44 protein-coding genes (2 of these 44 running past the window's edge) are annotated in these 57,671 nt (G+C 36.2%); 38 read left to right on the forward strand and 6 right to left on the reverse strand.

Annotated elements, in window-relative coordinates; genetic code table 11:
* The 22 genes from P0092_RS10860 to P0092_RS10960 form a co-directional block, all read left to right on the forward strand.
* Nucleotides 1-148 carry the 3' end of a cysteine peptidase family C39 domain-containing protein gene (locus P0092_RS10860; RefSeq protein WP_004619573.1) on the forward strand. It extends 914 nt beyond the left edge of the window, so 148 of the gene's 1,062 nt are visible here — the last part of the coding sequence; its start codon lies beyond the left edge, outside the window; the stop codon is at nucleotides 146-148.
* A 394-nt stretch (nucleotides 149-542) separates the two neighbouring features.
* Complete coding sequence (locus P0092_RS10865) at nucleotides 543-1,844, forward strand: U32 family peptidase (protein WP_004619570.1); 1,302 nt, start codon at nucleotides 543-545, stop codon at nucleotides 1,842-1,844.
* 32 nt (nucleotides 1,845-1,876) lie between these two features.
* Nucleotides 1,877-2,878: an alpha/beta hydrolase gene (locus P0092_RS10870; RefSeq protein WP_004619569.1), complete on the forward strand. Its 1,002-nt coding sequence runs from the start codon at nucleotides 1,877-1,879 to the stop codon at nucleotides 2,876-2,878.
* A gap of 8 nt (nucleotides 2,879-2,886) precedes the next feature.
* Entirely contained in the window at nucleotides 2,887-18,087 is a 15,201-nt protein-coding gene (locus tag P0092_RS10875; RefSeq protein ID WP_004619566.1) for a non-ribosomal peptide synthetase, read from the forward strand.
* Nucleotides 18,088-18,142: 55 nt separating this feature from the next.
* Nucleotides 18,143-19,522, forward strand: a complete 1,380-nt coding sequence (locus P0092_RS10880) for a B12-binding domain-containing radical SAM protein (protein WP_004619565.1) — start codon at nucleotides 18,143-18,145, stop codon at nucleotides 19,520-19,522.
* 46 nt (nucleotides 19,523-19,568) lie between these two features.
* Entirely contained in the window at nucleotides 19,569-20,423 is an 855-nt protein-coding gene (locus P0092_RS10885) for a 3-hydroxyacyl-CoA dehydrogenase family protein (protein WP_004619563.1), read from the forward strand.
* A 29-nt stretch (nucleotides 20,424-20,452) separates the two neighbouring features.
* Nucleotides 20,453-21,487 carry an HAD-IIIC family phosphatase gene (locus P0092_RS10890; protein ID WP_004619560.1) on the forward strand — a complete coding sequence of 345 codons (1,035 nt, stop codon included), beginning with the start codon at nucleotides 20,453-20,455 and terminating at the stop codon, nucleotides 21,485-21,487.
* A gap of 18 nt (nucleotides 21,488-21,505) precedes the next feature.
* Nucleotides 21,506-21,751, forward strand: a complete 246-nt coding sequence (locus P0092_RS10895; RefSeq protein ID WP_004619559.1) for an acyl carrier protein — start codon at nucleotides 21,506-21,508, stop codon at nucleotides 21,749-21,751.
* A gap of 16 nt (nucleotides 21,752-21,767) precedes the next feature.
* Nucleotides 21,768-22,919, forward strand: coding sequence for an acyl-CoA dehydrogenase family protein (locus P0092_RS10900; protein ID WP_004619556.1), 1,152 nt, complete (start codon nucleotides 21,768-21,770; stop codon nucleotides 22,917-22,919).
* Nucleotides 22,916-23,866, forward strand: a complete 951-nt coding sequence (locus tag P0092_RS10905; protein WP_004619555.1) for an ACP S-malonyltransferase — start codon at nucleotides 22,916-22,918, stop codon at nucleotides 23,864-23,866. The genes P0092_RS10900 and P0092_RS10905 overlap by 4 nt, the downstream gene beginning before the upstream one ends.
* Before the next feature lie 23 nt (nucleotides 23,867-23,889).
* A complete protein-coding gene (locus P0092_RS10910) occupies nucleotides 23,890-24,909 on the forward strand; it encodes an NAD-dependent epimerase/dehydratase family protein (protein ID WP_004619552.1) in 1,020 nt (339 codons plus the stop codon).
* 28 nt (nucleotides 24,910-24,937) lie between these two features.
* On the forward strand, nucleotides 24,938-26,176 hold the full coding sequence (locus P0092_RS10915; RefSeq protein WP_004619549.1) for an adenine nucleotide alpha hydrolase family protein: 1,239 nt from the start codon (nucleotides 24,938-24,940) through the stop codon (nucleotides 26,174-26,176).
* A gap of 132 nt (nucleotides 26,177-26,308) precedes the next feature.
* Nucleotides 26,309-28,042 (forward strand): biosynthetic-type acetolactate synthase large subunit, encoded by a 1,734-nt coding sequence (gene ilvB, locus P0092_RS10920; RefSeq protein WP_004619548.1) that lies wholly within the window; start codon nucleotides 26,309-26,311, stop codon nucleotides 28,040-28,042.
* Nucleotides 28,042-28,515 carry an acetolactate synthase small subunit gene (gene ilvN, locus P0092_RS10925; RefSeq protein WP_004619546.1) on the forward strand — a complete coding sequence of 158 codons (474 nt, stop codon included), beginning with the start codon at nucleotides 28,042-28,044 and terminating at the stop codon, nucleotides 28,513-28,515. The genes ilvB and ilvN overlap by 1 nt, the downstream gene beginning before the upstream one ends.
* 179 nt (nucleotides 28,516-28,694) lie before the next feature.
* Complete coding sequence (locus P0092_RS10930; protein ID WP_004619543.1) at nucleotides 28,695-30,011, forward strand: hypothetical protein; 1,317 nt, start codon at nucleotides 28,695-28,697, stop codon at nucleotides 30,009-30,011.
* 215 nt (nucleotides 30,012-30,226) lie between these two features.
* Nucleotides 30,227-30,745: a nitroreductase family protein gene (locus P0092_RS10935; protein WP_004619542.1), complete on the forward strand. Its 519-nt coding sequence runs from the start codon at nucleotides 30,227-30,229 to the stop codon at nucleotides 30,743-30,745.
* A gap of 116 nt (nucleotides 30,746-30,861) precedes the next feature.
* Nucleotides 30,862-30,918 (forward strand): hypothetical protein, encoded by a 57-nt coding sequence (locus tag P0092_RS22125; protein WP_422784825.1) that lies wholly within the window; start codon nucleotides 30,862-30,864, stop codon nucleotides 30,916-30,918.
* Nucleotides 30,896-31,294: a DUF4367 domain-containing protein gene (locus P0092_RS10940; protein ID WP_004619540.1), complete on the forward strand. Its 399-nt coding sequence runs from the start codon at nucleotides 30,896-30,898 to the stop codon at nucleotides 31,292-31,294. The genes P0092_RS22125 and P0092_RS10940 overlap by 23 nt, the downstream gene beginning before the upstream one ends.
* Before the next feature lie 280 nt (nucleotides 31,295-31,574).
* Nucleotides 31,575-32,594 (forward strand): hypothetical protein, encoded by a 1,020-nt coding sequence (locus P0092_RS10945; RefSeq protein WP_004619537.1) that lies wholly within the window; start codon nucleotides 31,575-31,577, stop codon nucleotides 32,592-32,594.
* Nucleotides 32,595-32,782: 188 nt separating this feature from the next.
* Nucleotides 32,783-34,234, forward strand: coding sequence for a discoidin domain-containing protein (locus P0092_RS10950; protein ID WP_004619535.1), 1,452 nt, complete (start codon nucleotides 32,783-32,785; stop codon nucleotides 34,232-34,234).
* A 286-nt stretch (nucleotides 34,235-34,520) separates the two neighbouring features.
* Nucleotides 34,521-34,763: an AbrB/MazE/SpoVT family DNA-binding domain-containing protein gene (locus tag P0092_RS10955; RefSeq protein ID WP_004619532.1), complete on the forward strand. Its 243-nt coding sequence runs from the start codon at nucleotides 34,521-34,523 to the stop codon at nucleotides 34,761-34,763.
* A gap of 297 nt (nucleotides 34,764-35,060) precedes the next feature.
* Nucleotides 35,061-35,477 (forward strand): YjdF family protein, encoded by a 417-nt coding sequence (locus P0092_RS10960; RefSeq protein ID WP_004619531.1) that lies wholly within the window; start codon nucleotides 35,061-35,063, stop codon nucleotides 35,475-35,477.
* A gap of 82 nt (nucleotides 35,478-35,559) precedes the next feature.
* On the opposite strand, the gene P0092_RS10965 is transcribed toward P0092_RS10960, so the two are convergent.
* Complete coding sequence (locus P0092_RS10965) at nucleotides 35,560-36,387, reverse strand: AraC family transcriptional regulator (RefSeq protein ID WP_004619529.1); 828 nt, start codon at nucleotides 36,385-36,387, stop codon at nucleotides 35,560-35,562.
* A gap of 151 nt (nucleotides 36,388-36,538) precedes the next feature.
* Here P0092_RS10965 and P0092_RS10970 point away from each other — a divergent pair, with 151 nt between their 5' ends.
* Together P0092_RS10970 and P0092_RS10975 are read left to right on the forward strand one after the other, a co-directional pair.
* Nucleotides 36,539-38,473, forward strand: coding sequence for a right-handed parallel beta-helix repeat-containing protein (locus P0092_RS10970; RefSeq protein WP_004619528.1), 1,935 nt, complete (start codon nucleotides 36,539-36,541; stop codon nucleotides 38,471-38,473).
* 149 nt (nucleotides 38,474-38,622) lie between these two features.
* Nucleotides 38,623-40,047: a glycosyl hydrolase family 18 protein gene (locus P0092_RS10975; RefSeq protein ID WP_004619525.1), complete on the forward strand. Its 1,425-nt coding sequence runs from the start codon at nucleotides 38,623-38,625 to the stop codon at nucleotides 40,045-40,047.
* 87 nt (nucleotides 40,048-40,134) lie between these two features.
* On the opposite strand, the gene P0092_RS10980 is transcribed toward P0092_RS10975, so the two are convergent.
* A complete protein-coding gene (locus P0092_RS10980) occupies nucleotides 40,135-41,889 on the reverse strand; it encodes a glycosyl hydrolase (protein WP_004619524.1) in 1,755 nt (584 codons plus the stop codon).
* 293 nt (nucleotides 41,890-42,182) lie between these two features.
* Here P0092_RS10980 and P0092_RS10985 point away from each other — a divergent pair, with 293 nt between their 5' ends.
* The 10 genes from P0092_RS10985 (at nucleotide 42,183) to P0092_RS11030 (ending at nucleotide 49,273) form a co-directional block, all read left to right on the forward strand.
* Nucleotides 42,183-42,773 (forward strand): HAD family hydrolase, encoded by a 591-nt coding sequence (locus P0092_RS10985; protein ID WP_004619522.1) that lies wholly within the window; start codon nucleotides 42,183-42,185, stop codon nucleotides 42,771-42,773.
* 156 nt (nucleotides 42,774-42,929) lie between these two features.
* Nucleotides 42,930-43,406, forward strand: a complete 477-nt coding sequence (locus P0092_RS10990) for a DUF134 domain-containing protein (RefSeq protein WP_004619520.1) — start codon at nucleotides 42,930-42,932, stop codon at nucleotides 43,404-43,406.
* Between the two features lie 158 nt (nucleotides 43,407-43,564).
* Nucleotides 43,565-44,392: an MBL fold metallo-hydrolase gene (locus P0092_RS10995; RefSeq protein WP_004619518.1), complete on the forward strand. Its 828-nt coding sequence runs from the start codon at nucleotides 43,565-43,567 to the stop codon at nucleotides 44,390-44,392.
* A gap of 54 nt (nucleotides 44,393-44,446) precedes the next feature.
* Complete coding sequence (locus P0092_RS11000) at nucleotides 44,447-44,938, forward strand: flavin reductase family protein (protein WP_004619516.1); 492 nt, start codon at nucleotides 44,447-44,449, stop codon at nucleotides 44,936-44,938.
* Between the two features lie 188 nt (nucleotides 44,939-45,126).
* Nucleotides 45,127-45,501, forward strand: coding sequence for a NifB/NifX family molybdenum-iron cluster-binding protein (locus P0092_RS11005; protein ID WP_004619513.1), 375 nt, complete (start codon nucleotides 45,127-45,129; stop codon nucleotides 45,499-45,501).
* Complete coding sequence (locus tag P0092_RS11010; RefSeq protein ID WP_004619512.1) at nucleotides 45,498-46,358, forward strand: nucleotide-binding protein; 861 nt, start codon at nucleotides 45,498-45,500, stop codon at nucleotides 46,356-46,358. The genes P0092_RS11005 and P0092_RS11010 overlap by 4 nt, the downstream gene beginning before the upstream one ends.
* Complete coding sequence (locus P0092_RS11015) at nucleotides 46,355-47,218, forward strand: ATP-binding protein (RefSeq protein WP_004619509.1); 864 nt, start codon at nucleotides 46,355-46,357, stop codon at nucleotides 47,216-47,218. The genes P0092_RS11010 and P0092_RS11015 overlap by 4 nt, the downstream gene beginning before the upstream one ends.
* A 42-nt stretch (nucleotides 47,219-47,260) precedes the next feature.
* On the forward strand, nucleotides 47,261-47,617 hold the full coding sequence (locus P0092_RS11020; protein ID WP_004619507.1) for a NifB/NifX family molybdenum-iron cluster-binding protein: 357 nt from the start codon (nucleotides 47,261-47,263) through the stop codon (nucleotides 47,615-47,617).
* Between the two features lie 134 nt (nucleotides 47,618-47,751).
* Nucleotides 47,752-48,276, forward strand: a complete 525-nt coding sequence (locus P0092_RS11025) for a DUF6125 family protein (RefSeq protein ID WP_004619505.1) — start codon at nucleotides 47,752-47,754, stop codon at nucleotides 48,274-48,276.
* Between the two features lie 31 nt (nucleotides 48,277-48,307).
* Nucleotides 48,308-49,273, forward strand: a complete 966-nt coding sequence (locus tag P0092_RS11030) for an acyltransferase domain-containing protein (RefSeq protein WP_004619503.1) — start codon at nucleotides 48,308-48,310, stop codon at nucleotides 49,271-49,273.
* Between the two features lie 5 nt (nucleotides 49,274-49,278).
* Here the strand turns inward: P0092_RS11030 and P0092_RS11035 are convergent, their stop codons facing one another.
* The 4 genes from P0092_RS11035 to P0092_RS11050 form a co-directional block, all read right to left on the reverse strand.
* Nucleotides 49,279-49,854, reverse strand: coding sequence for a peroxiredoxin family protein (locus P0092_RS11035; protein ID WP_004619501.1), 576 nt, complete (start codon nucleotides 49,852-49,854; stop codon nucleotides 49,279-49,281).
* A 25-nt stretch (nucleotides 49,855-49,879) separates the two neighbouring features.
* Nucleotides 49,880-50,563 (reverse strand): cytochrome c biogenesis CcdA family protein, encoded by a 684-nt coding sequence (locus tag P0092_RS11040; RefSeq protein ID WP_276187229.1) that lies wholly within the window; start codon nucleotides 50,561-50,563, stop codon nucleotides 49,880-49,882.
* A gap of 99 nt (nucleotides 50,564-50,662) precedes the next feature.
* Nucleotides 50,663-52,447, reverse strand: a complete 1,785-nt coding sequence (locus P0092_RS11045; protein ID WP_004619498.1) for a sensor histidine kinase — start codon at nucleotides 52,445-52,447, stop codon at nucleotides 50,663-50,665.
* On the reverse strand, nucleotides 52,440-53,132 hold the full coding sequence (locus tag P0092_RS11050) for a response regulator transcription factor (protein WP_004619497.1): 693 nt from the start codon (nucleotides 53,130-53,132) through the stop codon (nucleotides 52,440-52,442). The genes P0092_RS11045 and P0092_RS11050 overlap by 8 nt, the downstream gene beginning before the upstream one ends.
* Nucleotides 53,133-53,305: 173 nt before the next feature.
* On the opposite strand from P0092_RS11050, the gene P0092_RS11055 reads away from it, so the two are divergent.
* The 4 genes from P0092_RS11055 to P0092_RS11070 form a co-directional block, all read left to right on the forward strand.
* Nucleotides 53,306-53,731: a hypothetical protein gene (locus P0092_RS11055; RefSeq protein ID WP_004619494.1), complete on the forward strand. Its 426-nt coding sequence runs from the start codon at nucleotides 53,306-53,308 to the stop codon at nucleotides 53,729-53,731.
* A gap of 203 nt (nucleotides 53,732-53,934) precedes the next feature.
* Complete coding sequence (locus P0092_RS11060; RefSeq protein WP_004619493.1) at nucleotides 53,935-54,465, forward strand: phosphatase PAP2 family protein; 531 nt, start codon at nucleotides 53,935-53,937, stop codon at nucleotides 54,463-54,465.
* A 187-nt stretch (nucleotides 54,466-54,652) separates the two neighbouring features.
* A complete protein-coding gene (locus P0092_RS11065) occupies nucleotides 54,653-56,257 on the forward strand; it encodes a (2,3-dihydroxybenzoyl)adenylate synthase (RefSeq protein WP_004619490.1) in 1,605 nt (534 codons plus the stop codon).
* A 35-nt stretch (nucleotides 56,258-56,292) separates the two neighbouring features.
* Nucleotides 56,293-57,671, forward strand: the 5' end (the start) of a protein-coding gene (locus P0092_RS11070) for a non-ribosomal peptide synthetase (RefSeq protein ID WP_004619488.1). It continues 6,391 nt past the right edge of the window; only the first 1,379 of its 7,770 coding nucleotides appear in the window; its start codon is at nucleotides 56,293-56,295; the stop codon falls past the right edge of the window.

Here is a 57,671-nt window from a genome sequence, read left to right on the forward strand (position 1 = left end):
TACCGGAGGCTGGGAACGTGGCGAGAGTCAGATGCGGCAATTTGCTAAAACGGATGTGAGAAAAAAGACGGTACAGCTCATTCGCATAGCAGAAGAAAATGACAAAAAAGCATTTGACATCTTAAAGCAGTTAGCAGCAGTATTATAGCCTGAATTGCTGCATTTGTTAAAAATCAAAAAGACATTACAGTAGTAGATAGAACAGAGTATGTTTAAAAAATACATACCCTGTTCTTTTTTTTGTACAAATTATCAAGCATGTTCAAGCTAGACTTAGTGCCAAGAAAACAGTGATGAAATTTGCTGCAATAATATAACATATTATCAATAATAATACTATATATTGTAAAATAATAAGAAAACAAGTTAGTTTACTACTAATAACAAATATGGTAAAATTATACAAAGTAGTCTCAAAAATACAAAATACCAAGTAATTCACTTAGACATAGCATATTGTGAGTGTAACTATATAAAATTTGTACAAGCTAAAAATACTGTATTCAAATAAAAAAATTAACTGCATAAGGGGGGCTAATTTCGTGGATGAAAATCAAAAAACAAAATCTATAAAATTTGATATGGCTTATAATTTTGATAAAAAATTAATTGAGGACATATCCAAGTTTGGTATTGTATCAGGAGTCTATGCAAAGATGAAGCACGACGATGTAGGCGGCGGAAGAGCTTCATTGATTTTACCTGAAGTGTCATGGCAGAAGATTGAAGAACATGTACAGTTATGTCACAAGAATAACATTAAATTTAATTATTTACTCAATGCTCTATGCCTTGGAAACAAAGAGTTTGTTAAGGAACACCATAAAAAAATCCTTGAATTGCTGGATAGAGTGGTTAATGCCAAGGTGGATTCTGTAACCGTTGCAAACCCATACATATGCCAAATGATAAAAAAGCAATATCCACATTTAGAAGTTTCCATTAGCGTTAATTTAAGAATAAGAAGTTTGCAGCAAATAAGATACTGGGAAGGCTTTGGTGCAGATGAAATAACTTTAGATCAGCTTGTTAACAGAGATTTCAATTTATTAAGAGAAATCCTGAAATATACGAAACAAACCGGAACCAGAATACGGCTTTTTGCAAACAACCTCTGTCTTCATGATTGCCCTTTAAGAACACATCATGGGCTTTCAAATTCACATGCTTCGCAGACCGGAGAATATACAACGGAATCGCATATATTATATGAATATTACTTGTGTACTCTTCTCAAAATGACAAGTCCTGCAAAGCTTATATCGGCAACATGGATTAGGCCGGATGATGTCCATTACTATGAAGAGCTGATGAATGAGGTGGGTAATCCAAACTTGTCTTTAAAGCTTGTGGAGCGTGGTTCCACTTCCGAGTATTTGCTTAAAACAGTAAAAGCTTATAGTGAACGACGTTTTGACGGTAATTTAATGGATATTATATATGCAATTCAGAAAAGGTTTTTATTGGATAATAAAAAGGAAGCGGCAGACGATAGTAATGTATTTGCTGAGAGAATTTCCAAAGGTGAATACAATCCTGAAAGTTTAAGGAAGTTAGATAATTTATTTAATCTTGACTGGTTTCACATTGACAACAGAAAATTGGATGGATTCTTAGACAAATTCAAATCAAAATCATGTGGTAATAAGATATGCGATGATGAGGGCTGGAGACAAAGCAGCAGCTTAGACATAAACTCAGAACAAACATGCTCCTATTGTAGGGCTTGGGCTGAAAAAGCAATAACTGTTGATGAAGACAAAAGGCGCCAGTACATTGAAGGTATTCGTGAATTTCTTGATGATTTAAATTCAAGCAAAGTATTTAATCTAAACAAGGCTTAAATATAAAATATACTCTATAAATGGAGGACATTATGGCTTCTAAAGAATTATCTATGATTTTAGACAGGTTGAAACGTGAAAGAGATATATTAGCTGACAGACTTAAATCACAAGAAGAAACAAAAGGCTCGGATTCTGCTTTTAAGTTTCAGAAAACGTGGGGAAAGCTTCAATTGAATATTGAATTCCCGAAAATTCTTTTTAATGAATTACAGGATACAGATGTATTTAAAGATATAGAAGTAAGAAAAATTGATGTTGAAGGACTTGACTGTGAGTGGATAACCGCTTCTGACAGTGATCCTGACATTCGTCTTCTTTATCTCCATGGAGGAGCATTTATGTTTGGAGATTTGGACACACACAGACATTTGTGTGCCCAACTTGCCAAGGTTTCCGGCTGCTCTATTTTATCTGTTGACTATAGACTTGCACCTGAAAATCCATTTCCTGCCGCATTGGAGGATTGTATAAAAGCGTATATGTGGATGCAGAAAAACAGCTATTTAGGAGTTAGTGATGCAAGGAGAGTATTTATTGCCGGAGATTCAGCAGGTGGTACCTTGACATTAACAATGTTATTAAAGCTGAAACAGCTTAACATAACACTTCCTAATGCTGCAATGACTTTGTCTGCCAGTGCGGACGAAACACGTTCTAATAATTCGTGGGTCAGTCGTGAAAATACCGATTTTATGCTAGGTAGTTTTGCTCCTGCACTTAGGAAGGGAGCAGGAAAGGAATCAGCGTATCTTCATGGGCACGACCCCAAGGACCCGCTTGTTTCTCCTTTGTTTGGAAAGCTGGAGGGTTTGCCTCCTTTACTTATGCAAGTAAGCGATGCCGAATGCTTGAGAGACGATTCTGAAGAATTTGCAAAAAAGGCAACAAAAGCAGGAGTAGATGTTACATTGGAAATATGGCCTGAAATGGTTCATGTATGGCAAGCATTTGCACCTATATTACCTGAAGCAGTCGAAGCAATTAATAACTTGGGAGCATTTATTAGGAAACATAGTGTTGTAGATATATAGGGGGTAGCATGGGAGTAAAAAAAATACTGTCTGCACTAAAGCAGATGAAAGTTATATTGTGGGTAGAAAACAACAAGGTAAATTATCTGTGTAAGGATACTTTATATACAGATGACCTGAAAAAACTTCTATCAGAAAACGAAAAGGAAATTATCGATTTTTATTATAAGCATCGTGTAAAAAGGAAAAACAACGAAGATTTCAAAGGCGAAATCATTGGGAATGCTAAGCTAATTCAGCTTCCATTTGATTATTATCGGCCGCCTAAGCAAAAAAGCGAGTACGCTTTAAAAACATTCAAATTTTTTGACAGAAAAAGCTTATCTCAAAATTTCAATGGTCAAGAGTTCAATGATGAACTTATTCTTATTGCAGTTACTCAAATTCTTTTATATAGGTATACCGGTGATAGCGAAATATCAACTGGTTGCTTATTCTCAGATACCGATGAAGAAAAGATTTTTTCAAACATATCTTTTTTGCATTGCAAAATGTCTTATGAGCTCAGTTTTAAACAATTACTAAATATTCTTTCAGAGGAAATTGCGTCTTTAAAAAGCGAGGGCAATAACTCTATTAATTATAATCCTTTATATCAGGTTGCCTTTAGCTTTAATGACTTTAAAGATGAACCATTTAATAGGCTTGAAACAAATTATTTTAATTCTGATTCTGAGTTACCCCTTGCGGATTTACATATATCTTTTTCAAAGACAAGTGAAGGAATAAAGGGTTATATCTGGTACAACTCTTCTTTGTTTAAGCCGGATACTATAGACAGGATGTGTTGTCACTTTAGTGAACTGTTACAGGGCGCTTTGAAATCACCGGATAGTAAAATATCTGTACTCCCGATACTCTCTGAGGCAGAAAAGCAGGTTATTAATACAGTCTGGGAGGATAGTAATGTTGTATATGAAAAATTGTTGCCTCAGATATTTGAGGAACAAGTAGAAAAAACACCGGATAATATAGCAGTCATATATAAAAAGGAAAAACTTACATATAAGGATTTAAATGCAAAAATTAATATGCTTGCAAACAAATTGATTGAACTTGGGGTTGGACCTGAGGTTCCGGTAGCTGTATTAATTGAGCGTTCGTCCTTTGCGGTTATATGTTTGATGGCAATATTGAAAGCAGGTGGAGTATATGTACCTATTGACCAGTCGTATCCTGTGGGCCATCAGAAGTATATACTGGAACAGGCAGAAATAGACGTTATTATAAGTCAGAAGGACTTAATAAGCAAACTGCCTGTTGAAAATCGCAAGGTTATTTGTATTGATGACCGTTGGGATGAAATTGAGAAGATGAGCAGTTTAAATCCAGAAAAAAGGGCAAATACAGATAATTCAGCAGTTATATTATACACCTCGGGGTCAACGGGTAAACCAAAGGGAGTAGTGCATGGTCAGGGAATGTTAATATACTATTTGTCCTGGTGGTGGGATAATTTTCCTTTTGATAAGGAAGAGATTCTTTGTCAAAGAACAAATATTAATCACATACCGTCACTTCAAGAGCTTTTGGTGGGACTGTTAAAGGGTATACCTACGGTTATATTACCCGACGAAATTGTAAGAGATCCCTTTAAGCTAATGGATGAACTGGCAAAAAGTAATGTTACTCGTATAAGGATAGTTCCTTCGCTTCTTAAAATGATACTTGACTCCGGAATTAATATAGGAGCAAGTGTGCCAAAGCTTAAACTTTGGTATAGTCTGGGAGAGCCTTTGAGCTTTGATTTATATACAAGATTTCGTAATTCTGCTCCAAATGCTATTATTTTAAACGAGTTTGCAACTACTGAAACCAATGGAGTACTGTATTTTGATTCAAGGGATCATAGTGATGAAATGAAAAGTGTACCTATTGGTAAAATCTTTGCCGATTCTGGAGTATTTATTCTGGATAAAAATAAAGAAATCGTTCCAATTGGTGTTGCCGGAGAAATCCATGTGTGCGGTATTTGCGTTGCAAAGGGTTATCTAAACCTTCCTGAAATAACGGCAGAGAGATTTATACAGAACCCGTTTTGCTCTAATACTGCTTCAAAACTGTATAATACCGGCGATTATGCCAAGTACCTTGCAAATGGCTCCATAGAATATATTGGTCGAAGAGATAATCAGGTCAAAATAAGAGGGGTCAGAATAGAATTAACTCAAATAGAAGTTGAGTTATCAAAGCACCCCGGAATAAAAGAAAATGCAGTTTGTATTATTGACAATAAATCAGGCGGTAAAAAGCTTGCTTCCTTTATTGTGCTTGAAGACGGCGTTGAGTTATCGGAAGCTGAATTGAAGGAGTATTGTGAAAGAGAATTGCCGGAATACATGGTACCTTCATATATAGTAAAAATAAGCAAATTACCTCAGACACCGAATGCAAAGCTTGACCGTACTGCACTGCCGGCATTGCTGAAAGAGGTACAAAAGTACTCCGCTGGCAAAAATAGCAGTAAAGAAAATAATCAGAAGAAAATTGAGAATTCAATATCAGTTATAAAAAATAAAACAGCAGAAATATTAGAAATAAATGCTGATTTAATAGATATAAATAAGAGCTTTAAGGATTTGGGAGTTGACTCTGTTTCGGCGGTAAATCTGGTAAGACTCATAAACAAAGAGTTTAACTGTAAAATGGCAGTAACTTCCTTGTACAATTATCCAAGTATTGCTGAATTTGCAGAGAGTGCTATCCAATTTATTAGCAGGGATGCTTATGAGGAAAAAAATAAAAATAAGAACAAACAAAATTGCAGTAACGAATTGGATAATGGCAGCATTGCAGTTATAGGAATGTCGGGGTGCTTTCCGAAAGCTGATAATGTCATGCAGTTTTGGGAAAATCTTATTGCAAACAGAGTATCAATAAGTGAAATACCAAGTGACAGATGGGAAATTGATAAATATTATGACAAGGACCCAAGGAAAGAGAACAAAACCATTAGCAAAGTGGCCGGTTTTATAAACAACATAGACCAATTTGACAATACCTTTTTTAATATTTCCAGAAGAGAAGCGGAACTTATGGACCCACAGCAAAGGTTATCGCTTATGGAGTGCTGGAAAGCCTTTGAGGATGCAGGATATTCTGCACAAGCTATTTCGGGGTCAAAAACGGGGGTCTTTATAGGTGTATGGAACAGTGACTATTCTCAAAGGCTGGATAGAGCCGGTATAAATCCTGATGCATATACTATGATGGGAAATGATTCATCGATTCTTGCAGCCCGTATTTCATACTTTTTAAACTTAAAGGGACCCAATATTCCAATAAATACTGCATGTTCATCTTCTTTGGTTGCAGTACATGAAGCTTGTCAGAGCATATTGGCAGGTGAATGCAGTATGGCTGTAGCCGGTGGCGCTACGGTTATTACTACGCAAAATTGTTTTATTACAACCTCCAAATCAGGTATGCTAACTCCCGAAGGAGGATGTAAGACCTTTGACAATAAAGCTGATGGTATTGCTCTTGGAGAAACTGTAGCCTTTGTGGTACTAAAATCACTTAAAGAAGCAGTTAAAGACGGTGACAATATCTATGGAATAGTAAGGGCGTCAGGAATAAATCAGGATGGAAAAACAAATGGGATTACTGCACCCAGTGCTATTTCACAGTCTGAATTAGAGCTTGAGGTATACAAAAAAGCTGATATAAATCCTGAAACCATAACCTGTGTGGAGGCTCACGGAACAGGAACCAAATTAGGTGATCCTATCGAGGTTGAAGCACTTACAAATGCCTTCAGAAAATATACCAATGCGTCACAATTCTGTGCAATCGGTTCTGTTAAACCTAATATCGGGCATACAACTGCGTCTGCCGGAATTGCAAGTATGATAAAGATGCTGTTGGCACTTAAACACCGTAAAATACCGGCAACTCTAAACTTTGATACACATAATAACTATATTGACTTTATTAATAGTCCTTTTTATGTAAATAATACTTTGCAGGATTGGGAGACATCAAATGCTTTACCAAGAAGAGCAGCGGTAAGTTCCTTTGGCTATAGCGGAACAAATGCACATCTGGTATTGGAGGAATATATAGCAGAAAATGAGATTGAGACGGAAGGCAAGGTCTTGCCGTATTATCTTATACCAATTTCTGCCAAAACAAAGAATTCTCTAAAGGGCATGATTTCTGCTTTGTCAGAATATCTGAGGACTAATGAACTTGAAGGCTTCTTGCAGGAATTGGCATATACTCTGCAGGTTGGAAGGACACATTTTAATACAAGATGTTGCTTTGTAGTAAAAAACATTGAGGACTTAAAAAACAAACTAACGTCAGCTTTGGAGGGTAACTTAGCAGAAGGCCATGTAGCTATTGAGTTATCAGAGAATATAAGTAATGTAGAGTCTTACAATGAATTATTGGAATTGGCTCAAGCATATGTCAATGGAAGTGATATTACATGGGAAAATTTATATGATACTAAAAAGGCTGTGAGGAAGCTTTCCTTACCCACTTACTGCTTTGATAAGGAAAGCTTCTGGGTGGATGAAGTAAAAATATCAGAGAATAAGGAAGCAAGATTACATCCCTTGATACAATGCAATACCTCCACAATATATGAACAGAAATTCAGTACATATTTAACAATGACTGACCGCTATGTTTCAGGACATATTGTAAATGACGAAAACATTCTCCCGGGAGCAGCAATAATTGAAATGATAAGAGCCGCCGGAGAATTGGCTGGACAGAGAACTGTTGAATACATTAGCAATATTTCATTTATGGCTCCGGTAGTTATTAATGAAAAAGGTAAAAATCTGGATGTGGGGTTGTTACTAGAAAATGATAAATGGACGGTGAAATTGACAGCAGCTAATGAATACAATATTAATAACAGGATTTTATATTCAAAAGCTGAAGTTAATTTTAAGTCTGAAAACTATGTCAAAAACCTTGCCAAGCTGGATATTGGGACAATTATTGACAGATGCGGAGAAGTTATTGAAAAAGATGAAGTATATGCCATATATACGAATTGTGGTTTAAATTATGGCGAGGATTTCCGCTTAGTTGAAAAGATATATATGAATAGTCATGAGTGTATTTCAAAGATTTACATGCAAGATTTTGCCGAGGAGGATAATTCAAAGGTTGCTTTAAATCCTTTATTAATTGATAGCGTGATACACAGTGCCGTGGCTATGCTTTTGCCCAAGGACGGTACAAAATCACCTCCATTTATTCCATATTTACTCAACGAAATAAAGATATTTGGTAAATTGGAAAAGGAGATTTTTGCATATTGCAAATTAATTAATAATGACAGCTCTCTTCAAAAAACATTGGATATTCTCATTGCAGACAATGCAGGAAATGTCTTGGTTGAAATGAGCGGATTAGTTTTGCATAAATTAAATGCGATTAAGCATGAAGAACCACCGGTACGCAGCTTGTGTATTGACAAAAAAATCTGGTGTAAGGCTGAATTGAATATATCCGGTAAAACACAGGAAGTTGAAAATGTATTAGTATTTGATACAGATAATGAACTGGCTTTAATGCTGGGACAACAGTATAAAACTATATTGGTTATGCCGGGGGAAAATTTTCTTCAGCTTGATGAGAGGACTTTCAAAATATGTGCAGGCAAAAAAGATGATTTTGACAGACTCATTGATATTTTGGCTAATCAGAGTAATTTACCTCACCAAATCATATATACATGGTCAAAAGCAGAAGAAAATGACATTTATGATGATTCAAATATATCAAAGGTATTAAGCCTTGGAATATATTCATTGACCTTCCTTACACAGGCTCTTCTGTCTCAAAAGATAGAAGGAATTGTGAAACTTTTATATATCTATCAAGAAGGTACAAGCTTCACTGCTCCATTTGATTCGGCAATAAGCGGCTTTGTTAAAACCTTATATAAGGAAAATCCAAACTATATTTTTAAATGTATAGGTTTAGATGAAATTAAGGCTTCTCAAAACCTTGTCAGATTAGCAATAAATGAATTTAATAATGAGAGCATAGATGATTTTGAAATAAGGTATAAAATTTCAGAAAATGAGAGAAAAGTTAAAGCACTCCAAACCGTCGAAGTGACTAAAAACGGTATACTTCCAATAAAAAAAGAAGGTATATATTTAATTACAGGAGGTCTTGGGGGAGTTGGCATGATATTTGCAGAGTATTTTGCAAAAGAATATAATGCAACTCTTATACTGACAGGAAGGTCTCCACTAGATGAAAAAACAAGCTTAAAACTGGAAAAGCTAAAATTAAGCTCAAATAAAATAATATATATACAAAGCGATATTTCTGATAAGGCTCAGGTGGTGGAGCTTAATGAAAGCATAATGGGAAAATATGGTAGTGTTAATGGCGTTATCCATGCAGCAGGCCAGCTAAAGGATTCATTTATTATAAAAAAGAATAGTAAAGAAATTGCTGAGGTGCTGTCCTCTAAAATCTTCGGAACACTTAATCTGCATAAAACCTTTAACAGCAGTAATATGGATTTCTTTGTTTTATTTTCATCTGTTTCTGCCGAAGAGGGCTTGATTGGACAGGCGGATTACGCTTATGCTAACAGTTTTATGGACAATTTTGCTCAAAGCTGTAGTAATGTCATATCAATAAATTGGGGCCTTTGGAACAATGGCGGTATGAAAATGGGAGGCCATAATGCTTCTCAAATGAGCAGTAAAAATGGTATGTTGGAGATTTCTGCAGATGAAGGTATTACTATGTTCAGCAGTGCTTTAACGATGAAGGAAGCATCTATTGTGGCAACTGTAAAGGATTTAAACTACACTAAAAAATACGGTAACACAACTCAAGACTTGATTAAAAAGACCAAATCCGACAGTAGTGATAACCAATTGAGTACCGGCAGCGATAAAGTTCAGGAGTTGGCTTGGAATTATTTTGCAAATCTAATATCAGAAGAAACAAAAATGCCTTTAAAGGAAATCAGTCTGAAGGAACCCTTCAGAACATTTGGAATAGACTCTATAATGTCTCTAAATATGGTAGAAAAGCTGGAAAAAAGCTTTGGCCTGCTTTCAAAGACATTATTCTATGAGAATCAAACAATTGAAGAATTAATCGCTTACTTTATAAAGAATTATAGTGACAAGCTTACAGAGCTGCTCATGAAAAACAATAATGTGACGGACACGAAAATAGAAGACTTTAATTCTGTATCACAAATTACAGGGCGCTTTGAAACAAAGGAAGTAAAGGAAGTGCAAAAAGTACAGGAAGTACAGGATATTGCAATAATTGGAGTAAGTGGCCGTTATCCAATGGCAGAAAGTCTTGAGGAGTTATGGGAAAACCTGAAGGCAGGCAAGGATTGTATTATTGAAATTCCATCGAACAGATGGGATGGTGAAAAAAATTATGACCCTGATAAAAATAAAAGGGGTACAGTTTACTCAAAATGGGGGGGCTTTGTAAAGGATGTAGATAAGTTTGATCCTCTGTTTTTCAAAATCTCGCCCAGAGATGCTGAAAAGATGGACCCTCAGCAAAGACTTTTTTTGCAAACAGCATGGCATACCGTGGAGGATGCAGGATATACAAAAGGTGAATTGGAAAAGAACAAGGTAGGAGTATTTGCAGGTGTTATGTGGGGGCAGTACCATTTCTTTGGTGTTGAGGAGTCATTAAAAGGGAATAATGTATCATTAAATACTCTTTTTGCGGCTATTGCAAATCGTGTTTCATATGCGCTGAATTTGAATGGCCCCAGTATTTCACTTGACACAATGTGTTCATCATCATCAACTGCAATACATCTGGCATGTGAAAGTCTGAAAAGAAATGAATGTGATTTAGCTATCGCCGGAGGTGTCAACTTATCTTTGCATCCCGATAAGTACCAGTTCCTAAGTCAGGAGAAGTTTTCATCAAGCGATGGTAAATGTCGTAGCTTCGGTGAGGGCGGAGATGGTTATGTACCGGGAGAGGGTGTTGGCTGTGTATTGCTAAAGCCTCTGGACAAGGCCATTGCAGATAGGGATAACATCTATGCTGTAATCAAGGGAACAGCTATAAATCATGGAGGTATGACCAGTGGCTTTACTGTACCGAACCCAAAGGCACAGGAAAAGGTAATTCTGGATGCTTATGAAAAAGCCGGAGTTAATCCTGAAACCATAAGTTATATTGAGGCTCATGGAACCGGTACACAATTAGGTGATCCTATAGAAATTACCGGCTTATCAAATGCCTTCAACTATAGAACACAATTAAAACAATTCTGTCCTATTGGTTCAATTAAATCAAATATTGGACATTTAGAGTCAGCAGCCGGAGTTGCCGGAATTACAAAAATTCTTTTGCAGATGAAATATAAGGAGCTTGTTCCATCGCTTCATTCAGAGCTTGTTAACCCCTATATTAATTTTGAAAACTCACCATTTTACATCCAAAGGGGCTTAACTCCTTGGAAAAAGCCTGAGGGTGACTATCCTCGCAGAGCAGGTATAAGTTCATTTGGAGCAGGTGGAGCAAATGCTCATATAATACTTGAGGAATATGAAAAACCAGTTGAGGCTTATGATGTACCAAAAGGTCAAATGCTATTTACTTTATCAGCTATTAATAAAGAAAGACTTAAAACTTATGGGTTGACAATTTTGAATTTCATCTGGAGAAAATCCGAGGGAAATACCGATAAGATATATTTGCAGGATTTGGAATACACACTGCATATCGGGCGGGAGCAAATGGAGGAAAGGCTGGCATTTGTTTTCTCAAATGAAGAAGAATTATTAAGAAAGCTTGCTAATTATTGCTCTGATGATTTGCAGGCAGAAAAGCTGTTTTTAGGAAATAAAAATTCCAACCAGCTATTATTTGAGGGCGCATTAGGACATGAGCTGGCAAGTAATATTGTCAAAAGCAGAGAATTAGATAAGATTGCAGCATTATGGGTGTCGGGTATAGATATAGACTGGGTTGAATTTCATAAAGATGACAAATGCAATCGAATTTCTATTCCGGGGTATCCTTTTTTGAAAGAAAGCTACTGGGTGCCTGCTGCAAGTGATAATGATGCAAATTCTGATAAACTGCAAGAGGCAGTAAAACTGCATCCCTTGTTGGATGCCAATATTTCAGATTTTTACGAGCAAAAATTCAGTACTAAATTTACAGGGAAAGAGTATATATTTGAGCAGCATATTATTAATGGAAACAAATATTTGCCTGGTGCAGCTTTTATTGAGATAGCTTGTATAGCTATGAAGCTGGCAGGAGGTAAGCCAATAAAGCAATTAAAGGATATTACTTGGATAAAGCCAATCATAGCAGGTACAGAGCCTGTAGAAGTATTTACGGCTCTATATCCTGAAAGTCAGCCTGAGTTTGAATTTTATACACAACAGGAAAAAGGCAGAGTTACCCATGCAAAAGGGAAAGCGGTTTATGCTGATACAGATTCTGAACGGGTTTCAGAGAAAATTGATATGGGAGCTTTAAAAAGCCGATTTAAGACTGCAATATCAGGGGATGATTACTATTCAGTTTTAAACAAGCATAGTATGAACTATGGTGCAGAGTTTAAAAGCATAAAAGAACTTTGGTACTCAGAGGGAGAAGCTTTAGCATATATTGAGCTTCCGCAAATCCATGATATGACATTCAAAGACTATATATTGCATCCTGTGCTTATTGATGGAGTGCTTCAGGCGGCAGCGGCAGGAATTGTCAAAAAAGCTGATGATGTATTACTTATTCCCTATGCTGTTGAGCAGATAGACATATGTAATCCTTTAAAGGAGTCATGCTATGCCTTTGTAGAAGCTTGTGACAATTCTTTATTGGATGATTCGGAGAAGTTTGACATAAAGGTTTTAGATGAATCAGGAGAATTATTAATCAATATAAAAGGCCTATCTTTGAAAAAAGTTGAAAGCAGCTTAAATAGGGATTTAGAAAAAACTTTGTACTTTACATCAAGATGGGAGCAGACGGATTTACCTGAATCTGTTTCAGCAGATAAGGTGGAAGATAATATTCTTATTGTTGATACTGACGACAGCTTATACAATTCCTTCAAAAACAGCAAAGAGGGACAAAAGAGCAGAGTATTTTTTATGCAGCTTGGCACAGCTCTTAAAACTGAACAAGGGGATTTGTATGAAGTTGATGCCTTAAATAAGGAAAGCTTTAGAGAAGCTATTGGCATAATAAAAAAGAAGGGAATCACACTTCAAAAGGTTATATACAACAGATTAAGCCAAAAGAGAATTGGGTTGTCCGTTTCAGATAACCAACCACTTGAAAAAATAACGCCGACTTTACTAAAAAACAGGATAAACCCGGTATTTTATTTAACCTATGGATTAATAAAAAATGAGATAAGTAGTATTAGAGTGCTATTCTTATCCAATCAAGAAGACCCTTTGAGCTCAGCTATTGATGGTTTTTCTAAGTCAATGCGGCTGGAGCAGCCGGGCTATAGCTTTAAAAGTTTAAGGATATCCGGAGCAGCTAATACATCTGAATTAATAGACAAGGAAATGAATTGCTCTGATTTTACAGAAATAATGTATTTTAAGGGTAGTCGATTTGCCAGACAGGTACGTTTAAGCAACTTAAGTGACGCAGGTTTTAATTTACAAAACAAAGGAGTTTATCTGATTACCGGAGGAGCAGGTGGATTGGGTCTTGTTTTTGCAGAATATCTTGTAAATAAGGCTGAGGTAAAAGTTATTTTAACTGGAAGATCTGAGCTGGATGAAACAAAAAGGTCAAAGATAAATGATTTGAAAAATAAATATAAATCTGAAATCCACTATATACCAACGGATATATCAAATAAAGAAGAAGTAAAGCTTCTTATTTCCAAGATAAGGACGGAATATGGAGAAATAAATGGTTTACTTCATAGTGCGGGTGCTATAAGGGATTCTTTTGTAATCAATAAAAGAGAAAGTGATATAGAGCAGGTTATCAATCCCAAAATACTGGGGACAGTCTATCTTGATGAGGAGTTAAAAAATGTAAAGCTTGACTTTTTTATATTATTTTCATCAATTACTTCTGTTATGGGTAATATGGGACAAACTGATTATGCATTTGCTAACAGATTTATGGATTACTATGCCCAACACAGGGAGGATTTAAGGCAAAAATCTGAGAGATACGGTAAGACTATTTCAATTAACTGGCCACTTTGGGATGGCGTTGGAATGGATGTGAATGATAAAGCACGGGAAAATTTAAAGCAAAATCTGGGCTTGATGCCAATATCTGTGGAAGATGCCCTTAGAGCTTTTGAAGCATGTTTTTCAGCGGGAGAAAGTCAGGTGATTGTGGCTAATGGTGTAGAGGAAAGAATGAAATCTGCCCTAAGGGCTTCAGAATCAGATGATTATATCCCATATATAGAAAATAATTACAATGAGAGTTCTGAAGTCTCTACTGAAAATAAAGAGGCTGTAAAGAAGAAGCTTGTAATGTTTTTAAGAGATATGCTTGCGGATGAACTTAAAATACCTTCCGGCAGAATTAATTCTAACGATACCTTTGATAAGTATGGTATGGACTCAATAGCTGTAATGAATATGAATGAAATTCTGGAAAAGCATATAAAGAACCTTCCAAAGTCATTATATTATGAATACGTTTCAATAGATGAACTTTCAAAATATTTTATGACAGAACATTTTGAGTGGGCAAATAATCAGTTCGGCTCAAAAGAAAAGCCTGTAAAAATAATAAATGAAACTGCAATAAACAATAATACCATTACAGTTAAAGCAGACAAACCACGTTTCATAAAAGAACAGACGAACATGACAGAGGATATAGCAATAATAGGTTTAAGCGGTAAGTACCCTTATGCTGAGGATATGGAGGATTTCTGGAAGGTTATAAAAGAAGGAAGGGATTGTATTAGTGAAATTCCCAAAGAAAGATGGAGCATCCATGAGTATTACTCAGATAATAAAGGAGCTGAAGGTAAGAGCTACAGCAAATGGGGAGGCTTTCTGCGTGATGTAGATAAATTTGATTCTCTGTTCTTTAATATTTCTCCTCATGAGGCACAATTAATGGACCCTCAGGAAAGAATTTTCCTTGAAACTGCATGGCACACTTTTGAAGACGCAAATTATCGGATTAGTGATTTATCTGATAAAAAGGTTGGAGTTTTTGTTGGAGCAATGTGGGGACTTTATCAGTTATATGGTGCTCAGGAGCTTTTGAAGGGAAACCATGTGTATCCTAATTCTACTTTTGCTTCAATTGCAAACCGTGTATCATACTGCTTCAATCTGAACGGGCCAAGTCTTGCACTTGATACAATGTGTTCCTCCTCCATTACAGCCATTCATCTGGCGTGTGAAAGTATACGCAGAGGGGAATGTGAGTTTGCATTGGCAGGTGGTGTTAATGTATCTATCCATCCATATAAATATTTACTGTTAAGTGATAGCTCATTTATTTCTACAGACGGGAAATGCAGAGCCTTTGGTAAAGGCGGAGATGGCTATGTACCCGGAGAAGGAGTTGGAGCAGTACTACTTAAACCATTTACGAAAGCTGTAGAGGACGGGGATAATATTTATGGAGTGATTAAAGCCACATCTATAAATCACAACGGTAAAACAGCCGGGTACACAGTTCCTAACCCAAATGCACAGTCAAAATTAATAACAGAATCCATAAAAAAAGCCGGAATAGAGCCTGAAACCATAAGCTATATAGAAGCTCACGGGCCGGGAACCTCTCTGGGAGACCCTATTGAAATAGCAGGCTTGCTTAGTTCAGTTGCTAAAGACATAAAAACTGACTGGACATGTCCTGTTGGTTCAGTGAAATCGAATATTGGGCATTTGGAGGCTGCGGCAGGTATTGCAGGTGTGACAAAGGTATTGATGCAAATGAAAAATAAGCATCTGGTTCCGTCCCTTCATTCTCAAGAGTTGAATCCGAATATTAATTTTGAAGGAATACCGTTTTATATTCAACAAAAGTATGAGTATTGGAAGAAACCGGTTTTAGCTATTAACGGAGAAAAAAAGGAGTATCCCAGAAGAGCATTTGTAAGCTCCTTTGGAGCAGGCGGCTCTAATGCACATATTATTATTGAGGAATATGAAAATCATATGAAAAATGAAAAAACAGTAAGTGCGGATTCGCCCCATATTATTAAACTTTCTGCAAGAAATTCAGAACGACTAATGATTTACGCAAATAATCTTAAAAATCACATTATGAGGCAATATGCTGATGACACTGATAACATGCGCAATGAACCACAGGAGCTTAAAGACATTGCGTACTCCCTGAATGTGGGGCGGGATGAAATGGAAGAAAGGCTGGCTCTGGTTGTTTCAAGTAAGAAAGAGCTTATTGAAAAGCTTGAACAGTACTGTACAGGGATAGCAAATATAACAGATTTTTATAGTGGCAATACAAAATCAGATGCTAATAAATATGGATTCCTTTTAGAAATGGATGAAGGAACTGAATTGATTAGAAAACTCATGGAAAACAGAAATCTGAGTATGCTTGGACAACTTTGGGTCACAGGGGTGCAGGTCAAATGGGATATGTTATACTCCGCCAAAAGCCACAAACGCATAGCTTTGCCCGGATATCCATTTGAGAGAGAAAGGCATTGGATAGAAATTGCCCCTTCTATAAAAAGTAGCTCCATCAATTTAGTTGAAATGGAGCAAAATGAACAAAATGAAAGCAAAGAGGATTTAAAGAAAACGGTTTTGAAAAAAATCGCTTCTCTGCTAAAGCTTGAGGAGAAGGATATATCTAATGACACTGAAATAAGTACCATAGGATTTAGCTCAATAATTATACTGAGAATGCTCAATCAGATTAACGAACAATATGGAGTCAAAATAACTCCTGTTGACTTAAAGCTATCTCCTTTTACTACTATCGGTGAAATAATAGGCATAATTTCCGCTAGTATTAATCAAAAGGTTTCTCTACCCATAAACCACGGCAAGGATGAATTAAAGGAAGACTATGATTTAAGCTTCAATGAGGAGGATATGTTTCCTGAAATTATTGATATGTCTTCATCACTAAAGACTGAAAATATATTTTTGACAGGTGCTACCGGCGTTCTTGGCGGAAGACTTATGAAGGATATATTAGAAGCAACTCAAAGCAATGTATACTGCCTTGTCAGGGCAAAGGATATAAATCAGGCAACGAAACGATTAAAAGAATTACTCAAGGCATATGATCCTCTGCTAAAGCTTGAGGATGCTTTTGAAAAGCGTGTTATACCCGTACTTGGAGATATTGTATCAGACAAGCTGGGGATGACGGATGAGGATTATATTGAACTGGCAGAAAAGACAGATATGGTAATTCACTGTGCAGCAAAGCTTAGTTTGATTGGTCTGTATGAAGAGGTTAAGGATGTAAATGTTAAGGGTACTCAGAATTGCATAGAATTTGCACTTAAAACAGAGCAGAAATATTTTACATTTATATCAACACATGGAATTATGGGAGACAGATGGCTTGAGCCCTGTGAGCCTCTTACAGAAAAAGCTTTGGTTTTGGGACAGGGTTTTGAAAATATGGGTTACCAGAAATCTAAATTTGACGCAGAGATTAAGGTGCGTCTGGCAGGCAAGAAGGGACTGAAATGGAATATAATACGTGCCGGAAACATTATGGGTGACAGTGTGACCGGAACATATCCCTTCGATGTTACTAATGTTGTGGGCGTCTATTATGACCTGTTTAGGACAGCTATTGAGTTAAAGTATGCACCTAATTCCAGGCTGTACCTTGATGTTACTCCCGTTGACTATTTGAGTGGTGGGATTATATACCTATGTACGTCAAGAAAAACTGTATTTGAGACTTACCATGTGACAAATCCCCACTATACATTATGGCCTGAAGTCTATGGGCTAGTCAGGGATTATGGTTATGATATTTCCATAATTGACAATGATGAATACTTGGAAATTATAAAAAATCAAAGTGAGACATCTGAAGGAAACACTTCGGTTATTGTTGAGCTTACAAGGTTTAATCCCATGTTCAGAAAATCTATTATTGGAAGCTCATATGCAGATAACTCGTATACCACGGATATTCTGAAAAGTGCAGGTATTGTTTGCTGCAAGACAGATAGTGATTTGATTAAGACCTACATAGACTACTGCATAAAAATCGGTTACTTTAAAGCACCCATGGAGAAAAAAATAGAAATTTTATAACTATGCTATGGCTAATATTTTTACAAACTAAAATAACTGTAAAGGAGAAATGATTATGAAATACAAAATTAAGTTAATCGCACCAAGTGCAAACAGATTTTTTGAAAGAGGGAGCAGTAAATTCCATATTTCACCATTAGCATTGGCGGTATTGGCTTCCAGAATTCCTGAGGATTTTGAGATTACGATTATTGATGAAGCATCTGAGGAATTTACCCTGAGTGACAATGATGATGCAGATATTGTTGGGATATCCGCATTTACCGCTAATGTAAAAAGAGGATATGAAATTGCTGAGTTTTATCGTAACCGCAATGTTGCTGTATTCATGGGAGGACACCATGTTTCGGCATTGCCTGAGGAGGCACTGAAATATTGTGATGCTGTTATCATAGGTGAGGGTGATATTATCCTGCAGAAAGTACTGGATGATTTCAAGGAAGGAAAAATGAAAGGCATATATAAAGCCGAAGAGCGTTATGATTTAACAGAGATGCCTTTTTCACGACTTGATCTTCTTCCAGAAAAAGTTAATTACCTTTTTAAGCCTACCATTCATCTTACAAGGGGATGTCCTCACTCATGTGATTTTTGCTGTGTACCACCGTTTTACGGAAGGAAACTGCGTAAGCGTCCTGCAGATGAGATTATTGCCGAACTCAAGCATATAAAAGAAAACTATACACAGGAATCTAATTGGGTGCATTTCAACGATGACAACTTTTTTGTTGATAAAGAATATGCAAAAGACGTTTTAAGAAAAATGATTCCTTTAGACTTAAAATTTCAGGCTTTTGCCGGGCTGGATATTGCAGAGGATGATGAGCTTCTTGATTTGGCAAAACAGGCAGGCGCACTGGGCTTTTATGTTGGCTTTGATGCTCTTCATTCAGAGGATCTTGAAGGAGCTACTAAAAGTGTAAACACAAAATACAATTATATTAAATGGGTAAAGAAGATACAGGAAGATCATGGTATACCTGTCATAGCAGGGGTAGTAGTAGGTTTTGATCATGAGACAAAAGACTCTTTTGAAAAGCTCTATGAATTTCTGGTGGAATCACATGTTGCATCCATGTCAATGAACATTTTATATCCTTATCCGGGTACTAAACTTTTTGACCGAATGAAAGAACAAAATAGAATTACCTCGTATGATTGGGATAACTATGTTATGGATGGAGTCAATTACATACCTGCCAGAATGACACAAGACGAACTACACGACGGATACGTGGAAATAGCAAGAAGATTTTCAGCAGACGAGGCAATAGAAGAAAGAGCCAGATATGCTGCCACCACCAAGATGGGTGAGTTAGGTGCAGAAACAATACGTCAGTGGGGTAAGGGTATAAAAAGACATTATCAAGAACTATTAATGGGTGATAGAGAACAGAAAATAAAGAGACCGAAAGTGTCTGTGGATGCTATTTAGTAGAGGCATGACTCTTTTTTATAAAACTTCAAGAAGGTGAGTAAATATGAATATTAGAACAGTTGCAATTATTGGTGCAGGTGTTATGGGCAGTGATACTGCCCTTGACATAGCCTGTTATGGTTATAATGTCATCTTGAAAGACTTGAACACAGAAATCCTTAAGGAAGCAGAAGAGCGAATAAAGCAGAGCTTTAGAATGATTAAGATGATGAAAAAGGAGCTTTGTGAACTCAAACAAGAAGATGTACTGCCTCATATAGTCTTTCAGACGGATTATAAAGGCTTTGAAAATGTTGATATTGTTATAGAAAACATAGTTGAGGTATGGGAAAGTAAAAAAGCAGAATACAAAAGATTGAAAGAAGTATGCAAGCCTGAAACCTTATTTGCAGTAAATACAAGCTGTATATCCATTACAAAAATCGGTTCGCTGTTACCTGACACAAGCAAGGTAATAGGTACACATTTTATGAATCCTGTTCCCATGAAAAAAATGGTTGAAGTTATTCGGGGATTCCATACTTCACAGGATACTGAGGATAGAATTACAGACTTTTTAAAGTCACTTGGCAAAAATCCTGTTGTGGTAAACGATTGTCCGGGCTTTGTATCAAACAGGCTTTCTCATCTTTTTATGAATGAGGCTGCATTTCTGGTACAGGATCAAGTTGCCTCGCCGTCCCAGATTGATATGATTTTTAAACAAGGTTTCGGCCATAAGATGGGGCCCCTTGAAACAGCGGATTTAATCGGCTTGGATACTGTAGTAAATTCTTTGAATATTTTGTATGAAAGCTTTCAAGATAACAAGTTTCGTTGCTGTCCATTGCTGAAAAAAATGGTCGATGCAGGGCTGTTGGGCAAAAAATCCGGTAAAGGCTTTTATGATTACAAATAAGTGGTTTATAGCTTATAAAGGGAGGAGCTATGCATAAAATTAAAGAAATAAAATGTGTAATATGGGATTTGGACAACACTATATGGGACGGAGTGCTTATTGAATCTGATGATATTAAGATTAAGCCTAATATTGAAGACATAATAAAAACTCTTGATTCAAGAGGAATCCTAAATTCTATAGCAAGCAGAAATAATTTTGATGATGCCATGGAAAAGCTCAAATTCTATGGATTAGACGAGTATTTTATATATCCTGAAATTAATTGGAATGCTAAGTCAAATTCCATATCAAATATACAGAAAAACTTAAATATAAGCATGGACTCAATGTTGTTTATTGATGATCAGCCCTTTGAACGGGAAGAAGTAAAAAGCATATATCCCGATATTAATTGCATGGACGCTTCCGAATATTCCGGTCTGCTTGAGCAAGGAAGTATGAATCCAAAGTTTATAACTGAGGATTCAAAAAGACGCAGGAAAATGTACATGGAGGATATTGTAAGAAAAGGCGATGAAGAGAACTATAAAGGGCCTAAGGAATCCTTCCTTGCTTCTCTTGAAATGGAGTTTATTATAAGTGAGGCAAAGGAAGAAGATTTAAAACGTGCAGAAGAACTTACTGTAAGAACAAACCAATTAAATGCTACGGGCAAGACTTATTCCTATGACGAGTTAAATGCATTCAGAGAATCCGATACTCATAAGCTGTTGGTGTGCGAGCTTACTGATAAATACGGCTCATACGGTAAAATAGGCCTTGCTTTGATAGAGATAAATGAAGACAACTGGCATTTAAGGCTATTGCTTATGTCCTGCAGAGTCATGTCAAGAGGTGTAGGAACCGTTTTGCTCTATTACATTATGCAGATGGCAAAAGCTGAGGGCAAAAGGCTTTTGGCAGATTTCAGACAAACAGACCGTAACAGGATGATGTATGTCAGCTACAGATTCGTTAATTTTAAAGAAATTTATAATGATAACCAAGGAAATATTATTTTTGAAAATGATCTTTCCAATATACCAAAGCAACCCAGATATCTGAAAGTGAAAATTATGTAAGGAGGATAACATACGAATATGGAATACAGAGAAAAGATAAGAAGTTTTATTGAAGGTAATCTTATAATTGATGACGAGCAGGCACAATTCTCAGATAACGATAACTTTTTTGCATTAGGTTTTGTTAATTCACTTTTTGCTATGAAGCTTGTTAATTTAATTGAGAATGAATTCAGCATACAAGTGGATAATGAAGATCTTGATATTTCAAACTTTAATTCGGTGGACAATATAGTAAGCTTTATTGCAAATAAAAAAGGATGATAGCGAGTGATATTAAATGGAAGAAAATATTAAGCAAAATAATATTATTTTAGAAGCAAGAGAATTTGCTTCTAATGAGATTCGTCCATTTGCGGGCGAGTTTGAAGAAAACGGCGGGATTCCCCGAGAACTTATTAATAAAATGGCCCAAAAAGGTTACCTTGCCGCAAGTCTTCCTGAAAAATACGGAGGTCTTGCACTAAACCCTGTTGATTATGGATTTTTTACAGAAGAAATAGGAAAGGCTTGTGCATCTACCCGAAGCATATTAACCGTACATACTTCCTTGGTAGGAGAAACAATACTTAGATGGGGCAATGAGCAGCAAAAGGATTACTGGCTCCCACTTATGGCAAAAGGAGAAAAACTTGCTGCATTTGCTTTATCAGAACCCGATGTAGGCTCAAATGCGAAGGGAGTACAAACTTCGTATGTCAAACAGGGTGATAAGTATATTTTAAATGGAAGAAAGAAATGGATCACATTGGGCGGTATTGCTGATGTATTTATTGTGATTGCTTCTGAACAGGGTAAAATTACAGCATTTTTAGTTGAAAGAAGTTTTCCGGGTGTAAGTACTTCTCTTATTAAAGGAATGTTATCGGGAAAAGCATCATATATATCTGAAATCCAACTGGATAATGTTGAAGTACCTGAAGAAAATGTGTTGGGAAAGGTTGGAAACGCATTTGAGTATGTTGTTGCTACTGCTCTTGATCACGGGAGGTACAGCATTGCGTGGGCAGGTGTTGGAATAGCGCAGGAAGCTCTTGATGCCATGGTTACATATTCAAGAAATAGAACTCAATTTGGTGAAAAGTTAAGAAGCTTTCAGCTTGTAAGGGGTATGATTGGTGATGCAGTAACTAAAATACATGCTGCTCGTGCTCTTTGCATAAGAGCGGGTGAAATGCGGCAACAAAGGGATTCGGACGCAATTGTTGAAACAACAATTGCAAAATATTTCACCTCCAAGGTGGCAATGGAGGTTGCTAACGATGCTGTACAGATTCATGGAGGAAACGGTTGCTGCAGCGGTTATCCTGTAGAAAGGTTGTTCAGGGAGGCCAGGGTACTTGAAATTATCGAAGGAACTTCCCAGCTGCAGCAAGAGATAATCGCTAATTTTGGCTTAACAAAATATTACAAAAGGAAAAAATTGAAATGAGTAAACTTGCAATTGTATTTCCGGGGCAAGGCTCTCAGTACATAGGAATGGGAAAGGCCTTAATTGATAATTTCAAAGTTGCAGCTGAGGTTTATGAAGAAGCAAACGATTCCCTTGGATTTGATTTAAAAAAAATAATTTTTGATGGAAGTATGGCAGAACTAACCCGTTCTGAGAATGCACAGCCGGCAGTAGTTACTGCAAGCAATGCACTTTTTAGAGTTTATATGCAGGAATTCGGTGTACTGCCGGATTATACGGCAGGACACAGTTTGGGAGAGCTTTCGGCTCTTATAGCTGCCGGAGGTATAAAATTTAACGAGGGTGTCTATTTTGCCAGAAAACGAGGGATTCTTATGCAGCAGGCATACTCTGAAAAGCGTGGCAGAGTTGCATTGATTGTGGGAGTAAATGAAGCACAGGTAAAGGAAGAGCTTGAAAGGATAAATAAGAATTATGGCTTTGTAGCAATTACGGGATATAACTCCCCTTCGCAAATTCTTGTGGCAGGGAAAGAAATTCCTTTAAAGGAGCTGGGTAGAAGTATTGAAAGTATAAACGGTGAATTTATACCCTTCAGCATGTTACCGATGAAGGTTGATGCTCCTTATCACAGCTCGCTTATGAGTTTTTTGGCAGAGGATTTAAGTCTTGAGCTTAAAAAAATCAGCTATAGTCCATTGAAATTTCCTGTTTTATCTAATGTTTCAGCACTGCCTTATGAAAGCCATGAAGATATTGAAAGAGACCTTTCACTTCAATTGGTTAATCCTGTAAAGTGGAGACAAATTATATCATATATTGAGGAACAGGGAACTCAAATAGTTATAGACATTGGGCCTCATTATGCATTAAAGACTATAGTTACTGAGTGCAGCGAGGTACTGAAAACATATGCCTTTGAAATAAAAACAGATTTTGCCGAAATTAAGAAGTACTTTATGTAAGTAGTTGAGATGGGGGTTGACATATGGAAATACTCGTTATCGGAGGTTCTAAATTTATAGGGTTGAGCATTATAAATAAGCTGCTTGAGATGGAGAGCAGCATTACGGTTTTTAATCTTGAGGATTCAAATAGTATGAGTGTATCGGGGGTAAGGCACATCAGGGGGAACAGAAAAGATCATGCCCTTGTCAGGAAGTTGTTTGAGAAGGAACAATTTGACGTCATTATTGATACATGTGGATTTGAACCGGAGGATGTAAATATTTTTATTGAGCTTTTTGGAAATAAAATTAAGCAATATATTTTTTGCAGTACAGTATCAGTTTATGACTTTGATAAAATAAAAAGCTTTCCTATAAAGGAGGACTTCCCTTTAAAAACAGACCCTGAAAGCTGGAATAATGAAATCAGGTACGGAAGCAAAAAAGCACTTTGCGAAAAGGTGCTTATGTCAAATGGTAAATTTCCAGTTACCATAATACGACCTTGCTATGTTTATGGACCCAACGCCTATGGGGACAGAGTAGAGTTTTTCTTTAATAGGATTGGCGATGAAAGGATAGTCCCCATACTTCCAATAGGAAATAATGTAATGCAGTTCATTTATATTTCCGACTTAGCAGATTTATTTGTGTCTGCAGTAAATAATCAAAAGGCTTACAACCGGATTTATAATGCTGCGGGAGAAGAATCCACCACTATTTTCAATTTTATTAATTTATGTGAAGAAATAATAGGGAAGAAAGCAAATATCAGAGTATTTGATGCGGAAAAGCTAACAGGTATTTTAGATGAAGAAGAGCTTGCCGGTATAATACCTACTAAACTTTATCATATCAGCTTTTATTTCGATAACTTAAAAGCAATAAGAGATTTGGACTGGAAGCCAAAAACAACTTTATATGAAGGCTTAAAAGAAACATATGACTGGCATAGACAGAACCGGAGAGAAGTAGATTATTGCATAGATGAAAAATTACTGAAACTGTTAAATGGCTCTATACCTAACTCTGAAAGAGATTATATATATGGTTTGGTTTAAAAAAATAAAACGAAACGGAGACATAAACATGAATGAAGCAAAAACTTGTAAAACCTGTCAATTGCCCGAATGGTATGTAACCTACTATGGTGATGTAAAGCTTGACAAGGAGGACGATTGTTTTTTCTGTAAGCATTATGAACATACAAAGGATGCATATGAGATTGATTATACTTCAGGAAAAGCGGAGTTTGAAAAACTGGTTGAGCAAAGCAGGGGAAAGGGCGAATATGAGTGTATTGTACTGTATACAGGGGGAAAAGACAGTAGTTATACACTATATTTAATGTCACAGGTATATGGTCTGAAAACTCTTGCGCTAACATGGGATAACGGGTTTTTTAATGACATAAACACTGGTAATATAGAAGTTACTGCTAGAAACCTTGGAGTAGAACACAGGTATATAAGAACGGACTGGGATGTCCTCAAGCATATATATAAAAACAGACTAAAAAGCTATGGAAGATTTTGTAATTGTGTGCCTTTATGCTTTTTATATACAGCGCCTGTAATATATGAAACAAAAGCTCCTCTGGTGCTATTCTCCAGCTCATTTGGACAAATCGCCAGCTTAGCTGAAATCAATGCACGTATTGATACCTCTACAGGCAAGGCTGTTGCTCCCATAGGCGATATAATAAAAAATATGGGGGCTGTACCTATAAAAAATGCTGCCATGGAACAGTACTATACAATGTTACTTGATTTAGTAGTTGGCGATTTGCCTCCAAAGGTACTTGAAGAAATGAAATACTTACTGGGTTATGTGCACAAATTGATGTCTGTTGAAGACTCTTTATACGTAAATCCATCAGTGTATTTTGATTGGGACATGAAGCAAATCATAAACAAGATAAAAGAATATGGTTGGAAGCAGCCTGAGGACAAGGGAATTTACGGACATACCAGTTGTATAGCGGAAAGAATGAAAGGCTATCTTGCATATAAGCAAAACTTAATTAATTTTGATATAATTGAAAATTCTCTTTTACTAAGAACCGGAAGAATAGATATTGAGGAATTCAACCGTGAAATAGAATGTACGGGATTTACGGATGTAGAGCCTGAAGTACATAATTTATTTCTGGAAAAATTAGATATGACCAGAGAAGAGCTGAATGATATTATCAAAAATAAACTAGCAATTAGAAGCAGCATACCTGAAATTAACACGAAGAATCTGGAGTGCTTACCTGTTGATACAAATATAGATGATTTAGTTGAAAAGCTGAAAAGAACCTATAAAACAAGGCTGACAATATAGAAAATGTTTTGAAATAATCTCTTCTAATAATGTATAAAGTTTGATACAATAGTAATAATTTCAATTTTAAACAATAAAAGGCATGGAGTTTAACTTTTTTATACTTAAGAAGAGAAAGGAATGTATATCTGTATGAAAATAAATGGAGCAAGGTATTTAGTTGAAGCTCTGAAAAAAGAAAATGTTGATGTAATATTTGCTTACCCCGGCAGCTGTGTAATGCCAATTTTTGATGCCCTTTATACTGAGCCCGATATAAAGCTTATATTGCCTCGGCATGAACAGGGTCTTGTACATGCTGCTGACGGTTATGCACGCTCTACGGGAAAAGTAGGGGTTTGTATTGTAACAAGCGGTCCCGGGGCGACTAATACGATAACCGGTTTAGCTACGGCAAATTATGATTCTGTGCCTTTGATATGCATAACAGGTCAGGTTTCTCGAAACCTTATTGGAAATGACGCCTTTCAAGAGGTTGATACAGTAGGCTTGACGCGTTCTGTTGCCAAGCATAACTATATAGTCCATGACAGAAAAGAGCTGGGACGCATTATCAAAGAAGCTTTTGTCATAGCAACCACAGGGCGTCCCGGACCCGTCGTTATTGATTTTCCTGTTGATATTTCCAGAGAGGTAGGTGATGATTACTATCCCGAATCTATCCAAATTCGTGGCTATAATCCCATAATTAAAGGGCACCAGATACAGGTGAAAAAAGCAGTAAAAATGTTAATGAAAGCCAAAAAGCCACTTTTCCTTATTGGTGGAGGAGTAATCATATCGAATGCAAGCGAGAGCTTTTTAGAATTGGTAAACAAGACTGGTGTACCTGTAATTTCTACAATAATGGGTAAAGGAGCTATACCATGTACTCATCCAAAGTATGCGGGAATGGTGGGGATGCATGGAACATATGCTTCAAATAAAGCTGTCATGGAATGTGATTTGCTTTTTTCAATAGGCACAAGATTTAACGATAGAATTACAGGAGTAGTAAGTCGGTTTGCTCCAAATGCAGAAATAGTACATATAGATATAGAGCCTGCGTCAATATCTCGGAATGTAAACGTAGATGTACCAATTGTTGGAGATGCTAAAGTAGTCATTGACGAGATAATACCAATGGTTGAAAAAGCACATATTGCTCCTTGGGTTCAGCAGATAGATGCATGGAAAAATGAGCACACTGCTAAAGTAGTACCGGGAAAAGTGCGATTATCCCCTATGGAAGTGCTTAGGAACATTAACGATACATTCCCTGAGGCTATTATAACTACAGATGTTGGACAGCATCAAATGTGGACTGCACAATTCTGCAAATTCCTTAAACCAAGAACTTTTTTAACTTCCGGCGGTTTGGGCACAATGGGCTATGGTTTTCCTGCTGCCTTGGGTGCACAGATTGGTAACAGGGATAAGAAAGTAATAAGCATATCCGGTGACGGAAGTGTACAAATGAATATTCAAGAATTGGCAACAGCTGTTCAACAGGAATTGCCAATAATCATAGCTGTTTTTAACAATGGATATCTGGGCTTGGTAAGACAATGGCAGAGCCTTTTTTATGATAAAAACTATTCCGGAACTTGTCTGAGAAGAACTAAATCCTGTCCTCAAGAATGTAATACTAATGGAGACCATTGCCCGCCATATACACCTGATTTTTTAAAGCTTGCTGAGGCTTATGGGGCAATTGGCATACGTGTAACCAAGAATGAGGAAATAATTCCTGCACTTAAAAGAGCCGGAGAATCACAAAAAGTGCCTGTCTTAATAGAATTTATGATAGAGTGTGAATATAATGTTATGCCAATGGTACCTTCAGGTTCAGCTCTTGATGAAATGATTTTGGAGGTGGAAAATTAATGTTAAGAACATTGGCTTTATTTGTTGAGAATAATCCCGGTGTGTTAGCCAGAATTTCAGCATTATTTTCAGGGAAAGGCTACAACCTTGAAAGTCTGACAGCGGGAATCACAACCGATCCTTTAATTTCACGAATTACAATTGTTTGCAAAAGTGACGATATTGAGTTTGAACAAATAAAGAAGCAGCTTAACAGGCTTATTGAAGTATTAAAGGTTACTGACCTTAGTTCAGAGGCTATAGTTAATAAGGAGATGGCTTTTATAAAAGTAGGTGCAAAGGTAAACCAAAGAAGTGAGATTTTTCAAGTTGCTCAGGTGTTTAACTCAAGAATTTCCAATGTGGACAAGAACAGTATAATTATTGAAATAAGTGATACCTCTAAGAGAATAGATGAATTTTTGGTTGTACTTAATTCATATAATATTATAGAAATCGCAAGAAGCGGGATAATTGCCATGAAATGTGGTTAAAATCTGTGAAATGCCGGTATATCAAGCAAACTAGTTACAAAAAACACCCACCGGGTGTTTTTTAGTCTAAAAATATTTAAACAGTATATTAAGTAAAAATATAAGTAATTTGCCATAAAATGGTATAATGGTATATGTATATATGTAACAAATTACTACATAGAAGAAAGGGGTTAATTATGACACACTTAGCTTTAAAGGTGTTAAGCGGAGTAGACACGACAAATCAGTTTTACGGCAAGCTGAAGGAAAACATTGAGTTAAAAAATGTTAGTTGCCTATCGGAAGTTCAGCCGGAAGATTTTGTTGTAGTTGACGCAAAATCAGTTATCGGTAAAGAGGGCGACAGCTATAATCAGCTGTGTGCAAAACTTGGTGAAGGAACGAGTGTTTTGTTCCTTGATGCAGATGCCGACTGCAGAAAAATGCTGGGCAAGTATTTAGGATTTAACAAGGAAGGAGAATCCGTAGCTTTGTTCGTTAAGCCCCAAGGTAAAAATGCAAAGAAATACTCTATATTTGATTTATCAAACAGTAAACCTACCAAAGTAAAAAGTCAGATGATTTCTTCAAAATCGGATAAGATTATTGAAAATGATTTTGAACTAAAGACAGATTCAAAAGTAATTTCTAAAAATGTCATGGACATGTTTTACGGCGATATTATGGAGGGGCACATAAATGCGGCCGAAGATAATGATATACCGCCGGATGTTGAGTATAAGCAATGGGTATACGGGATATATTATGACTGGTCTTCCTCAGAAAGGGATAAGTGGAAAAGCTATACTCCGAGGGAACAGGACACCTACGGAAGAGTAACTTATATAGTACAGGCCTTTAAGGATGTTGCTGTTACGGGAGACTTTCAGTGGATATATATGGACTGTAATGGTATGTGGTGTACTTCAAAAACGGGTGCGGGTATGAATGAGAATAACCATGATGAACGCGGATGGTCAATCGGCTCCATAGAGATTAGTATACCAACACCCAGTGATAATGGTGTGAATTTAAAGGTATACGATTGTTCACCTAAAAATATTAACGGAGTAAAATCATATACATCATCAGTATCCTTTGAAGTTGGATACGATACCGGAAACTTCAGCTATTCTGAATCCTGCACCGAAGATATCACTGATTGGTCGATAACTTTGAAAACAGATAATGACTGGCTTTTCCAGCAGAATTCTCCTTATCATGGTTCTATTGAGGATTTCCCTGATGATTCGATTGATTATAATGCAGGAAAGGCAAGACACGAGATTAAATCTCTTCCTACACTGTCAACTACCGCAGTAGACTTTGATACAAAGTCGGTTTGGTTTAATAATAGTGTTAGTACCAATACAATTTATATTCGTCCGGATTTGACAGTTAAATATAATTATGAAGCCCTTAAAAATGAATGGCCTACATGGGAAGCAATGTTTTGGTGGAATTATCACTATGGAACGGAGAGCTTTTCCATTGATTTAAGTCAAGTAAGCTGATTTGGAAATACGACATAGAAGAGAGAAACTAAGTATGGGATTGTACATATAAAACAATTCACACTTTTTGTGGTTTAGTTAATAAGAAGGATTTCTTACTGCATCTTCAGGGAATGAAATGCAGTTTTTTGTTTAATAAGGGTAAAGATTCTCATAAGTCGATATATGTGGTAAACTTTAACCATATAAATTTGATGTTATTGGAGGCAATAGTTATGGATTTTTTAAAATTGGCTGAGGAACGTTTTTCAGTAAGGAGCTTTGCAGATAAAGAAATTGAGCAGGAAAAGATTGATGCAATACTGAGAGCCGCTCAGGTAGCTCCAACAGCTTGTAATCTTCAACCACAGAAGATTCTGGTAATTAATAGCAAGGAGGCTTTGGAAAAATACAGAAAGTGTACAGTCTGTCACTTCAATGCTCCTCTTGCTATTCTCACCTGTTACGATAAGTCACTTTGCTGGACAAGAGAATATGACGGTAAAAAAAGTGGAGATATTGATGCTGCAATTATTACTACTCATATGATGCTTGAAGCTGCAAATCTGGGAATAGGTTCTACATGGGTTATGCACTTTATTCCTGAGGCTATTCGTGACGAATTTCAATTGCCGGATAATTATGAACCCGTCAGTCTTCTTGCTATGGGATACCCTAAGGAGGATGTAAAGCCATACCCGGGTCATTCCAGTATCAAGCCCCTATCCGATACGGTTTTTTATAATAAGTATTGAGTTAGCCTGAATTTTTGTAAAAAAATATTTTTAACTTTTGCAACATTTTACCTTGCTCATTTGTATATAGGGTAGAAGTCAAATTTAAAAACAATATTCTGGTGTCACTCAAAATAATGTCAGAAGCACTTGGATTTACTGTGAAATGGAATGGAAATAAGAAGACTATCTGACAAACAACAAGAACATGTACATAAATCAACTGGCGGCTCAAGCGGAACTACTACTCAGCCGGGAAAACTTCCCGCAGGATATAAAATTGACAGCACTTCAGTTATTGTTAAGAAAATAGCCCAAATAATTTACTCTGAGGTCAATAACGAAATAACTTACAGAGTGTCAAAAGGCTCAGAGGATATAAGCGGCGACAATACCTCATATGATAATTCGGAGGTTATAAAAGTTAATGATACTCAAGTATTGCTCAAGGGAAATAACTCCTCGATAAATCTGGTTACTTGGATAAAGAACGGTTGTTCATATTCTCTGTCTTTTTCAATGGGGTCGGATAAAACAATTGTGGTATCAATTGTAGAAGGAATAAAATAGGCGTGAAAAATATCCTAAAAAAGTCAATAACAAAGCAACTCTTGGTTTCCAAAGTAAGGACATAGTATAAGTTATGATGGAAATATATAAAAAAATTGACATAAACTTCCTGTTAGTTATATACTTGACTTGATGAATTAATAAGCTGTATGTTGGATTTTAAGTCAAGTAATCATATCTATTAATTACTTTCAAAATTAAAGTTAAGAATTATTTTCTTTATTAAGTCCAAATAGCATTATTAAATCACCAATTAATTATTAACGAAAGGTGATATAATATGAAAAGAAGTAACCGGATTTTAAGTTTATGTTTAGTATTTACAATGGTTTTATGTATTTTTAGTATGGTTATAAAGGAAGTTACGGCAGCATCAAATTACACTACTTGGAAACAATATGATTCAAGTTGGGGAAGCAAAACAGTTGGCAAAAATGGAACCATGGCAAACTGGGGATGCAAAATAACAGCGTTAGCTATACTCATGGTTCATTCAGGTGTGGAAAATGAAAGCAGCTTTAATCCCGGTACACTCAGGGATCGTTATACCAATGCAGGCTATATAAGTTATTCAGATAATATATCCAGTGATGGTAATTTAAGTGATAATGCCGTAAGTAAGACTTATTCGCCTAACTTTTATAAGGTTGGTACCGTTGACTATACATATTCCTCTTTTTCCTCCATCCGTTCTTCTATTAATTCTTTATTAAACAGTGGATACTTCGTTGAAGTAAGGGTAAACAATAATCAGCATTCAGTGGCTGTAAAGGATTGTACAGCTACAGATGTAAATATTATGGATCCCGGATACAGCAAAAGCACATTATCTCAGTGGGACGGAACTATAATAAAGGCCATTTATTATAAGGCGACTTCAACTACTCCCGTTAATCCGGGAAAAATAAGTGTAACGTACCAAACCTACGATGATGTTAAAAAAGAATTTTTGTCTAACGTGGTGGATGCACAGAGTTATGCCGGTATCTTTGGACATGATGTTGACTGCCTGTATGCCAGTTTATCCAGCGGAAATATCACCTACAAGGTTCATTATAAAGGCGGAAGTTGGCTGTCAGAAGTAACAAACAGAAGTGATTATGCCGGAATAAAGGGTAAACCTATTGATGGCTTATCGATAAAAACAGATACTGGAAGAACAATACATTACAGAGTACATTTAAGAGCTTCCGGTAAATGGTTGCCATATGTAACCGGATACAATACAAGTGATTCTAATAATGGTTTTGCCGGTAGCCTGGGGCAAGAAATAGATGCAATACAAATATATTTGGATTAGTACATACGAATACAATCATACAGCCTTGATTCTTATATGAGTCAGGGCTGATTATTTGTACACCAAAACTATTTTGCAGTACTACATGATTAACCCAATTGACATGTAAATACTGAAAGAATATACTGATACTATAATTTGGTATTTAGGTAATTTATATACATTTATGTATTTTTAGGAGGAATTTTATGCAAAGATTACATATACCTAACTATGTAAATGATAGCTATTATTATAAAACTATAAGCTGTTGGGATGCACCTATAGCAATAGCATCAGGATATTTTGAATATGAAAACTATTTTTACTTTTGTGCTTTTTATTCCTTACGACTAATATGGGAGACCAATGTTGATAGATTAGATTCAATAAATATCAGACTAAATAAATTAGGTCTAGAATTAGAGACAGTAAATACTTCAAATAGAGAGTTACTACTTAGTACCATAAAATCTGTGCTGGACGAAAAATATCCTATAGTTATTTATTTTGATTATTTCAATATGTTCTATTGCGATTTTAATTATAAAAAGGCGCATGGGCCTCATGGAATTATTATTAATGGCTACAATAAAGAAACATCTACAATTACTATTATGGACTGCTCACATGTTGGTTTTGATAATCCTTTTTATTGCCTGACACTGAAAGAAGAAATTTTCTTAGACATATGGGAGGAATCAAATGAATATTTCAGTAATACCCTTTCTAGTTTTGCCAATAAGCTGTACTACATTAAACCCCAGAATGCTAAAAAAACTATATATAGTGATTTCAATTTTTTAAAAGATGTAGTAGAAAATAACTATGTTACTGAAGATGATAACTTGATTAGAAATGTAATTAATAATAAATGTTTTGATATCACTGCGGCCGAGTTATATAAAAGAGATCTTGTTGATTCTACACAGAACATTTTCAAAATACTTGACAGAATATATAGTCAATTAGATAAGGACAATACAAACCTAAAAAATTACGAAGATTTTAAAGTGAAGTATTTAAACAAAAGGTCAATAGTATTTTCCAGTTTTCTTAGAAAAGCTATAAAAAGAAATGTTGATGAAAATGCTATAACTAAGTATACCAATGAAATTCAACCCATCAATAACGATTTTTGTATGTTAATTAATGAGTTGTACAAAGAATATTGTACAAAAATGGCTACTGATATTTCTATGCAGTGTGACGATGAAAAAGAGCTTATAAACTACGCGTCCGATGCTTCAATAACTGCAAGCAGTGAGTTGGAAGCATATGGTGTATGCTTTAAAGCAGAAAGAGTTATAAATGGTGAATACAATGGATTTGATACTGATATGTGGATATCAAGTGATATAGCTAGTCCCCAATGGTTAATACTGGACTTGAATAAAGCACGAGCTGTTAAAAAGTTTGTAATAATACATGATTTTCGCTCGCCTGAATTATATTTGATTGATTATTGCATCCAAGGCAGTAATAATATGATTGATTGGACAAATCTGGTGAAGATAGAAGGAAACATTAAAGAACAGACTACAAGCTATGTAGAAGAACAAGAATACAGGTACTACCGTATTTACATTACTAAACCATCAAAACTGGATAATATGGCCAGAATATTTGGTATAGAATGTTGGGGATATAAGCAAGAGTAGCCAAGTCGCGTAAATCAGGAATTCTACATGCAATCAATACTTAATGATACCAAATACAGCAAATAATTAAGTAAAAGAGCTTACCGGAATGGTAGGTTTTTTTGCTTATAAGCTGGTTCCTATTAATAATAATAGTGTTAAAGTACCAAATAAAAGGGTAAAAATAGAATAAAGAAGCTACGGCCCTGTCTCAATGGCCAAACAACTGCTAATACTTATAAAACCTACGTTTATTTGAGTATGAGAATGGCTTTTAAGTTATTTTATGAAAAGGAGGACTGTTAGCATGAAATCTACAGGAATAGTAAGAAGGGTTGATGAACTGGGAAGGATAGTAATACCTAAAGAGACAAGACAAATGTTTTCAATTAGCGAAAGAGATTCTTTAGAAATTTTTACTGATGAAAATATGATACTTTTAAAGAAATACTCTCCCGGATGTATATTTTGCAGTAATGTAAAAAATCTTACCATATTTAAAGGTAAACACATATGTGAAGAGTGCAGTCAGGATTTAAGAACGGAGTAATCTGTCAAGAAAAAGAACATGTCTTAATGGCATGTTCTTTTTGTGGTACGGGGGAAAATTAACATAAGAATTAGACAAAAGAGGTTTTTTGATAGTTTTGTAGAAATTATTTGTGTATATGTTGCACACAGTGCTTTACATAATACAGCAAAGATAAAAACGCAACGTGAGATTTATCTCGCCAGAGCCGGAAGGTAGCCCGGCCGTGCCATTTTAAATAATGGTGTAAGTAACCCTCCCTCCTTGGGTCGTCCATTCTTTGTTTATAACATAATTCATTTTAAGGAGGAAATAGTTATGGGCAAAATACAAGGCAAACTGACAGTGTTTTTTGATGAGCCATTCTGGGTTGGCATTTTTGAAAGAATTGAGGATGGAAAGCTTTCGGCAGCCAAGGTAACTTTTGGTGCAGAACCAAAAGATTATGAGGTCTACGATTTCATTTTAAAGCACTATTATGAGCTTCGTTTCAGCCCGTCTGTGATAACTGCTGTAAAGGATAAAATCATAAATCCGAAACGGATGCAAAGGGATATTCAGAAACAGCTGTCCAACACAGGCATCGGTACAAAATCTCAGCAAGCGTTAAAATTGCAGCAGGAGCAGAACAAACAAGAACGAAAGCAAATCAGTCGTGAGCATAGAGAGGCTGAAAAACAGCGAATGTTTAAACTGAAACAGCAAAAAAAGAAGGAAAAGCACAGGGGCAAGTAATGCTCCTGCTATCCTACAGGTTGGTAAACTCCTTTTGGTATATGATTAATTAACCAAAAGGAGTAGTCCTGTAATCGCTATGTCATTTCTTTGGGTATATACTCGCTGCCTCCTGTGATTTTCTAAAATCTCTGGGACTAACGAAATAAACCTTACTAAAGGCCCTGTTAAATGTACGGATACTTTGAAAACCACAGTCATACGCAATTTGTGTGATATTTTTATTCGTATTTAAAAGCATGTTTCTTGCCCAACTTACACGAATACCGTTTATATAATCGCTGAAGCTTACATTCATTTTATCTGAAAACACTCTGGATAAATGATATTTTCCAACACCTAAAGCTCTGGACATGTCATTGAGAGATATGGGCTGCATATAATTCTCGTTTATATAATTAATAATATCAAAGATAATATCAAAGTAATTCACATCGGTATTTGTAACGAGTTCCACCTGCTGCAGTAATCTGGAAATAATAATCTGTATATAAGCTTTGCAGATGGGAGTGCAAACAGGTTGATTCCCAACATGAGTATATTCCTCACAGAGAGTATCTATAGCATACGGAACATCCTTGTGAAGATTTTCCCTATTAATAAAAGGGTTTTTGGGATGAAACTTCAAAAGGGTGTTAATGAAATCACCTACTAGTGCCAAATTCAGTATGACTATAATGCAATTCATTCTTTCTTGGGGCGGAGTATGATAACTATGTACACTGTTGGGAAAAAGAACACAAAGGCCACCTCTTTTCATTAGGTGTGTGCAACCGTTGACTGTTATTTCAATTTCGCCCTCTTCTACATAGAGCAGTTCAAGCTGAGCGTGAAGATGTGGAAGGAAGTCAAGACCGTCTTCTCTAAAGATTAGCAAATCCCCAACTCTGTTTTCATAAAATGGAATCAATATTATACCTCCACCTACTGCAATATTTGGCCAAAAAATAATACTATATGTCAAGTATTATAAATTGTTATATGCTAAAATTCAATTATAAAATGAAATTAACTAATCTAACCAAATTAATAAAACACAGCATAATAAGGAGGAAGGTAAAGTGAAAAAAGAATTTCATGTTGCGGTGACCGGTTGTGATTTCGCAGAGGGTACAAAAGAGAATCCTTTCAGAACTATATCAAAAGCTGCAAAGGTAGCTGAAACAGGAGACAAAGTTATTGTTCATCAGGGCGAGTATCGTGAATGGGTAAAGCCTGAACATAGCGGCTACAGCAATATAAACAGAATAGTATACGAAGCTGCCGAGGGTGAAAAGGTTATTATTAAAGGTTCAGAGAGAATCCAGAGCTGGGAAAAGGTTGAGGGTACAGTGTGGAAAGCTGTTCTTGAAAATTCTTTCTTTGGTGATTACAATCCATATAAGGAAATTCTCAGCGGAGATTGGTTAATTTATAAGTCCGACGTTTATCGTCATCCCGGAGATGTTTATTTAAACGGAGTTTCATTTTATGAAGCTGATTCTTTGGATGAAGTTAAAAACCCGGTAGAGAGAACCGGAGTTGTAGATATCCCATGGACTCAGAAATTTGAAAAAATTCTGCACCCAGAACAAACAATTTACCGTTGGTTCTGCGAAGCAGATGATGAAAAGACAACTATTTACGCTAACTTTCATGGTGTAGATCCAAATAAAGAGCTTGTTGAAATCAATGTAAGAAAATGCTGCTTCTATCCACTCAAAACAGGTCTGAATTATATTACTGTAAGAGGGTTTGAGATGGCACAGGCTGCATGCCCATGGACACCTCCTACAGCAGATCAACCCGGTTTGTTGGGAGCAAATTGGAGCAAGGGCTGGATTATAGAAAACAACATAATTCACGATGCTAAATGCAGTGCCATCAGTATTGGTAAAGAAGCTTCAACAGGACACAATCTATGCACCAGAACACATCAGAAGCCGGGATATCAATACCAGATGGAGGCTGTTTTCCGTGCTTTGCAGATTGGATGGAGCAAGGAAAAGATAGGTTCCCATATCATTCGTAACAATGTTATTTATGATTGCGGACAAAACGGCATTGTAGGACATATGGGTGGAGTTTTCAGTGAAATATACAACAACCATATTTACAATATTGCAATAAAGCATGAGTTTTTTGGCTACGAGATTGCAGGTATAAAGCTTCATGCGGCAATTGACGTAAAAATTCATAATAACCGTATTCATAACTGTTCTCTGGGGACTTGGCTTGATTGGCAGGCACAGGGTGTTCGATTGAATAATAACCTGTACTACAACAACGACCGTGACTTGATGGTAGAGGTAAGTCATGGTCCGTACCTTATAGATAATAATATTTTTGCTTCGGATTATACTTTTGATAATTTTTCACAGGGCGGTGCATATGTAAATAACCTCTGCTGCGGTAAGCTCCATTTAACAAAAGTACTTGACAGATCTACTCCATATCACTTCCCGCACACTACCGAAGTAGCCGGAACAGCAGTTGTTTACGGGGGAGACGACCGTTTTTACAACAATATATTTGTTGGCGGAGAAGGCATTGAAAACAGCGGAACAGCAGGATATAATCCAAATACTGCTTCCTTTGAAGAATTTGTTGCCACAGTGCTTACTAAGGGAGTTGGAGATTTAGAGGTATTTAAGTTAACCGAACAACCTGTATACATTTCAGCGAATGCGTATGTAAACGGAGCTGAAGGCTTCAATCGTGAAAATAGCAGTTATACTAACAAGACCTTTAATCCAAATGTAAAAATCGTTGAAGAAGAAAATGCAGTTTATCTGGAGATGAATGTAGAAAGTGATATGCTTGAAATACCAACACAAATCGTTTCTACTGAAACACTTGGTACCGTACGTATAGTTGATGCTATTTTTGATGATCCTAACGGAAATCCTGTGGTTCTTGACACTGATTATACAGGAAATACCAGAACAGCCAAGCCTGTTGTAGGACCTATCGAAGGATTGAAATCAGGTTTCAATCGTATTAAAATTTGGGGTTAATAAATAAAGTAAATTAGTTTATTAAAGAAGTCCGGGAATTAATCCCGGGCTTTTTTCGTTGCAACAAGTCGAATATATGCTAATAAAATACGGTTATTGTAAATTATGGTATAATTTAAGTAAAAAATAAAAGAAAGAGGAGATGTTAATTGAAGCTTAAATTAGTGGTATTTTCAATAATTGCAGCACTAATGCTTAGTTGCACAGGTATTTTAAGTGTTGCCGCAAATGAGCATACATACAGAAATGTGGCATATTTTACTTCATGGAGCGGCTATCAGAGAGCTGCAAAAGTGGGAGATATTAATCCTTCCTTGCTGACACATATTAATTTTGCATTTGCTGATTTATCTGCTGACGGAGAAATTACAGTTGGAGACCCGTGGATTGATACCCAAAAGCCCTATGGAGATGATACATGGGAAACAGGACTGAAGGGGCATTTCGGACAGTTGATAAAATTGAAACAACAACATCCTGATATAAAGACACTTATATCGGTAGGGGGCTGGACATGGTCAAAGAATTTCTCTGATGTAGCGGCTTCAGATACCTTAAGAAAGTCATGTGCCAGATCAGCAGTAGAATTTGTTGTAAAATACGGTTTCGATGGTGTAGATTTGGACTGGGAATACCCGGTACAAGGCGGTGACAACATACCCCACCGTGCAAACGATGGCGATAACTACATTTTACTTCTCAAAGAGCTTAGAACTGCACTGGATGCACAGGGAGAAAAAGACTCAAAAGAATATGTTTTGAGCATTGCAGGAGCTTCGGATGCTAATTTTATAGCAAATTGCAAGGTTGCGGAAATGATGAAGTTTCTGGATTACATAAATGTTATGACTTATGATTATCATGGTACATGGGATAAAGAAACCAACCACAATACACCCCTATACGCTGATTCAGGTAATCCCAGTGTAGCAGCTACCATTGAGAACTATATTGCAGCAGGAGTAAAACCCGCCGATTTAAATCTTGGTCTTGCTTTCTCAGGAAAAGGCTGGATTAACGTGAAGGACCCCGATGGTTCAGGGCTGTATAAAAGTGGAACGGCACCGTCATCGGCTGGGTATGGAAACGGTACATTTGAAGCAGCTGTATTTGATTTTTGGGATATTGCAGAAAACTATGTAGGGAAAAATAATTATGTTCGCTATTGGGATGGTGTTGCAAAAGTACCTTACTTATATAACGGCAGTACTTTTATTACATACGAAGATGAGGAATCAATCGGTTATAAAGCTGATTATGTAAAGAAAATGGAGCTTGGAGGTACTATGTTCTGGGAATTCTCTTATGACAAAAACTCAGTACTACAGAAGGTCGTTGCCAAGAGCCTCAATGTCAGTAAAATACCTGATACAGTTCTTTACTACGGAGACGTTAATGAAGACGGAGCATTAGATGCCATTGACTTTGCACTGTTAAAGTCTTTTATTCTGGGAAAAGGTACTTTGCAAAATATGGCCATTGCTGATGTCAATAACGATGGTAGTGTTGACGCACTTGACATTACAAATTTGAAAATGATTCTATTAGGAAAGGCTAATCCAAATCCATATTAAGGGCAAGGTAAGCTGGCATAATATAAACTGTCGCATAAGGGTAGTATAACCTTTATGCGACAGCAGATAATTAGTTATATAATAATTTTATTCAACCGGGAATTTTTCAATCTTGCCAAGAAGCTTTTGCTTCATATATGCAAAGTCCAAGGAATTAACTTCTCCATTGCCATCTACATCCGCCTTATTTAAGTCAATGGAGGTATTAAACAGCAAGTATGCTTTTAAAAGACCTAAATCAATAGCATCAAAATTTCCGTCTGAATTCAAATCTCCTGCCACTCCGTCTGAGGGTTCAGAGCCGTATAAATCTTTAGGCAGTTCATCCAGAGTTACTACATGCTCACTATTGTAAATAGTGTTCAGCAGTACAGGGTCATTATTTTTTGGGCTGGTAATAAAATCACCATACCATGGGCAGAAATAAAGCCACCAAGCCCCTTCGTTAACGATGTTCTGAATGTCAGGTATAACATCATTTTCAGTCATTGCCACCATCTTTGTATCTTTTGTATCATTTACAAGTGTCAGAAAGGCTGTTGTTGCAGCACTTGTTTTCCAAGTGTATGGTGAACCTTCGTATTTATCATAAGCAACGATATCAACATATTGGTCACCGGGATACCATTGTAGAGAATTTGCATATGTATAAAGGTTAACTTCCCATATTACATTGTGTATTCCATATTTTTCTGTCAGCGTTGTATAAAGCAGCTTCCAGAGTTCCTTGTAAACATCTGACCCCGCTGAACCCCACCAGAACCAAGCTCCGGAACCATCTGTGTTGTTATTTCCTTCGGCTTCATGGAAAGGTCGTAAAAGTACGGGCACTTTAGCATCCTGAAGAATAAGGAGCTGCTTTGCCAGTTCATCAACTGCCATCATCAGGTAAGCGTATTCCTTTGTTGTTTTATCCAGACAGTTGGCAGTTTTGAAGCTGGAAGTCGGCTTATAGGTACATTTAGTCCAATCCAGTTTCTCACCAAGCTTATAGCTTGTGAAATCTGCAGGTACATTGATATGCCAGGATGCAGTTGCGATACCGCCTTTTTCTTTTGTCCACTGTATCATACGTTCTGTTGTACCGTCTTCCCATCCGTACAGAGGGTTGTAGTTCATCATGTCAAAACCTCTGATTGCAGGATATTTGCCGGTCTTATCGTGTATATAATTAAATTCAAGTTCAAAATCTCCATTATTTCCGCCGCCATAAATTTCCTGCTGTCCGGAAATAACATGATTTCCATAAACACTTGTCAAATACTTCATGAGAGATTTTGTTTCAGGGGTCGCCTTTGAATCGCAGGGGGTTGGGTCTATATTCAAAGCAGGCATATTTGCATAGTCAAAGGATACTTTGTCGTACAATATGAAACCCCAGCTCCCTGATGTACCAATCTCAATCTTGGCTGTTCCAGCTTCAAGAAAGAAGAATCCAAAGCTATAATCCATCCAGCCTCCCTTGTTGGGAATAGCGAAGCTGCCTTTGGAGTCGCCGTTGATACTTATAGACTGAAGTCTGGATTCACCAAGACTTCCCAGATACATCCAACAGCGTGTTTTAAGTTCATACATAGCACTTTTAGGAACTGTAACCTCTAAAGTTATTGTTCCCGCATTGGATGCCCACACAAAGCCGTCGCCTGAATAACCGGGATATTCAGTTCCATAGACATTTGTGGCAACTGTAGCTCCGTTGCTGAGAGTGCAGGCCTCTGCTTCAACATTTACAGGTACTGAATGCGCAGCAGCCTGTACCTGAGCAGGAGCGGTTGTAAGGACGGTACATGACAGAGCGACCGCTGTAAGCATAGACATAGCTCTCCTTAAAATCTTTTTCATAAAAAACACTCCTTTTAAATAAATTTTTACTGTTACGATTAAAAAAAGAATAGTGTTATCAAGAATATTTGATGAAATGAATGTAATGAAGTACATATTTAGTTAAAATATAACATATTTTTAGTTTAATTTCAATTTTCGTTTTACTTAAATGTAAATAAATGTTGAAAAATTATATGATTAGGTAAGAGTTACTTATAGAAGTAAGTTGTGATAGAATATTGTTTGACTGTTAAAGAGAAAGCTGGAATTCTATTGTAAGCTTACCAACCACCGGGTGAAAGGATTTTGACATGAAAGCATTAATTTTGGATATGTACGGAGTAATTATTAAAGACCCGGAGGGAGGACTTTTACCATTTATTAACAGAACATTCCCCGATTTAAGCCGTGATGATGTATACAGGCATTGGATTAAAGCTAATGTTGGTGAATTATCTTCTTTTAACTTTTTCAGAGAGCTGGGATTTGAAGGTGATTTGAGTATAATTGAAAAAGAATATTTAGATACAATAGAAATTGACGAATCATTTTATGAATTTGCTCCCATTTTAAAGAAGCATTACAATTTAGCATTATTATCAAATGATTTAGGGGAATGGAGCAGATATTTACGAAATAAATTTAAAATAAATGATTATTTTGATGTTATAACTGTAAGCGGAGACTTAAAAATAAAAAAACCTGATGTAAAGATATTTATGCATACAATTGATAAACTTGGATGTTCGGCAACTGACTGCATATATGTTGATGACAGAAGGTTTAATTTGGCTGCCGCACAATCTCTTGGCATGGACTCCGTACTATTCAACAGCAGAAAGGTTCAGTACGAAGGAAAAACTGTTGTTAGTTTTAAAGAACTGACCAATTTGCTGATATAATTATAGTTTTAATCAATTTAGGTACATTACCATCAGCTTTTATTCGGAGACAGGGAAGGTTTCAGACTATTTTGTTTTTGTTGACATATATCCGTAATATTTTATATACTTTCTTTGTAATTAGAAATAATCTGTATTAAACGGAGTTGATAACTATTGGCAAGACCAACTAAGTGGAGGAAAATTGAAAATATTCCAACCATCCCATTTTTTATTCCTTCAGAAACGGACATTGCTGAAGTTCCTGAAAATATATTGAAACTGGAAGAACTTGAAGCTATAAGGTTAAAGGATTTAGAGGGATTGGAGCAAGGTGAATGTGCTGAGAAAATGGAGGTTTCACGGCCTACATTTCAAAGAATTCTGCTTGCTGCAAGAGAAAAGCTTGCTGACAGCCTTATTAATGGTAAAACCATACGCATTGAGGGAGGTAAATTTACCAGAAATATATGTCCTGTTAAATGCATGGATTGTGGTGGGGAATGGATGGAAAGCTATGAGAATCTTGAATCTATAAAAAACGGTGAATACACTTGTAATGTATGTGGCTCAAGGAATATTACTTGTAGTAGAAAATGTAAGCATAAATCTTGCAGAAGAAACTGCTGGCACCAAGGCAATGAGGCTGATTAACGTACAAATGAATTATTAAATAAAAGATCAGAAAGAATTTTTCTTTTTGATCTTTTTTTATTTTACGAATATATTGTTGACATATGCTCATAATAATACTAAAATTTAGGTTGTGGGCATAAGCTCATAATGAATATATTTAATAAGGAGTTATATAAATGAAAATCCATATCCTTACGGATAACAGAACAAGTAAAAGGGGTTTTCTGGCTGAACACGGCTTGTCTGTTTATATTGAACATAAGCAGACAAATATATTGTTTGATACGGGACAATCCAATGTTTATTGCAATAATGCGGTTAAAATGAACATTGATTTAAGAGAAACGGATTTTATTGTGCTAAGTCATGGGCATTATGATCACGGGGCTGGATTAGTTTATTTTCCGGAAATAAAAAAGAAAATTAATATATACGCTCATGAAGATTGTTTTATTAACCGTTATGCGATTAACCAAGATGGAGTAAGCTTCAGAGAAATCGGGATACCATGGAACCCGGATGACAGAGAAGCATTAAAAAGTAATATTGTGTTTACGCGTGAAACTTATCAACTTGCTCCTGACGTATATATTTGCGGAGAAATTCCAAGAACTCATGATTTTGAAGAGATACCTGAAGGATTCTTTGTGGGTGATGCAGACAATAAACATCAAGATATGATTAAGGATGAGCAAATGCTCGTTATTCGAACCAAAAAGGGACTATGTATATTTTTGGGGTGCAGTCATCCCGGAATTATTAATTGCTTAACCTACGTGCTAAAACTATTTCCGGGTGAGAAAATTGATACTGTTGTGGGAGGCATGCATTTAAATAGTGCGAGTCAGCTGAAAGTAGAAAAGACTGTACAGAGCTTGATAGATTTAAATATACGCCAAATCGTTCCACTTCACTGTACGGGGATTTATGCCATTGCGGAAATGAAGCGGATTATGGGCAGAGGATGTCTTCCCCTTTGTGCCGGAGATACAATTGAAATATAATCTAATATTTTCAGTCCGATTTATACATAAAAATTTTTAGAAAGGAGTTTTATAATGTCAAAAAAGCAAGCAAATATGAAATCCTGTATTCAACCGATGCCAAAGGTACTTGTCTCATGCAGAGGCCTGAACAATGAAAACAATGCTCTTGCAGTTGCATATTGCGGAAATTGCAGCTATGATCCTCCCATGGTTATGGTAGGTATCGTACCAACCCGTTACTCCTATCAAATGATTAAGGAATCAGGATGCTTTGTTGTAAACCTTGTAGACGCAAACTACAAGGAAGCCTTTGATTATCTGGGTAACAATAGCAAAAGGGATGGGGATAAGCTTTCCGCTATGAATGTAAAACTTGAAGAAGGTAAAAAGGTAAATGCTCCCATCCTTAGTGACTGTCCTGTAAATATTGAATGTACAATTGTTGATTCAATTGTTACCGGCTCACATGAGATTTTTATCGGAAAAGTAAAGTATGTTCATGCTCAAAAAGAACTTGTTGATGAAAAAGGTAATATTGATTTTTCAAAAATCAAATTCGTATAGTTCCAGCGAATAAATAGTAGAAAATATGAGCAAGGAAATTAATCTATATGGTGAAAGTTATCTGTCTCATATATTGGGGAGACTTTCCATTTATCCTGAAAAGGGCATATTTGCAGATTAAGAGTATAATTAAATAATGCTTTGGAAGTAATTAACAGCGTTTTACTATAAAGAAGGAGGAATGAACAATGAAGATTGTTATACCCGCAGAAACTAAAAATAAAGATATTCCGGTTTGTCCGTCATTTGGACGTACGCCATATTTTGCACTTTATGATACAGAAAATGGTAAGTATGAATTTCTGGATAATACAGCCACCGCGAGTCAAGGAGGAGCAGGGATTAAAGCTGCTCAGTTGCTGGTGGACAATGAAGCAAAAGTACTAATCACTTACCGTTGTGGTGAAAATGCCGCAGATGTACTTAATGCAGCTAAAATTAAAATTCTTAAAGCTCAGGATGGAACTGTTCAAGAGAATATTGCTAAGTATAACGAAGGAAAGCTGGCCGGATTAACTGAAATTCATCCGGGATTTCATAACCACGGAGGTAATCAAAGTTGAAAATTGCTGTACTCAGTGGCAAGGGTGGAACCGGAAAAACTTTTGTGTCGGTTAATCTTGCCTGTGCTGCTGAATCGGCAGCACAGTCCAATTTGAATTCAGTATATGTAGATTGTGATGTGGAAGAGCCAAACGGCAACCTGTTTCTAAAGCCGACTAATATAAAAAAAAGTGGTGTTAATGTGACAGTCCCGGTTGTTGATAATACTAAATGTACAGGGTGCAGAAAATGTTCTGATTTTTGTAAGTATAACGCTCTTGCTTACGTTAAGGACAGACTATTGATTTTTAATGAAGTGTGCCATTCCTGTGGAGGTTGTATAATATTTTGTCCTCAAAAAGCTTTAAAGGAAAGGCAAAGGGAAATAGGGGTTATTGAAGAGGGCATATCAGGTAAAACAACAGTGTTTTCAGGTAATCTCAACACAGGTGAAGTTTCGGGAGTTCCAATAATAAAAGAGTTACTCCCAAAATTGCCTGATAACGGAAGTGTTATTATTGATTGTCCTCCTGGCAGTGCCTGTACCGTTATGGAAAGTATCCGACAGGTTGATTATTGCTTGTTGGTTGCAGAACCGACACTTTTTGGAGTTCATAATCTTTCAATGGTCTATGAGCTTTTTAAGCTTTTAAAGAAACCATTTGGAGTAGTTTTGAACAAATGTCTTGCTGATGAAGAAAATCCTTCTGAGCAATTCTGCAAAGAAAACCGGATTACAATTATCGAAAAGATTCCTTATGACAAGGAAATTGGCAGACTGAATTCCCAGGGATTGGTAGCCGTACGTGAAAACGGAACATATAAAGAACTGTTTGAAAGAATTCTTGATAAACTGGTGAAGGAGAGCCTGCAATGAAACAACTTCTTATTCTTAGCGGAAAAGGTGGAACAGGAAAGACAACTGTAGCAAGCGCATTTATAAAGCTTAGCAACTGTAAGTCTTTTGCAGACTGTGATGTGGACGCTCCTAATCTTCATCTGGTAATGTCGGAAAATATGGAACCGGTAATAAATGATTTTTACGGTTTTCAAAAAGCCTTTATAGATAATTCAAAATGTATAAACTGCGGTTTATGTGAAGAAAATTGCCATTTTGGTGCCATAAGAAATTTTGAAGTTTCCGTATACGAATGTGAAGGCTGCGGGGTCTGTTGTGAAATTTGTCCGCAAAATGCCGTTTCAATGACAGAGTATGCTTCGGGAAGCCTGAAACTGTACAAAAGTCAAAATAAAGTATTTTCAACTGCAAAACTGAAAATGGGAAGTGGTGCTTCAGGAAAACTGGTAACAGCAGTCAAAAAGCAGCTTTTAAAAGAGGCACATAACAGTGAATTGGTTATAATCGACGGCTCTCCGGGTATAGGTTGCCCGGTTATAGCGTCCATAAGCGGTGCAAATCTGGTATTAATAGTGACTGAACCCACTGTTTCGGGTATCCATGACATGAAAAGGATTATAAAAACAGCAAAACAGTTTGGTACTGCCTGCATAGTGTGTATTAACAAATTTGATGTAGAGATGGATAATACAAAAAAAATCGAAGCTTATTGTAATGAAATACAAATACCTGTTGTAGGACGAATTCCGTTCGATAACACTGTAATAAAAGCAGTTAATAATTTTAAAAGTATTGATGAATATCAGGACAGCAAGGCTGCCAAAGCAATCAAAACAATTTGGAATACAATCTATGAAAATTATTTATTGTCAAAATAAATATATATAAACATTATAAATTAAAAAAGGAGAGAAATATTTATGAAAGTAGCAGTTGCCAGCGAAGGAAAAATGGTAACCGAACATTTCGGACATTGTGAGGGATTCACTCTTTTTGAAGTACAAGATAATCAGATTAGCCGTAAGGAGTTTATTCCAAATCCTGGACACAGGCCGGGGTTTTTGCCGAATTTCTTAAATGACAAAGGTGTAAATGTTATTATTTCCGGCGGAATGGGTGGAGGAGCAATTGAGATATTTAACGAAAAGGGTATCGAGGTTATAACCGGAGCATCAGGAGATGCTGAAACAGTTGTGCAAAATTACTTACAGGGCAGCCTGAAATCTACAGGATCAGTTTGTCATGAACATCAGCATGCCGATGAATGCGGACATTAATGATTATCCTGCAGATTAAAAGACGAAGCAGATGGCTGCTATTAATAATAAAAACAGCCATCTGCTCTTTATTTAAGCTATAAATAAATGATATAATGTAATAAAATGTAAATACAAATAAGGAGATTGTTTTCATGTTGAGGGCTGAAAAGATAGATGATTTAACAAAGGAAGAATTATTTGAATTGAACAAAATATATGCCAAAAATTGGCTTGCACATGACGGGCTTTGGTTCCAGGCCATAGAAAACAAGTATGGAATGGATATGGCAATAGATATGGATAGGGAGGCATGGAGAAGGTTTACGGTAATTGAAGCAAGGCGGTTGATTGAGTTCTTAAATCTTGGAAAAAATTCTGGTATAGCCGGGTTAAAAAAGGCTCTTTCATTCAGGCTTTATTCTTCTCTTAATGAGGATGAAATTACTCTTGAAGAGGGGAACGTACTGGTTTACCGGGTAAAAACCTGTAGAGTTCAGCATGCAAGGAAGAAGAAGGGGTTGTCATATTTCCCGTGCAAATCCGTTGGTATTGTTGAATACAGTCTTTTTGCCAAAACCATCGATGAGCGCTTTGAAACAGAAGTTGTAAGCTGTCATCCTGACATTGCGGATACAGAATACAATTGCGTATGGAAATTTATATTAAAAAACAAGTAAAAAAATTTTAGATACATAGAAAAGGTATATTATGAATAAATCAATAGTTTTTATGTTCTCCGGACAAGGCTCACAATACTATAATATGGGAAAAGAATTGTTCCTCAACAATCCCCTATTTAAAGAATGGATGCTTAAACTCGACGATATTTATTACAACTTGTCCGGGAGTTCCGTAATAGATAAAATGTATTACAATAACGACAATAAGGAGCAGTTTGACAATATATTATATACACATCCCGCTATTTTTATGATAGAGTACTCACTTGCACAGGTTCTTCTGCATAATAGTATATACCCTGAATATGTTTTGGGCTCAAGCCTTGGTGAGTTTGCAGCGTGTGCCGTTTCAGGTGTTATGGATTTCACGGAAGCAATGGAATGCATTTACCAACAGGCACAAATAGTCAAGGAAAAATGTTGTGAAGGAAGAATGCTGGCAATATTAAATAACTATAGTTCATTCCATGATGTTTCTGTCTTACATAATAATTCTGAACTGGCTTCCGTAAATTTTGAATCACATTTTGTAGTTTCAGGCAAAACAGAGTCTATATCTGAGATTCAGAATTATTTAAAAGAAAATAGATGTGCACATCAGTTATTACCTGTAAAATATGCTTTTCATTCTTCCTTGATTGAAGCGGCAGCATCAGACTATAAGCAATTTTTAAGGCACAGAGTTTTTAAAAACCCTCAAGTTAAATATGTTTCATGTAGTTGCGAAAAAAACACTTCGCCATGTGATACGGAATTTTTGTGGAATGTTGTACGTTACCCAATGGACATCAGAAGCTCTGTTTTAAATATAGAGAATAAGGAGGATTTAATTTACATAGATCTTGGTCCAATGGGAACCTTTGGAAATTTCATAAAGTACAATATAGGTACTAAATACAAGTCGCAAATTTTCACAATAGTTACACCGTTCAGCAATGATAACAAAAATTTGGAGGACAAAACTTTAAAAGTATTAAAGGACATGGATGTTTGATTAAGTTAATCTTTTGAGTTTTCCATTTCTTCAAGAATTTTTAGTACTGTATTTTTATCAGTTTTTTGAGGGATATAGGTGTATAAAGAGCCATCCTTATTAATAAAAAATGTGGTGGGATATCCTGAAACTCTATAGGTACGTGAAACAGCACCATCTGTATCCATCAGAACGTTGAGACTGATATTATTTGAAGTTAGATATTCCTTAACTTTTTCTTCGGTTTCTTGAACATCCACTGCCAGAATTACGGCATTATTGTCTTTGACTAACTCTTTATTAAGCTCATTAAAATCCGGCATTTCCATTAAACAGTATTTACACCAGACTGCCCAAAAATTCAGAATAACTTTTTTTCCTTTATAATCAGAGAGTTTTACGGTTTTACCATTAATGTCCTTTAAATTAAAATCAGGAGCCATTAATTTACTGCTCTGAGCAGATTGACTTTGTTGAGAGTCTTCTTGGGGCTGTATTATATACTTATTATCAATTTTAGTTTTTGAGTAAAAGGTGTACGCTGCTGCTATTATTGCAACTGCAACTATACTCCATATAACAATTGTGAGCTTCTTATTCATAAACTTTTCCTCCGTTAATATACTTTTATGTACCAAAGAAATTAAAATATTTTAAGCTGCCTGTAAACACCAGAACACCTGCTATAATAAGAAGTGCTCCCGAAACAATATTTATTGTCCTGCTATGTTCCTGTATTTTCTTGAAAGCACCTTTTACCTTCTCAAATATAATTGAAGTAAGGATAAACGGAATACCAAGTCCGATAGAAAAACAGAGAAGTAAAAGTATTCCTTCAAAAATAGTTTTAGAGTTACTTGCAAGTGCAAGGGCAGAGCCTAAAAAGGAACTCAGGCAGGGGGACCAGCCAAAAGCAAAAACTATACCGAATATAACTGAAGTAATAAATTTAAGACTTTTAAATTGATAATTAATTCTTTTATCCATGTTAATAATGCCTATTTTGAGTATACCTATAAAGTTCAGACCAAATACAATCATTACAGCACCGCTTATCTTTTCCAATAAGCTTCTGTGATTAGAAAGAAAATGGCCAAGAGTGGTTGCTGATGCACCAAGTAGCGTAAAAATCAATGAAAAACCTATAACAAACCCAATAGAATTAATAAATAATTTGCTCTTGGAATTTACGTTTTGCTCAGTTTCACCGGCAAGGTAGATAAAATATATAGGAAGCATGGGTAGTAGACAAGGCGAAATAAAGGTTAAAATTCCCTCTGTAAATGTTAGAAAATAATAAATAGGAGACAGTTAATATCACCTTCCTTTAGTAAAATTTCTTTTTAATATATACCCAATATAAGTGTATACTAAACAAATTAAAACAATTAATAATAAAACAGCAACAAATTATTCAGAATAAGGAAGATAAACAGTTACAGTTGTACCTTCTTCAAGACTGCTTTGCATCGTTACATTGCCCCCATGAAGTTGAATGAGGTGTTTTGCAATTGAAAGTCCAAGACCTGTGCCATTGCTTTCTCTTGACTTATCTGTCTTGTAAAAGCGTTCCCATACATATGGAAGTTCTTCTTCAGATATTCCATACCCTTTATCGGCAATTTTTATTTCAAGGGTACCTTTTACAGCAATTTCAATACTGATTTTTGTTTTTTCAGGAGAGTATTTTATAGCATTATCAATAAAAATAGTAAATAATTGCCTTAACCTGTCATAATCACCCAATACAGGAGGTACAGCTTCGATAGGTGAATACTCTATAGATATTTGCTTTTTTACAGCAATTGTCTGCATACTTTTAGTTACATCAGACAGCAAGCTTGGAATATGAACTTTTTCTTCATTGACCGAAATTTTACCGGATTGAAGCCGGGAAAGCTCAAGAAGGTCACCAACCAGCCTTTGAAGAATTTTGGTTTCGGATAGTATTCTGCTGTAGTAACGTTCAATGTCTTCTTTTTTCTCTATAGCACCGTCGTTGAGAGCTTCAATTGAGCCTTTGATTACTGTAAGCGGAGTACGGAATTCATGTGAAACATTTGCTATAAAATCCTTTCGAAGCTGTTCTAGTCGCTCGCTTTCACTAATGTCTTGAACTAAAACTACACAACCTGTAACATTTTCATTATTATCAATAATAGGTGAAAGTGTAAATTTGAGTTTTTTATTTACCCAAGTCTTAATAATCTGACATGATTTCTTTTCATTAATAACTGTAGTAAGCAAGGAGTTAATTTCCAAAGCATCAAAATCTCTTACCAATAGTTCTGATTTGTATGGTTGTGAACGGTTCATTATATCGGAAAGTGCATTATTATAGTTTAATGGTTTAAGCTCAAGGTCAAAAGCTACAAGACCCTCAGATATGCTTGAAATAATATCACTCATTTTACCTTTTTCCTGAAAAAGCTGGTTAATTGTATAGCTTAATTTTGAAGCTAAAAGATCAAGAGAGCCTCCGAGCTGACCAAGCTCATCTTTACTGCGTATTCCTGTCCTGACTGAATAATTTCCATTAGTCATTTCTATGGCAATTGAATTCATAGTTTTCAGAGGACGTGTAAAAAGGAGGGAGTAGAAGAGTCCAAGTGCTATAGCAAGGAATAAAGCTATAGCTATACTTACTGACAGAATACTTACTGCCTTATTAAGCGTTGGTGTTATACCTGTAATCGGGGCATGAAGAAACACCGACCCTGTTACGGTATTATTAGTGTCAAAAACAGGTACTCCTACTGTTAAGGTAGTTTCTTTGTAAACACTACTAAAACTTTGACTGACAGAGTCTTTCCCGGATAATACTTCATGAATAACTTTTTTTGCTTCATCGGGAATGGGTTCTGAATTGAACTTTTTTCCCATACCCATACCCATTCCCATACCGGAAAAGACGGCAGGATTACCCACACTGTCAGTAATCCATACATCAGCCTCCGTCATGGTATCAAGAAAGCGTATTAATCCTCCAAAACCATGCATTTGACCATTGCTTAAAGTATTCTCAGCTATTAAATCAGATATATTATGAGCTTTTTCAAGCATTGTTTTTTCTTTTGTGTCAAATGTATACTGCCTGAACATATGAATAAAAAAAACGCCGATTACCAGCATAGATATAAATACTATTACTACAAAACCTATGGTTAGCTTAAATGCAAGAGTTTTCTTAAACATGCTTCACCTCAAATTTGTAACCGACACCCCATATTGTTTTTATATCCCAGGATATTTTATCTGAAATATCTATTTTGGCTCTCAGGCGCTTAATATGAGTATCCACAGTACGTGCGTCTCCAAAGTACTCATAACCCCATACACTGTCAAGCAGGTTATCTCTTGAAAAAACCTTCCCCGGATTTGTTGCCAAAAGCCACAGAATTTCTATTTCCTTCTTTGTAAGATTAACCGGGGAACCATTTACCTTTACTTCGTATTCTGCTATGTTGATTTCAAGTCCGGGATGCTGTGTAACTTTCTTATTATCTTCATTTGAATTATCTACACGCCTTAATATAGCCCTGATTCGTGCCATAACCTCACCTGGACTGAAGGGCTTTACGATATAGTCGTCAGCTCCTATATCAAGTCCCATAATTCTGTCTGAATCTTCACCCTTTGCAGTAATCATAATTATCGGAACATTTGATTTCTGACGAATTTCACGGCAAACTTCAAACCCATCCTTTTTTGGCATCATAACATCAAGCAGTAATAATAATGGATGATATTTGCTGAAAATATCTATAGCTTCAAGTCCGTCATGTGCCAGCAATGGCATAAAACCCTCTTTTTCAGCGTATGTTTTTAGTATGTCCAGAATCCCTTCATTATCGTCAGCTATAAGAATGTATTTGTCCAGATTATATCCCTCCGTTTCAAGCTTATTATATCATGAGGTATAAAGTTGTTTGTGTCAAAACTGTGTTATTGCCACAATTATTTCGAACTTTTGTCAAAGTTTTGCCACAATTATTTATTACAATGTGTACATAAAGTTATTGATAAACTTATTTTAAAAGGAGAGTGTTTGATATGAAAAACTTAAAAAAACTTGTAGCAGTATCCTTATCAGTATTAGTTATTGGAGCAGCAGGAATGGTTTATGCTGCTGATTTAAAAACTCCTGCGGAGGTTGCCGCTGCTTTGACAGGAAAAAGTGTAAACGAGATATATGTTGAAAGAGAGGGAGGAAAGACATACGGAACTATAGCAAATGAAGCAGGAAAATTGGATGAATTTAAAACTGAACTTTTGAAGCAGAAGAAGGCTATTCTGGATGAGAAAGTTAAAAATGGACAAATTACTCAGCAACAAGCCGATGAAATATATAATAACATAAAAAATAATCAGGCAGCCTGTGATGGAACAGGAAGTGGAAGAATAGGAAGAAAAAATGGTATGGGCTTTGGAATGGGAATAGGCCGCGGAGGAAACGGTCTGGGCTGTGGAATAAGGTAATATATCAAGAAATACTTCTCTACAAAAAATGTTAGTTTATGAGGGCGGCTTCTATAATCTTATCATGATATAGAAGCCATCTCTATTTCACAAGAACTATTATTAATTAAATATAACACAAACTCAATAAAGTGTTAATATTAACCCTTTATAATTATAAGCATTAGAGGAATTGATTAATATCAATATAAGGGGGTATTGCAATGAGTGGACTAAAAGGAATACTATACGTTGCAGACTTAAATACACTTTTAATCTTTAATAATTCAATCAGATGTAAAGTTCTGGATATAATAATGCCTAGGATAACTCATTTAGGCAGTGCTGCTGCCACAATTTCTACTTGCTTGTTGATTGCCATAATGGGGAATGGAGAAATCAGAAATATGGGAATTCAGGCATTAGTTGCCTTAGCATTAAGTCACTTATTTGTACAGCTGCTAAAAAATAGTGTTTGTCGGTTAAGACCCAAGGATGTTTTAGTAAATATTAATACTTTTGATGTAGCTTTGGATTATTATTCCTTCCCATCGGGGCACACTACGGCAGCATTTGCTATTGCTACAACACTGGCATTGAACCTTCCTGTACTGGCAGCAATTTGTTTTCCCATTGCTTTTATAATTGCCATTTCAAGACTCTATTTAGGTGTACACTATCCTTCGGATGTACTTGCAGGAATGGCAATTGCCATATTATCCTCAGTAGTTCTACAGCTGATAATTAACCACTAACACAATTCAAGCAGTTAACAAAATAGCCTTTATTGGACACAAATATACCTTGATAAGACGAAAATGAAGTTATTCCATTGACTACAATATGAGGATATGTAATTATAAAGCAGATAAGTTAGAATAATCTAACTTATCTGCTTTTGTTTTTAGGGGTTGACTGTGAGTTAGGAGGTTGAAAATATAAATGATAAAAGACAATAAAGCTGTAAGTGATATTGAAGAGTACGAAAAGTTAGAAGGCTGGGAGCAAATTACTCTGGGTCAGCAGTTGAGTAACTGGGCTCAGAATTACTCTGATAGAATTGCATTTGTAGAAAACTCTTCTGAAATAACCTATGAGGAGCTAAACAAAAGAGTTGACGATTTGGCCTTTGGTCTGTTGGAAATTGGTATAAAAAAAGGTGATAGAGTTATTCTTCAACTGCCAAATAGAATTTCATTTGCAGAAACATTTTTTGCTTTGGTCAGAATAGGAGCAATACCAATAATGGCATTACCGGCGCACCGTGAAAATGAGCTTGATGGTATATGTCAGGCAGGAGCACCAACTGCATACATAATTCCGGAAAAATATATGAAATACGAATATGAAAAATTAGCTGACTTGCTCAAAGAAAAGCATAGCTTTTTAAAGTACATAATTGTTGATGGTTATTCAGACAGCTACTATATGCTAAAAAATATTAGGGGTGAAAAGAGGGAGTTTCCTAAAGTGGATTGTAATGACACTGCACTCTTGTTGCTTTCGGGAGGTACTACAGGGATACCCAAATTAATACCCAGAACACATGCTGACTATGCTTATAATGCAAAAATGGCAGCAATAAGAAGCGGTTTCAATAAAAATACGGTAAATCTTGCAATATTGCCTGTTTCACACAATTTTCCACTGGCAAATCCCGGTATATTGGGAGCTATGACTTTTGGCGGAAAGACCATTATGTGTAGTACAACCAGTCCCGATGAAGTATTTCCTTTAATTGAAGAGTTTGGAGCTACCTGTATGTCTCTTGTTCCTGCGCTTGTGACTTTGTATATGGAGACACTGGAATGGGATAAGGAGAATGATATTTCCAGCCTCCAAGTTGTTCAGGTAGGAGGAGCAATGTTTGAGGAAAGCCTGGCACGAAATGTGATTTCAGTTATGGACTGTAAACTTCAGCAAGTGTTTGGAACAGCAGAAGGAATTGTTTGCATGACAAAACTTGAGGATGATGAAGACACTATTTGCACTTGTCAGGGAACTCCTATTTCAGAAGCTGATGTTCTGAAAATTGTCAATGCGGAGGGTAAGGAGGTACCAACAGGTGAATACGGTGAGCTGATTATGAAAGGGCCTTATACAATTAAAGGCTATTACAAGGCACCAGAGCAAAATAAGCTCAGTTTTACTGCTGACGGTTACTATAAAACTGGTGACAAAGCCAGATTTACAAAAGCCGGAATGCTTCAAATGGCCGGTCGCATAAAGGAACAAATAAACAGAGCAGGGGAGAAAATTACTCCGGCTGAGATTGAAAAATATTTATGTAAACATCCTCGAATAAAGGAGGCTGCTGTGGTTGGAATATCTGACAAGGAATTAGGCAACAGAAGCTGTGCTTTTATTATAACGGAGGATACGGAAATCAGCTTAGCAGAAATTCACACATTTTTGTCTGAGCTTGGTCTGGCTCGCTACAAAATACCTGACCAATTAGAAAGAATTGAAGGCTGGCCGCTAACTAATATGGGTAAAATCGACAAACAGAAGTTGGTGCTGTCAGCTGAAAAGGCAAAAGGCCTGTAATCAACCTTGAAAAGGAAAGAGAGGCTAATTAAAACATGGAGAAAGTGAAGGAAGATATACTGGAGTATAAAAAAGTAAAAGAGCAAATTAAGGAGAAGCTTTCAAGGGCGGAAGATTTCCATGATAATCAGAATTTGCTGGAGCTTGGGCTAGATTCATTACAAATTATGCGTTTGGCAAATATATGGAGAAGGGCCGGCGCCAAGGTTTCCTTTGCAAAATTAATTGAAGAGCCGACTTTAGCCAGTTGGTGTATATTACTGAATAACTTGAAATCAGAGCAGGAAGCTAAGGTTACTGATTATTTTACACAACCACCGGACGAAGGAGTACTCTTTCCACTTACAGATGTGCAATATAGTTACTGGGTAGGAAGAAGCGAGGGTCAGCCCTTGGGAGGAGTGGGCTGCCATGCTTATTTAGAGTTTGACGGTCATGGTGTGGACTCTGACCGTTTAGGGCAAGCATGGGAAAAATTAACAGCCCATCATCCTATGCTGAGAAGCAGATTTTTAGAAAATGGAGAGCAGGTGATAGATAAGATTTCAAAGACTTATCCTATTTTAGTACATGATTTTAGAAATATGAGGGTAAGTGATATTGAGCCTGAATTGGAAAAACTGCGTAATAAGCTTTCACATAGATGCTTAGATGTAAAAAACGGGCAAGTAATCGGATTAGAGCTTAGTCTTCTGCCGGAGAACAAGACGAGATTGTTTTTTGATGTAGATTTATTGGTGGCGGATGTACAAAGCTTGCAGATTTTATTAAGAGACTTATCAACTGCATATAATAGCCGAGAGTTACCCGATTCATCAAAAAACTGGAATTTCAAAAAATACTTGGAATCACAGAAGGAAGAAAATAAAAAGTCAATTGAAGCAGCTGAAATTTATTGGACAGAAAGAATTCCAAAGCTACCTTCTGCACCGGAATTGCCCCTTTGCAAAAAGCCAGAGCAAATAAAAAAACCATGGTTTAAAAGAAGAACCTTGTGGCTTGATAAGGAGGAATGGAGCTTAATTCAAAATAATGCGGCAGCATATCAGGTTACTCCCGCTATGGCACTGTTAACTGCATATGCAAAGGTACTTGAACGTTGGAGTGCCAATTCTCACTTCTTAATTAATATTCCCCTTTTTAACAGAAAAACAGAAGTTATGGGAATAGAAGACGTTGTAGCAGACTTCACAGATTTACTTTTATTGGAAATAAATATGGAAGAGGAAAAACCTTTCATTACTTCACTTAGGGAAATCCAGTCTCAATTTTACAGAGATGTGGCTCATGGGGCTTATTCCGGTGTACAAGTACAAAGGGAACTGACAAAATATCATGGTGAAAGACATAATTTTGCACCTATTGTTTTTGCGTGTAATTTAGGAACTCCCTTGATTAACAAAGAGTTTGAAGA

This window comes from Ruminiclostridium papyrosolvens DSM 2782 (genome assembly GCF_029318685.1).
Lineage (GTDB): Bacteria > Bacillota > Clostridia > Acetivibrionales > DSM-1351 > Ruminiclostridium > Ruminiclostridium papyrosolvens.

Excerpts from the sequence above, each read along its gene's own strand:
- P0092_RS10870 (WP_004619569.1), top strand. The coding sequence starts at position 1,877 with ATGGCTTCTAAAGAATTATCTATGATTTTAGACAGGTTGAAACGTGAA.
- P0092_RS10875 (WP_004619566.1), top strand. The coding sequence starts at position 2,887 with ATGGGAGTAAAAAAAATACTGTCTGCACTAAAGCAGATGAAAGTTATA.
- P0092_RS10880 (WP_004619565.1), top strand. The coding sequence starts at position 18,143 with ATGAAATACAAAATTAAGTTAATCGCACCAAGTGCAAACAGATTTTTT.
- P0092_RS10885 (WP_004619563.1), top strand. The coding sequence starts at position 19,569 with ATGAATATTAGAACAGTTGCAATTATTGGTGCAGGTGTTATGGGCAGT.
- P0092_RS10890 (WP_004619560.1), top strand. The coding sequence starts at position 20,453 with ATGCATAAAATTAAAGAAATAAAATGTGTAATATGGGATTTGGACAAC.
- P0092_RS10895 (WP_004619559.1), top strand. The coding sequence starts at position 21,506 with ATGGAATACAGAGAAAAGATAAGAAGTTTTATTGAAGGTAATCTTATA.
- P0092_RS10900 (WP_004619556.1), top strand. The coding sequence starts at position 21,768 with ATGGAAGAAAATATTAAGCAAAATAATATTATTTTAGAAGCAAGAGAA.
- P0092_RS10905 (WP_004619555.1), top strand. The coding sequence starts at position 22,916 with ATGAGTAAACTTGCAATTGTATTTCCGGGGCAAGGCTCTCAGTACATA.
- P0092_RS10910 (WP_004619552.1), top strand. The coding sequence starts at position 23,890 with ATGGAAATACTCGTTATCGGAGGTTCTAAATTTATAGGGTTGAGCATT.
- P0092_RS10915 (WP_004619549.1), top strand. The coding sequence starts at position 24,938 with ATGAATGAAGCAAAAACTTGTAAAACCTGTCAATTGCCCGAATGGTAT.
- ilvB (WP_004619548.1), top strand. The coding sequence starts at position 26,309 with ATGAAAATAAATGGAGCAAGGTATTTAGTTGAAGCTCTGAAAAAAGAA.
- ilvN (WP_004619546.1), top strand. The coding sequence starts at position 28,042 with ATGTTAAGAACATTGGCTTTATTTGTTGAGAATAATCCCGGTGTGTTA.
- P0092_RS10930 (WP_004619543.1), top strand. The coding sequence starts at position 28,695 with ATGACACACTTAGCTTTAAAGGTGTTAAGCGGAGTAGACACGACAAAT.
- P0092_RS10935 (WP_004619542.1), top strand. The coding sequence starts at position 30,227 with ATGGATTTTTTAAAATTGGCTGAGGAACGTTTTTCAGTAAGGAGCTTT.
- P0092_RS10940 (WP_004619540.1), top strand. The coding sequence starts at position 30,896 with ATGGAAATAAGAAGACTATCTGACAAACAACAAGAACATGTACATAAA.
- P0092_RS10945 (WP_004619537.1), top strand. The coding sequence starts at position 31,575 with ATGAAAAGAAGTAACCGGATTTTAAGTTTATGTTTAGTATTTACAATG.
- P0092_RS10950 (WP_004619535.1), top strand. The coding sequence starts at position 32,783 with ATGCAAAGATTACATATACCTAACTATGTAAATGATAGCTATTATTAT.
- P0092_RS10955 (WP_004619532.1), top strand. The coding sequence starts at position 34,521 with ATGAAATCTACAGGAATAGTAAGAAGGGTTGATGAACTGGGAAGGATA.
- P0092_RS10960 (WP_004619531.1), top strand. The coding sequence starts at position 35,061 with ATGGGCAAAATACAAGGCAAACTGACAGTGTTTTTTGATGAGCCATTC.
- P0092_RS10980 (WP_004619524.1), bottom strand. The coding sequence starts at position 41,889 with ATGAAAAAGATTTTAAGGAGAGCTATGTCTATGCTTACAGCGGTCGCT.
- P0092_RS10985 (WP_004619522.1), top strand. The coding sequence starts at position 42,183 with ATGAAAGCATTAATTTTGGATATGTACGGAGTAATTATTAAAGACCCG.
- P0092_RS10995 (WP_004619518.1), top strand. The coding sequence starts at position 43,565 with ATGAAAATCCATATCCTTACGGATAACAGAACAAGTAAAAGGGGTTTT.
- P0092_RS11000 (WP_004619516.1), top strand. The coding sequence starts at position 44,447 with ATGTCAAAAAAGCAAGCAAATATGAAATCCTGTATTCAACCGATGCCA.
- P0092_RS11005 (WP_004619513.1), top strand. The coding sequence starts at position 45,127 with ATGAAGATTGTTATACCCGCAGAAACTAAAAATAAAGATATTCCGGTT.
- P0092_RS11015 (WP_004619509.1), top strand. The coding sequence starts at position 46,355 with ATGAAACAACTTCTTATTCTTAGCGGAAAAGGTGGAACAGGAAAGACA.
- P0092_RS11020 (WP_004619507.1), top strand. The coding sequence starts at position 47,261 with ATGAAAGTAGCAGTTGCCAGCGAAGGAAAAATGGTAACCGAACATTTC.
- P0092_RS11025 (WP_004619505.1), top strand. The coding sequence starts at position 47,752 with ATGTTGAGGGCTGAAAAGATAGATGATTTAACAAAGGAAGAATTATTT.
- P0092_RS11030 (WP_004619503.1), top strand. The coding sequence starts at position 48,308 with ATGAATAAATCAATAGTTTTTATGTTCTCCGGACAAGGCTCACAATAC.
- P0092_RS11035 (WP_004619501.1), bottom strand. The coding sequence starts at position 49,854 with ATGAATAAGAAGCTCACAATTGTTATATGGAGTATAGTTGCAGTTGCA.
- P0092_RS11045 (WP_004619498.1), bottom strand. The coding sequence starts at position 52,447 with ATGTTTAAGAAAACTCTTGCATTTAAGCTAACCATAGGTTTTGTAGTA.
- P0092_RS11055 (WP_004619494.1), top strand. The coding sequence starts at position 53,306 with ATGAAAAACTTAAAAAAACTTGTAGCAGTATCCTTATCAGTATTAGTT.
- P0092_RS11060 (WP_004619493.1), top strand. The coding sequence starts at position 53,935 with ATGAGTGGACTAAAAGGAATACTATACGTTGCAGACTTAAATACACTT.
- P0092_RS11065 (WP_004619490.1), top strand. The coding sequence starts at position 54,653 with ATGATAAAAGACAATAAAGCTGTAAGTGATATTGAAGAGTACGAAAAG.